Source organism: Amycolatopsis sp. NPDC047767 (genome assembly GCF_040704195.1).
Classification (GTDB): domain Bacteria; phylum Actinomycetota; class Actinomycetes; order Mycobacteriales; family Pseudonocardiaceae; genus Amycolatopsis.
In genome coordinates, this window is sequence record NZ_JBEYSJ010000002.1 from 223580 (window position 1) to 281250 (window position 57671).

34 protein-coding genes, 1 tRNA gene and 1 pseudogene (2 of these 36 running past the window's edge) are annotated in these 57671 nt (G+C 71.0%); 19 read left to right on the forward strand and 17 right to left on the reverse strand.

Going from position 1 to position 57671, the window contains the following annotated elements; genetic code table 11:
- Positions 1-1642: the 3' portion of an ABC transporter ATP-binding protein gene (locus AB0878_RS04295; RefSeq protein WP_366576358.1), read on the forward strand. 134 nt of this gene lie to the left of the window's left edge; only the last 1642 of its 1776 coding nucleotides appear in the window; the start codon falls outside the window, past its left edge; the stop codon is at positions 1640-1642.
- A 195-nt stretch (positions 1643-1837) separates the two neighbouring features.
- Entirely contained in the window at positions 1838-2914 is a 1077-nt protein-coding gene (locus AB0878_RS04300; protein ID WP_366576360.1) for an iron-siderophore ABC transporter substrate-binding protein, read from the forward strand.
- Positions 2915-3164: 250 nt separating this feature from the next.
- On the opposite strand, the gene AB0878_RS04305 is transcribed toward AB0878_RS04300, so the two are convergent.
- Genes AB0878_RS04305 through AB0878_RS04315 form a run of 3 tightly spaced genes read right to left on the reverse strand, consistent with a single transcriptional unit; the run spans position 3165 to position 28287 of the window.
- Complete coding sequence (locus AB0878_RS04305) at positions 3165-3374, reverse strand: MbtH family protein (protein ID WP_366576362.1); 210 nt, start codon at positions 3372-3374, stop codon at positions 3165-3167.
- 14 nt (positions 3375-3388) lie between these two features.
- Positions 3389-26896, reverse strand: coding sequence for a non-ribosomal peptide synthase/polyketide synthase (locus tag AB0878_RS04310; RefSeq protein WP_366576363.1), 23508 nt, complete (start codon positions 26894-26896; stop codon positions 3389-3391).
- 50 nt (positions 26897-26946) lie between these two features.
- A complete protein-coding gene (locus AB0878_RS04315) occupies positions 26947-28287 on the reverse strand; it encodes a lysine N(6)-hydroxylase/L-ornithine N(5)-oxygenase family protein (RefSeq protein WP_366576365.1) in 1341 nt (446 codons plus the stop codon).
- 147 nt (positions 28288-28434) lie between these two features.
- On the opposite strand from AB0878_RS04315, the gene AB0878_RS04320 reads away from it, so the two are divergent.
- Positions 28435-29382, forward strand: a complete 948-nt coding sequence (locus tag AB0878_RS04320) for a methionyl-tRNA formyltransferase (RefSeq protein WP_366576367.1) — start codon at positions 28435-28437, stop codon at positions 29380-29382.
- Between the two features lie 125 nt (positions 29383-29507).
- A complete protein-coding gene (locus tag AB0878_RS04325; RefSeq protein WP_366576369.1) occupies positions 29508-29936 on the forward strand; it encodes a PPOX class F420-dependent oxidoreductase in 429 nt (142 codons plus the stop codon).
- 4 nt (positions 29937-29940) lie between these two features.
- Here the strand turns inward: AB0878_RS04325 and AB0878_RS04330 are convergent, their stop codons facing one another.
- On the reverse strand, positions 29941-31578 hold the full coding sequence (locus tag AB0878_RS04330) for an ABC-F family ATP-binding cassette domain-containing protein (RefSeq protein ID WP_366576371.1): 1638 nt from the start codon (positions 31576-31578) through the stop codon (positions 29941-29943).
- A gap of 132 nt (positions 31579-31710) precedes the next feature.
- Here AB0878_RS04330 and AB0878_RS04335 point away from each other — a divergent pair, with 132 nt between their 5' ends.
- Together AB0878_RS04335 and AB0878_RS04340 are read left to right on the forward strand one after the other, a co-directional pair.
- On the forward strand, positions 31711-32622 hold the full coding sequence (locus AB0878_RS04335; protein ID WP_366576373.1) for a PaaX family transcriptional regulator C-terminal domain-containing protein: 912 nt from the start codon (positions 31711-31713) through the stop codon (positions 32620-32622).
- A complete protein-coding gene (locus AB0878_RS04340; RefSeq protein ID WP_366576374.1) occupies positions 32619-33389 on the forward strand; it encodes an enoyl-CoA hydratase/isomerase family protein in 771 nt (256 codons plus the stop codon). Before AB0878_RS04335 ends, AB0878_RS04340 begins: the two co-directional genes overlap by 4 nt.
- 4 nt (positions 33390-33393) lie before the next feature.
- Here the strand turns inward: AB0878_RS04340 and AB0878_RS04345 are convergent, their stop codons facing one another.
- Complete coding sequence (locus AB0878_RS04345) at positions 33394-34203, reverse strand: CU044_5270 family protein (protein WP_366576376.1); 810 nt, start codon at positions 34201-34203, stop codon at positions 33394-33396.
- Between the two features lie 23 nt (positions 34204-34226).
- Between AB0878_RS04345 and mobF the strand changes: the two genes are divergently transcribed.
- On the forward strand, positions 34227-35228 hold the full coding sequence (gene mobF / locus AB0878_RS04350; protein WP_366576377.1) for a MobF family relaxase: 1002 nt from the start codon (positions 34227-34229) through the stop codon (positions 35226-35228).
- A 38-nt stretch (positions 35229-35266) separates the two neighbouring features.
- Positions 35267-35398, forward strand: a complete 132-nt coding sequence (locus AB0878_RS04355; RefSeq protein WP_366576379.1) for a hypothetical protein — start codon at positions 35267-35269, stop codon at positions 35396-35398.
- A 59-nt stretch (positions 35399-35457) separates the two neighbouring features.
- On the opposite strand, the gene AB0878_RS04360 is transcribed toward AB0878_RS04355, so the two are convergent.
- The gene (locus AB0878_RS04360) at positions 35458-35682 is read right to left on the reverse strand and encodes a hypothetical protein (RefSeq protein WP_366576381.1); all 225 of its coding nucleotides are present in this window, start codon (positions 35680-35682) and stop codon (positions 35458-35460) included.
- A 458-nt stretch (positions 35683-36140) separates the two neighbouring features.
- Between AB0878_RS04360 and AB0878_RS04365 the strand changes: the two genes are divergently transcribed.
- On the forward strand, positions 36141-36347 hold the full coding sequence (locus AB0878_RS04365; RefSeq protein WP_366576383.1) for a hypothetical protein: 207 nt from the start codon (positions 36141-36143) through the stop codon (positions 36345-36347).
- Between the two features lie 41 nt (positions 36348-36388).
- Here AB0878_RS04365 and AB0878_RS04370 read toward each other — a convergent pair whose 3' ends face one another.
- Positions 36389-37762 carry an MFS transporter gene (locus AB0878_RS04370; protein WP_366576988.1) on the reverse strand — a complete coding sequence of 458 codons (1374 nt, stop codon included), beginning with the start codon at positions 37760-37762 and terminating at the stop codon, positions 36389-36391.
- 367 nt (positions 37763-38129) lie between these two features.
- Here AB0878_RS04370 and AB0878_RS04375 point away from each other — a divergent pair, with 367 nt between their 5' ends.
- The gene (locus tag AB0878_RS04375; protein ID WP_366576385.1) at positions 38130-38294 is read left to right on the forward strand and encodes a hypothetical protein; all 165 of its coding nucleotides are present in this window, start codon (positions 38130-38132) and stop codon (positions 38292-38294) included.
- A 292-nt stretch (positions 38295-38586) separates the two neighbouring features.
- Here the strand turns inward: AB0878_RS04375 and AB0878_RS04380 are convergent, their stop codons facing one another.
- From AB0878_RS04380 to AB0878_RS04390, 3 genes and pseudogenes are all read right to left on the reverse strand, one after another.
- On the reverse strand, positions 38587-39108 hold the full coding sequence (locus AB0878_RS04380; RefSeq protein WP_366576387.1) for a hypothetical protein: 522 nt from the start codon (positions 39106-39108) through the stop codon (positions 38587-38589).
- Positions 39109-39131: 23 nt separating this feature from the next.
- Positions 39132-39784, reverse strand: a pseudogene (locus AB0878_RS04385) (IS5 family transposase); the annotation flags it as partial.
- A 201-nt stretch (positions 39785-39985) separates the two neighbouring features.
- Positions 39986-42598, reverse strand: a complete 2613-nt coding sequence (locus AB0878_RS04390) for a glycosyl hydrolase family 18 protein (protein WP_366576389.1) — start codon at positions 42596-42598, stop codon at positions 39986-39988.
- Between the two features lie 293 nt (positions 42599-42891).
- Between AB0878_RS04390 and AB0878_RS04395 the strand changes: the two genes are divergently transcribed.
- Both AB0878_RS04395 and AB0878_RS04400 read left to right on the forward strand, forming a co-directional pair.
- Positions 42892-44019 carry an IS701 family transposase gene (locus AB0878_RS04395; protein ID WP_366576990.1) on the forward strand — a complete coding sequence of 376 codons (1128 nt, stop codon included), beginning with the start codon at positions 42892-42894 and terminating at the stop codon, positions 44017-44019.
- 235 nt (positions 44020-44254) lie between these two features.
- A complete protein-coding gene (locus tag AB0878_RS04400) occupies positions 44255-45313 on the forward strand; it encodes an IS630 family transposase (RefSeq protein ID WP_366576391.1) in 1059 nt (352 codons plus the stop codon).
- A 748-nt stretch (positions 45314-46061) separates the two neighbouring features.
- Here the strand turns inward: AB0878_RS04400 and AB0878_RS04405 are convergent.
- Positions 46062-47003 (reverse strand): SDR family NAD(P)-dependent oxidoreductase, encoded by a 942-nt coding sequence (locus AB0878_RS04405; protein WP_366576393.1) that lies wholly within the window; start codon positions 47001-47003, stop codon positions 46062-46064.
- Between the two features lie 63 nt (positions 47004-47066).
- Between AB0878_RS04405 and AB0878_RS04410 the strand changes: the two genes are divergently transcribed.
- A complete protein-coding gene (locus AB0878_RS04410) occupies positions 47067-47615 on the forward strand; it encodes a TetR/AcrR family transcriptional regulator (protein WP_366576395.1) in 549 nt (182 codons plus the stop codon).
- Between the two features lie 731 nt (positions 47616-48346).
- On the opposite strand, the gene AB0878_RS04415 is transcribed toward AB0878_RS04410, so the two are convergent.
- Positions 48347-48420 (reverse strand) — tRNA-Pro (locus AB0878_RS04415).
- A gap of 321 nt (positions 48421-48741) precedes the next feature.
- Between AB0878_RS04415 and AB0878_RS04420 the strand changes: the two genes are divergently transcribed.
- Genes AB0878_RS04420 through AB0878_RS04430 form a run of 3 tightly spaced genes read left to right on the forward strand, consistent with a single transcriptional unit; the run spans position 48742 to position 50711 of the window.
- Positions 48742-49041: a hypothetical protein gene (locus AB0878_RS04420; RefSeq protein ID WP_366576396.1), complete on the forward strand. Its 300-nt coding sequence runs from the start codon at positions 48742-48744 to the stop codon at positions 49039-49041.
- A 57-nt stretch (positions 49042-49098) separates the two neighbouring features.
- A complete protein-coding gene (locus tag AB0878_RS04425) occupies positions 49099-49662 on the forward strand; it encodes a hypothetical protein (RefSeq protein ID WP_366576398.1) in 564 nt (187 codons plus the stop codon).
- A 59-nt stretch (positions 49663-49721) separates the two neighbouring features.
- Positions 49722-50711, forward strand: coding sequence for an adenosine deaminase (locus tag AB0878_RS04430; RefSeq protein ID WP_366576400.1), 990 nt, complete (start codon positions 49722-49724; stop codon positions 50709-50711).
- 165 nt (positions 50712-50876) lie between these two features.
- Here the strand turns inward: AB0878_RS04430 and AB0878_RS04435 are convergent, their stop codons facing one another.
- Positions 50877-51242, reverse strand: coding sequence for a hypothetical protein (locus AB0878_RS04435; protein ID WP_366576402.1), 366 nt, complete (start codon positions 51240-51242; stop codon positions 50877-50879).
- 221 nt (positions 51243-51463) lie between these two features.
- Positions 51464-52375 (reverse strand): alpha/beta hydrolase, encoded by a 912-nt coding sequence (locus AB0878_RS04440; protein WP_366576404.1) that lies wholly within the window; start codon positions 52373-52375, stop codon positions 51464-51466.
- 151 nt (positions 52376-52526) lie between these two features.
- Between AB0878_RS04440 and AB0878_RS04445 the strand changes: the two genes are divergently transcribed.
- Positions 52527-53387 carry a helix-turn-helix domain-containing protein gene (locus AB0878_RS04445; protein WP_366576406.1) on the forward strand — a complete coding sequence of 287 codons (861 nt, stop codon included), beginning with the start codon at positions 52527-52529 and terminating at the stop codon, positions 53385-53387.
- Positions 53384-53767: a DUF2255 family protein gene (locus AB0878_RS04450; protein WP_366576408.1), complete on the forward strand. Its 384-nt coding sequence runs from the start codon at positions 53384-53386 to the stop codon at positions 53765-53767. Before AB0878_RS04445 ends, AB0878_RS04450 begins: the two co-directional genes overlap by 4 nt.
- Here the strand turns inward: AB0878_RS04450 and AB0878_RS04455 are convergent.
- The 3 genes from AB0878_RS04455 to AB0878_RS04465 all read right to left on the reverse strand — a co-directional run bounded on the left by AB0878_RS04455 (position 53757) and on the right by AB0878_RS04465 (position 57527).
- Positions 53757-55454 carry an AMP-binding protein gene (locus tag AB0878_RS04455; protein WP_366576410.1) on the reverse strand — a complete coding sequence of 566 codons (1698 nt, stop codon included), beginning with the start codon at positions 55452-55454 and terminating at the stop codon, positions 53757-53759. The two genes, AB0878_RS04450 and AB0878_RS04455, sit on opposite strands and share 11 nt — an antisense overlap.
- A gap of 738 nt (positions 55455-56192) precedes the next feature.
- Positions 56193-56942 carry a flavin reductase family protein gene (locus AB0878_RS04460; protein WP_366576412.1) on the reverse strand — a complete coding sequence of 250 codons (750 nt, stop codon included), beginning with the start codon at positions 56940-56942 and terminating at the stop codon, positions 56193-56195.
- A 54-nt stretch (positions 56943-56996) separates the two neighbouring features.
- Entirely contained in the window at positions 56997-57527 is a 531-nt protein-coding gene (locus AB0878_RS04465) for a PadR family transcriptional regulator (protein WP_366576414.1), read from the reverse strand.
- 80 nt (positions 57528-57607) lie between these two features.
- Between AB0878_RS04465 and AB0878_RS04470 the strand changes: the two genes are divergently transcribed.
- Positions 57608-57671, forward strand: partial view of an AMP-binding protein gene (locus tag AB0878_RS04470; protein ID WP_366576416.1) — the 5' end (the start) only. 1490 nt of this gene lie beyond the right edge of the window; the window shows 64 of its 1554 coding nt (coding positions 1-64); its start codon is at positions 57608-57610; the stop codon falls past the right edge of the window.

Here is a 57671-nt window from a genome sequence, read left to right on the forward strand (position 1 = left end):
GCTCACCGCGCCGCTGCTGGGCCGCGTCGTCGACATCGTCGCGCAGCACCGCCCGGCCACGGACCTCGTGACGCCGGTCGTGGAGCTCGTCCTCGTGGCGGTGGCCTCGGCGATCGCCACGGCCATCGGGACCTCGATGCTCGCCCGCCTCGGCGAGACGATGCTGGCGGATCTGCGGGAACGGTTCGTGGACCGCGCGCTGGGGCTGCCGCTGGAACAGGTGGAGAAGGCCGGTTCCGGCGACCTCACCACCCGGGTGACCAACGACGTGTCGGTCGTCGCGGAGGCCGTGCGCGAGGCCTTGCCGGAGCTGGGCCGGTCGGTGCTCACGATCGTGCTGACGCTCGTGGCCATGGCCGTGCTCGACTGGCGGTTCCTCCTCGCGGCCCTGCTCGCCGTGCCGATCCAGCTCCACACCGTGCGCTGGTACGTCCGGCAGGCGAAGCCGCTGTACGCGGCGCAACGGGCCGCGGTCGGCGCACAGCAACAGCAGCTGCTCGACGCGATCGGCGGCGCCAAGACCGTGCGCGCGTTCCGGCTGGCCGACGAGCACGTGGAGCGCGTGCGGCAACGTTCGGACGGCGCGGTTGAGCTGGCGTTGCGCGGAATCCGCCTGGTGACCCGGTTCTTCGGCAGGCTGAACCTCGCGGAGTTCGTCGGGCTCTCGGCCGTGCTCGCGGCCGGGTACCTGCTCGTGGGCGCGAACCTCGCGACGGTCGGCGTCGCCACCGCGGCGGCGCTGTACTTCCACAGCCTGTTCGGCCCGATCAACACCGCACTCGCGCTCGTCGACGACGCCCAGGCGGCCACGGCCGGCCTCGCGCGGCTGATCGGCGTGGCCGACCTGCCCGCGTCGGTCGAGCCGCGGCAGCCCGCGCGGCCGGTCGACTCGTCGGTGAAGGTCGGCGCGCTCCGGCACTCCTATGTGGACGGTCACCCGGTGCTGCGCGAGGTGGACCTCGACCTGGCGCCCGGTGAACGCGTCGCGCTGGTCGGCGCGAGCGGCGCGGGCAAGACGACGCTGGCGAAACTCATCGCCGGGATCCACCAGCCGGGCTCGGGTTCGGTGTCGCTCGGCGGCGTGCCGCTCACCGAGCTCGGCCCGGCCCAGACGCGGCGGACCGTGGCGCTGATCAGCCAGGAGGTGCACGTCTTCAGCGGCACGCTGGCCGACGACCTGCGGCTGGCGCGGCCCGAAGCGTCCGAAGAGGACCTGCGTGCGGCGCTCGCGACGGTCGGCGCGCTGGAGTGGGCCGAGGCGCTGCCCGACGGTCTGGACACGGTCGTCGGTGACGGCGGGCACCAGCTCACCGTCACGCAGGCGCAGCAGCTCGCGCTCGTGCGGCTCGTGCTGGCCGATCCGCCGGTGGCGATCCTCGACGAGGCCACGGCCGAAGCGGGCAGCGCGGGCGCGAAAACGCTGGAAGCAGCCGCCGCGGCGGCGCTGCAGGGACGGACCGGGCTCGTGGTCGCCCACCGGCTCACGCAGGCGGCGGCGTCGGACCGGATCGTGGTGCTCGACGCGGGCACGGTCGTCGAGACGGGCACGCACGACGAGCTGGTCGCCGCGGGCGGCCGGTACGCGACGCTGTGGGCCGCGTGGTCGGGGACGCGCCGGGTGCGCGACTCCGTAACGGAGTGAGGCTCGCCGCAGTGGACGGTGGTTGCATCAGCCAGGCGGTCTGACTTAGGTTAGGCAACCCTGATTACTAGTCCGACCAAAAGCAGGCCGCACCCCAAGCAGCACGCAACCGTTGCTACGAAGCCATTCGGCCGTGACGGTGGTCGGATTGGTACTGATCGACACCGTATCGAGAGCGACCGCAAAGGACCGACGATGGCCCGCTTCTCCCTCCTGTCCGCCGCGCGCGGGCGCGCCCGGACCGCCGGCGCGCTCGCCGCGGCGCTCGTGCTCGCCGGCACGCTCACGGCGTGCGGCTCCGACACCCCCGCCGCGCCGGGCTCGACCGGCGCGTCCGGCGCCACGGACCCCGGCGCGTTCCCGGTCACCATCGAGCACAAGTACGGCTCCACGACGATCGAGAAGGCGCCTCAGCGTGTCGTCACCGTCGGCCTGACCGAGCAGGACTCGCTGCTCGCGCTCGGCGTCGTGCCCGTCGGCACCACCGACTGGCTCGGCAACTTCCCCGGCGCCATCGCGCCGTGGGCCAAGGCGAAGCTCGGTAACGCTCCCCTGCCGACCGTGCTCAAGGACGCCGACGGGCCGCAGTTCGAGAAGATCGCCGCGCTGAAGCCGGACCTCATCATCGGCCTGTACTCCGCGCTCACGCAGGAGCAGTACACCACCCTGTCGAAGATCGCGCCGACGATCGCGCAGCCCAAGCAGTACAACGACTACGGCATCCCGTGGCAGGAGACGACCAAGACGGTCGGCAAGGCCGTGGGCAAGGCCAAGGAAGCCGACGCGCTCGTGACCGGCGTCGAGGACCAGTTCGCCAAGGCCCGCGCCGCGCACCCTGAGTTCGCCGGCAAGAGCGCGCTGATGGCCACCCAGTACGACGGCTACTTCGTCTACGGCAGCGAGGACCCGCGCTCGCGCATCCTCACGTCGCTGGGCTTCAAGCTGCCCCCGAACCTCGACCAGCTCATCGGCGACAAGTTCGGCGCGAACATCAGCGCGGAACGCACCGACCTGCTCAACGTCGACGCCCTGGTCTGGATCGTCGACACCATCCCGGGCGGCCAGGCGACGCTGGCGAAGGACAAACTGTACTCGGGATTGAACGTCGCGAAGCAGAAGCGCGAGGTCTTCATCGAGGACCCCAGCACCGACGGCAGCGCCACGTCGTTCGTCAGCGTGCTCAGCCTGCCCTACACGCTCGAGCGGATCGTCCCCCAGCTCACCGCCGCCGTCGACGGCAACCCGGCCACGGACGTGAAGCCCGCGGCCTGATCCCCCACGCACGCACAACGCCCAGCCGGGAGACGTCCTCCGGCCGGGCGTTGTCGTGTGGTGCAAGGGAATCCGGCGCCGCGGCAAGCACGGCACCTCGCAGCCCAACCTCCGCGCCGCGCTGAGAAGGCTCCCGTCGGTGGCGCGAAGTCCCGGCCACCCCGGCGCCTGGCCGAGCGGCCGCCGCCGACCTGAAACGCCGAACCGCCCGGCCGGAACGTCTCCGACCGGGCGGTTTCGCGTTGCCGCGTCAGGATTCCATGGCCTCGATGAGGGACTTCGGGCGCAGGTCGGTCCAATTCTGTTCGACGTAGTCGAGGCACGGCCGGCGGGCGTCGGGGCCGAAGGCGGTGGTCCAGCCGGCCGGGACGGCGACGAACTGGGGCCACAGGCTGTGCTGGCCCTCGTCGTTGACGAGCACGAGGTAGATGCCGTCGGGGTTCTCGAAGGGGTTGGTCATGGTGTTTTCCTTTCTCACTGAGAGTCGTCGGAGGCGTGGCGCACCAGGGCGCCCAGCGCGCGGAACCACGTTTCGGCCAGGTCGCGCACCCGCGCTTCGGGTGCGAGGGCCGCGGGCCACGACCAGTAGGCCGCCAGTGCGGCGCCGTCGGGCCGGTCTTCGGCGAGGGCGTTGACGGTCAGCGCGTGGGAGACGCGCTTGCCCGGGTCGGCGCCGAGGTCGGCGGCGTCGCCCTCGGGGGCGTACTCCCAGTCGCCCTCGCCGGCGTGGCCGAAGCGGCCCATGTAGTTGAACTCGATCTCCGGCGCGGGCAGCGCCGCGAGCTCGGGCCCGGTCACGGGGTTCAGGTGCCGCAGCAGCCCGAAGCCCATGCCCGCGAGGGGTGCGGCGTCCAGTTCGGCCCGCACGCGCTCCAGTGCGGTGCGCGCCGCCGGGCCGCCCGCCAGCGCGTCGGCGAGGTCGAGCTCTCCCAGGTCGAGGCGGACGGGCACGACGCTGGTGAACCAGCCGACCGTGCGCGACAAGTCGCCACCGCCGGCGAGCTCGTCCTCGCGGCCGTGGCCCTCGAGGTCGACGAGCGTCGCCGTGCCCTCGCCCGCGCCGTGGCGGCGGCGCCAGTCGGCCACCGCGAGGGCGAGGCCGGTGAGCAGCACGTCGTTCACGGTCGCCCGCAAAGCCGCCGGCACGCGGCCCAGCAGTGGGCCCGTCACCGCCGCTGGCAAGGTCAGCGACAGTGCCGCCAGTCCGGACTCGACGTCCAGTTCCGGATCCCGCGAACGCAGCAGCGGCAACGGATCGCCACCCGCGAGCACCGACCGCCACCGGTCCAGCTCCGCCGCGCGAGCCGGCTCCACCGCGCGCGCCGCGAGCGCCTCCGACCACCGCCGGAACGACACGTCCACCGGCGGCAGCTCCGGCTTCCGCCCGGCGGCCACGGCCTCCCACGCCGCCGCGAAGTCGGGCAGCAGGACCCGCCACGACACCCCGTCGATCACGAGGTGGTGCACCAGCACCAGCAGGCGGCCCCGCTCCGGACCCGCGTCGAACCAGGTCGCCCGCAGCATCGCGCCGGCGTCCGGGTCGAGCCGCGCTCGCGTGGCCAGGGCTTCCGCCGCGATCACGCGTTCCAGCTGCGCGCCCGCGAGCCCGCGAACGTCCACTCGCGACACCCAGCCCCGCACGTCCACCTGCTCGGGCACCCGCAGCGCCCACCGCGCGGGCTGCCGGTCCAGCCGCGCCCGCAACATCGGGTGCCGGTCGGCCACCGCGTGCAGCACGGCCGTGAGGCTCTCGCTCGTCACCTCCGCCGGCGTGATCAGCAACGCCGCCTGGTGGTACCCGGCGATCGGTCCGCCCAGCTCCCGCATCGCGTGCATGATCGGGGTCAGCCCGACGGTGCCGGTGCCGTCGTCGGACACGGACTTCGCCACGCCGGCTTCGGTGGCCACCGTCGCGAGCCCCGCGACCGTCCGGTGCCGGAAGATGTCGCGCGGCGAGATCCGCAGCCCACCGGCGCGGACGCGGGCCACCAGCTGCATCGCCACGATGCTGCCGCCGCCCAGCGCGAAGAAGTCGTCGTCGACGCCGAGGCCCGGCACGCCGAGCACCTCGCCGACCAGCGCGCACAGCTCGCGCTCCCGGTCGGTCGACGGCGCGCGGCCGCCGGCCTGGGCCGAGAAGTCCGGCGCGGGCAGGGCCGCGCGGTCGAGCTTCCCGTTGGCCAGCACCGGAAGCCGCTCCAGCACCACGAACGCCGCCGGGACCAGGTGCTCCGGCAGCGCCGACACCGCGTACTCGCGCAGCGCGGCCGCGTCCACCGGCGCGGCCGGCACCACGTACGCCACCAGCTGCTTCACCCGCGCCTCGCGCACCACGACCACCGATTGCGCCACGGCCGGGTGCCGGTCGAGCGCCGCCTCGATCTCCGCGGGCTCCACGCGGAAGCCGCGGATCTTCACCTGGTCGTCGGCTCGGCCGCCGAAGTCGAGCCGGCCGTCGGGCGTCCAGCGCGCGAGGTCGCCCGTGCGGTACATGCGCGTGCCCGGTTCGCCATACGGGTCGGCCACGAACCGCTCCGCCGTGAGCGCCGACCGGCCGAGATACCCGCGTGCCAGGCCGCCGCCGGCGAGGTACAGCTCCCCGGTCACCCCCGGCGGCACGGGCCGCAGCGAACCATCGAGCACATACGCGCGGGTGTTGGCCACCGGCCGGCCCACGAGCGGCCGTTCGCTGTCGGCGATCCGCGCGACGAGCGCGTCCACTGTGGACTCCGTCGGCCCGTAGAGGTTGACCGCCTCGGTCCCGTCCAGCTCGGCCAGCCGCCGCCAGAGCGCGTCCGGCACCGCCTCGCCGCCGACGCCGACCAGGGCCAGCGGACACCGGTCGCCCTCGACGAGCCCGGCGTCGGCCAGCTGCGTGAACAGCGACGGCGTGACCTCGATGAAGTCGAGTCCTTCGCGCCGGATCAGCTCGGCGAGTTGTTCCGGGTCGCGGCGCACCTCGTCGGGCACGACGTGCACGGCGTGGCCGTCGAGCAGCCACAGCTGCGGCTGCCACGACGCGTCGAACGAGAACGACCACGCGTGCCCCACCCGCAGGTGCTCGCGCCCGGTGCGCGCCACGGCCGGCCGGTGCAGCATCGCCCGGTGGCTGTGGAACAGGTTCACCAGCCCCGCGTGCGGCACCACGACACCCTTCGGCGTGCCGGTCGAGCCGGATGTGTAGATCACGTACGCCGGGTTCTCGGGCCGCAGCGGACGCAGCCGGTCGGCATCCGTCAAGTCCTCTTCGGACACCTCTGTCGCCAGAAGATCCGGCAGCAGCACAGTGTTGCCGAACTCGGGCAGGACCCCGCGGACGTCAGCGACGGTGACCAGCAGCCCGGGCCGGGCGTCGGCCAGCATCGCGGCGAGCCGTTCGGCCGGGTAGTCCGGGTCGAGCGGCAGGTAGCCCGCGCCGGCCTTGTGCACGGCGAGGATCGCCGGCAGCACGTCGGCCGACCTGGGCAACGCCAGCGCCACCAGCGTCTCCGGCCCGGCGCCGCGTTCGACCAGAGCCCGAGCGAGCCGGTTGGCGTGCGCGTTCAGCTCCGCATACGTCCACGTCGCCCCGCCGACGACCGCGACGGCATCGGGCGAGCGCCGCACCTGGGCCTCGAACAGCCCCGCCACGGTCGACGGCTCCACGGCGAGCGCGGTGGCGTTCCAGTCACGCAGGATCCGCCGCGACAGCTCGGCCGGCAGGACGTCGACCGTCCCGGCCGGACGGTCCACTGCGGACACCATCTCGCCCAGCAGCAGCTCCATGCCGGCGAGCAGGCGCTCGGCGTCCTCGTCGGTGAACAGGTCCGTGCGGTACTCGGCGGTGAGCCGGAGCCGTTCGGCCGGTTCGACCGCCCACGTCAGCGGGTAGTGCGTGGAGTCGCGGTGGTCCACGATCGTCGCCCGCAGCCCGTCGTCCGGGTCGTCCTCGGCACCGGGATAGCTCTCGAACACCACGAGCGTGTCGAACAGCTCGCCCAGCCCGGCCTCGCGCTGGATGTCGGCCAGGCCGACGTGCTGGTGCGGCAGGAGCGCGGACTGCTCCTCCTGCACACGCTCCAGCAGCGCCGACAGCGGCTCGGCCGGATCGTGGCGCACGCGTACCGGCACGGTGTTGATGAACAGCCCGAGCATCCGCTCCACGCCCGGCAGCTCCGGCGGCCGGCCCGCGACCGTGGCGCCGAACACCACGTCGGTGCGCCCGGTCAGCGACGCGAGCAGCAGGCCCCACGCCGTCTGGACCAGCGTGTTCACCGTGAGCCCGCGCTCGCGTGCCAGCTCCGTCAGCTCGGCGGTCGCTTCGCGGGGCAATTCAAGCGTCCGCTGCTTCGGCAACGCGGGGGCCCGATCCGGGTCCGCGGGCGCGAGCCGGGTCGGCTCGGCCAGCCCGGCGAGCGCGTCGCGCCACGCCGCCCGGGCCGTGGCCTCGTCCTGGTCCCGCAGCCAGCCCAGGTAACCGCGGTACGGCAACGCGGGCGGCAGCGCGCGTCCGGCGTAGAGCGCGGACAGCTCGGCCAGCAGCTGCGGGACCGACCAGCCGTCGAGCAGCAGGTGCTGGTGCGACACCACCAGCCGGTGGTGGCCGTCGGCGAAGCGCACGAGCAGGAACCGCAGCAGCGGCCCGGCGGTGACGTCGAACCGGCGGCGCTCGTGTGCGAGCTGCGCCTCCAGCGCGTCGTCCGAGACCTCCCGCCACTCGGGCTCGGCCGAGCGCGCGACGAGCGCGACCGGCCGCCCGGAGGCGAGGTACCGGTAGCTCGTGCGGAGGTTCGGGTGCCGCTCCAGCAGATCGCGCACCGCCTGCCGCAACCGGGACGCTTCGAGCGGGCCGGCGAGGTCGAACCCGAACTGCACCGTGTAGACGTCCGGGCCCTCGGTGTCGGCCGTGGCCAGGAACAGCAATCCCGACTGCAACGGAGTGAGCGGCCAGACCTCTGCCGCGTCGGCTGCGGTCGCCTGCAACTCGGCGCGTTCCGCGTCGGTGAGGTCGAGCAGCGACCGGCCGTCGTCCGACGACGGCGTGGCCGGCACCTCCCCCGCGACCTCGGCCAGCCCGGCCACCGTGCGATGGCGGAACACGTCCCGCGCGCCGAGCAGCAGACCGGCGGTCCGCGCGCGGGCCACGAGCTGCATCGCGACGATGCTGTCGCCGCCGAGGCGGAAGAAGTCGTCGCGCACGCCGACGCGCGGCAGCCCGAGCACGCCGGCCACCAGCTCCGCGAGCACTTCCTCGCGGGCCGTGGCCGGAGCGTCGTCGCCGGTCTCGAACTCGGGCGCCGGCAGTGCCCGGCGGTCCAGCTTGCCGCTGGGGGTGAGCGGCAGCTCGGCCAGCGGCACGACGGCGGCCGGGACCATGTGCTCGGGCAGCGTCTTCCCGACGTGGTCGAGGAGATCGTCCGTGGCCCCGCTCGCGACGACGTAGGCGACGAGCTGCCGTCCTTCGTGGACGATCACGCGCGCCTGCGCGACGGCCGGGTGCGTGGCCAGCGCGGCCTCGATCTCGCCGAGCTCAACGCGGAAGCCGCGGATCTTCACCTGGTCGTCGGCGCGGCCGAGGAACTCGAGCTCCCCGTCCGCCGTCCAGCGCGCGAGGTCGCCGGTCCGGTACATCCGCTCGCCGGGCGCGCCGAACGGGTTCGCGACGAACCGTTCGGCCGTCAGGCCCGGGCGCGCGTGGTAACCGCGCGCCAGCTGCACTCCGGACAGGTACAACTCCGCCGCCACACCCGGTGGCACCGGCCCCAGGTGGGCGTCGAGGACGTGGGTTCGGGTGTTCCATACCGGACGTCCGATCGGGACGCGGCCCGAGGGCGCCAGCCGCGCGGGTGCCGCGGTGACGTCGACCGACGCCTCGGTGGGCCCGTAGAGGTTGTGCAGCTCGGCGTCGAGGTCGAACCTCGCGACGAGGTCGGCGGGCAGGGCCTCACCGCTGCACAGCACGCGCCGCAGGCTCAGGCACGCGCGGGCACCCGGCTCGCCGAGGAACACCTCCAGCATCGACGGGACGAAGTGGACAGTCGTCACGCCTTCCCGCCGGATCAGGCCCGCGAGGTAGGCGGGATCCTTGTGCCCTTCCGGCTTCGCCACCACCAGCGTCGCGCCAGCCAGGAGCGGCCAGAAGAACTCCCACACCGACACATCGAAACTCGACGGCGTCTTCTGCAACACCCGATCATCCGCCGACAAACCGTACTCGTCCTGCATCCACAGCAACCGGTTCACAATCCCTCGATGCGGAACCACCACACCCTTCGGCCGCCCCGTCGAACCCGACGTATAAATCACATACGCCGGCGCGTCAGGGGCAACCCTCAACCCCAGGTTCGTGCTGTCGTAGCCCGACGCATCGACCGGGCCGTCCAGGACCACAGCTGGAGCCGCGTCGGCAAGCATGAAATCGCGCCGCTCCGCCGGGTAGTCCGGGTCCAACGGCAGGTAGGCCGCGCCAGCCTTGTGGATCGCGTAGAGGGAGACCACCAGCTCCAGCGACCGCGGCAACGACACCGCGACCACGGACTCCGGCCCGGCACCATGCTCGCGCAGCCACCGCGCCAGCTGATTGGCTCGCGCGTTCAGCTCCGCGTACGTCAGCGAGGCGTCTTCGAACACCAAGGCCGGGGCATCCGGCGTCCGGGTGACCTGCTCCTCGAACAGCTCCGGCAGTGTCGCCCCGGCCACGTCGTGATCCGTGGCGTTCCACCTCTTCTGCAGCGCCGATTCCGCGTCCGACAGCACGTCGAGCGACCCGACCGGCACCGACGGATCGGCGGCCACCTGCTCCAGCACCCGCACCAGCCGGGTCGCGAACGACTCCGCGGTCGCGCCGTCGAACAGGTCCGCGCTGTATTCGATCGCGCCGGCGATCGCACCGCCCGGCTGCTCCAGGAACCCGAACTCCAGGTCGAACTTCGCGACGTCCTGCGCCACGTCCTCGCGCACGACCTCCAGACCCGGCAACTGCGGCGTGTCCGCGCCCTCCGGCAGGTACACGACCATGGTCTGGAACAGCGGGTGCCGCGCCAGCGAACGCTCCGGTTCCGCCAGCTCGACCACCCGGTCGAACGGCAAGTCCTGGTGGGAGAACGCGGCCAGATCGGTCGCCCGGACCCGGCGCAGCAACTCGCCGAACGCGGGATCGCCGGCGAGGTCCGTGCGCAGGACCAGCGAGTTCACGAAGAACCCGACCAGGTCCGTGAGCCGCTCGTCCGTGCGGCCGGACACCGGCGCGCCCAGCGGGATGTCGGTGCCGGCGCCCAGGCGGTGCAGCAGTGTGGCGACGGCGGCCTGGCCGAGCATGAACATGCTGGTGTCGTGCTCGATCGCCACCGCGCGCAGCCGTGCCGTGAGCCCGGCCGGCACCTCGAACGTCACCGTGGCGCCGCGGTGGCTCGACTCCGCCGGCCGCGGCCGGTCGGCGGGCAGGTCCAGCTCGTCCGGCAACCCGGCGAGCACCTCGCTCCAGAACGACGTCTGGCTCTCCTGCTCGCCGTCGAGCATGGCCTGGTGCCACAACGCATAGTCCGCGTACTGCACCGGCAACGGTGTCCACTCGGGAGCGACGCCGTCGAGCCGGGCGCGATAGGCCGTCGCGAGGTCGGCGAACAGCGGCCCTTCGGACCACTCGTCGGTGACCACGTGGTGCAGCAGCACCAGCAGCACGTGCTCGTCCTCGGCCACGGCGAACACCCGCACGCGCACCGGCGGGGCCTCGTCGAGCCGGAACGGAATGTCCACTTCGGACCGGATCCGCGCGGCCACGTCGGTCACGCGCTCGACCGCGAAGTCGAGTGGCACGGCGCCGAGAGGCACAGCTGCGAGGATCCGCTGCGCCGGGACTCCGTCGTGCTCCTCGAAGACCGTGCGCAGCACTTCATGGCGGGTGACGACGTCGGCGAACGCCGCCCGCAGCGCGTCGAGGTCCAGCGCGCCCCGCAGCCGCCACGCGTGCGGCACGGAGTACGTCGACGTCGGGCCGTCCAGGCGGTAGAGGAACCAGAGCCGTTGCTGCGCCGCCGAAAGCGGCAGCACCTCCGGCCGGGTCGCCGCCACCAGTTCGGGCCGGTCCCCGGTCGGCGCGGTCAGCCGCTCGGCCAGCGACGCCACCGTCGGTGCCTCGAAGACGTCCCGCACGCTGATCTCGGCGCCCGCCGCGCGGATCCGCGACACCAGCCGCATGACCAGCAGCGAATGGCCGCCGAGGGCGAAGAAGTCGTCGTCGATCGACGGTGCCGGCACGGCGAGCACCGCCGCGAAGAGGTCCCGCAGCTCGCGTTCCCGGTCGGTCCGCGGCTCGCGACCGCCGGCCGTCGTGAACTCCGGATCCGGCAGGGCGGCGCGGTCCAGCTTGCCGTTGGGGGTCACAGGGAACTCGCCGAGCGGCACGACCACCGCCGGGACCAGGTGTTCCGGCAGGGTCTTCGCCAGCTCCGCCCGCACGTCACCCGGCGTACCGGTGAGGTAGGCGACGAGCCGCTCGTCCCGGGCCACCACCACGGCGCCGGTGACGCCGTCGAACGCGGTGAGAGCCGCCTCGATCTCGCCCAGCTCGACGCGGAAGCCGCGGACCTTCACCTGGTGGTCGACGCGGCCGAGGAACTCGAGCACCCCGCCTTCGGTCCACCGTGCGAGATCGCCCGTGCGGTACATGCGCTCCCCCGGCGCGCCGAACGGGCTCGCCACGAACCGTTCCGCCGTCAGCCCCGGCCGCACGAGGTACCCCCGCGCGAGCTGCACGCCGGACAGGTACAGCTCACCCGGCACGCCCGGAGGCACCGGCCGCAGCCGGGCGTCGAGCACGTGGGTGCCGGTGTTCCAGATCGGGCGGCCCAGCGGGACACCCGGGCCGTCGAACGGGCCGGTCGCCGGGAACGCCGTCACGTCGACCGATGCTTCCGTCGGCCCGTACAGGTTGTGCAGCTCGGCCGGGAGCAGCTCGGCGAACCGCGTCGCGACGTCGGACGGCAACGCCTCACCGCTGCACAACACCCGCCGCAGCCCGGTGCACCCCGCGGCTTCCTCCAGGAACAGCCGCAGCATCGACGGGACGAAGTGGACAGTCGTCACGCCTTCCCGCCGGATCAGGCCCGCGAGGTAGGCGGGATCCTTGTGCCCTTCCGGTTTGGCCACCACCAGCGTCGCGCCAGCCAGGAGCGGCCAGAAGAACTCCCACACCGACACATCGAAACTCGACGGCGTCTTCTGCAACACCCGATCATCCGCCGACAAACCGTACTCGTCCTGCATCCACAGCAACCGGTTCACAATCCCTCGATGCGGAACCACCACACCCTTCGGCCGCCCCGTCGAACCCGACGTATAAATCACATACGCCGGCGCGTCAGGGGCAACCCTCAACCCCAGGTTCGTGCTGCCGTAGCCCGACGCATCGACCGGGCCGTCCAGCACCACAGCTGGAGCCGCATCGGCAAGCATGAAATCGCGCCGCTCCGCCGGATAGTCCGGGTCCAACGGCAGATACGCCGCACCCGCCTTATGAATCGCGTACAACGCCACCACCAGCTCCAGCGACCGCCGCAACGACACCGCCACCACCGTTTCGGGTCCGGCGCCCTGCTCGCGCAGCCACCGTGCCAGCTGATTGGCTCGCGCGTTCAGCTCCACATAGGACAGAGCCGCGCCCTCGAACACCACGGCCGGCGCTTCCGGCGTCCGCGCCACCTGAGCCTCGAACAACTCGGGCAGCGTCACCGCCGGCACGTCGTGGGCGGTCGCGTTCCAGGACTCCAGGCGCGCCAGCTCCCCGTCGGCCACCACGTCGAGCGCCGCCACCGCGACCGAAGGCTCTGCCGTGGCCTGCGCCAGCAACGAGCCCAGCCGGGCGAGCAGCCGCCACGCCGACTCCGCCGTCCAGCGGTCCGCCGCGTATTCGAGCATGAGGGTGAGCGGCCCTGCGCCGGCCTCGTCGACGAGGGTGAAGTGCAGGTCGAACTTGGCCGTCGCGTGCCCGGGTTCGAGCCACGTGGTGGGCAGCCCGAGCACGTCGGGGTCACCGCCGGGCCGGTAGTGGTAGCCGACCATGACCTGGAACAGCGGGTTCCGGCCGGGCACGCGCGGCGGGTTCAGCGTCTCCACCACGCGTTCGAAGGGCACGTCCTGGTGCGAGAACGCGACCAGGTCCGCGGCCTTCACCCGGTCCAGCAGCTCACGGAACGTGGGCTCGCCGCTGAGGTCCGTGCGCAGCACCAGCGTGTTGACGAAGAACCCGACCAGGTCGTCGACGGCCGCGTCGGTGCGGCCGGCGATGGGCGCGCCGAGCGGCACGTCGTCGCCCGCGCCGACCCGGTGCAGCAGCGCGGCGACGGCCGACTGCAGCACCATGAACAAGCTCGCCCCGGCGTCCGCCGACAACGAGCGCACGGTTTCGGCGAGCGCACCGTCGAGCGGCAGCCGGACCTTCCCGCCGCGGCCGCTCGGCTGCGCGGGACGCGGCCGATCCGCCGGCAACGGGATCTCGTCGGGCAGCCCGCGCAGCACGCCGGTCCAGTACTCCAGCTGTTCGGGCTCCGCGTCGGCGAGGAAGTCCCGCTGCCACAAGGCGAAGTCCGCGTACTGCACGGGCAGCGGAGTCCACTCGGGAGCGTCGCCCCACCGCCGGGCCTCGTACGCGGTGCCCAGGTCGGTGAGGAACGGCCGGTCGGACCATTCGTCCGTCGCGCCGTGGTGCAGGAGCATGGCCACGACGTGGTCGTCGCCGCCGAGTCGCAGCACGTCCACCCGCACCGGCAGCTCGCGCGCCAGGTCGAAGCGCCGCTCCGCCAGCTCCGCGACGCGCGCGTCCACCTCGGCCTCGGTGCACGCCAGCACCGAAAACGGGATCTCCGGCGAGTCCAGAACGGATTGGTACGGCTCACCCTCGTGCTCGGCCAGCACCGTGCGCAGCACCTCGTGCCGGGCCAGCACGTCCCCGAGCGCCAGCCGCAGCGCCTCGACCTCCAGCGGCCCGCGCAGCCGCACGAACAGCGGGTACGTGTACGCCGCCGCCGTGGTGTCCATGCGGTCGAGCACCCACATCCGCTGCTGCGCGAACGACAACGGGATCCGCTCCGGCCGCTCGCGCGCGACGACGGCCGGCCTCGCCGGCGCACCCGTGCCCGCCCGGGCGGCCAGCTCCGCGGCGGTCGGCGCCTCGAACAGGTCCTTGATCGCCAGCTCGGCGCCGAGCTCGGTCCGCGCGCGGCTGATCAGGCGCGTGGCCAGCAGCGAATGCCCGCCGAGGTCGAAGAACGAGTCCTCCACACCCACGCGCTCGAGGCCGAGGACCTCGGCGAAGAGCTCGCAGAGCACCTCTTCGTCGCGCGAGGCCGCCGGCCGGCTCTCGGCCAGCGACACGGCGGGTTCGGCGTCGGGCAGGGCGCGGACGTTGAGCTTGCCGTTGTCGGTCAGCGGCAGGCTGCCGAGTGTCACGAACGCGGCCGGCACCATGTAGTCGGGCAGCTGCCGCTTCAGCTCGTCGCGCAGCACCTGCACCAGCTCGGCGCTGCCGCGCGCGGCGGTCGGGCTGTTCGCGAACCGCGTGAGGTTCGTGCCGGTCGCCGCGGGCACGTAGAGGCCCGAGACCGGCGCTTCCGCCCGGACGAACACGGCGTCGAACACCCCGTCGACGCCGGTCGACCACGTCGTGTGCACGGCGTAGCCCAGACGCTCGCCGAGGCGGTGCACGGCTTCGGGTTCGACGCCGTCGCCGGTGCCGTGGAAGCGATCGAGCACGTCGAGCAGCGGCGCGCCCGCGTCGAGCGCCCGCATGGCGGCGAACTCCGCGGCGAGCCGCGCGTCCGGAATCCGGCTGACGCGCAGCTCGTCACCGGTCAGCCGGCCCTTCAGCTGGGCGAGCGAGCCGACCTCGTCCCACAGCACGCGCGGGGCCTGCGCCACCGGCACCTCACCGGTGGCGTCCTTGGTCAGCACCACGTCGTAGCGATACCGGCTCAGCTCGTTGTGCAGCTCGGCCCGCTTCACGCGGATCCGCGCGCCGACGCCGGGCAGCGTGTGCGCGAGTGCCGTGAAGTAGTCCGGGTCGAGCAGCAGCTCCTTCTCCAGTGCGGCACCGCGTTCGATCGCGCGGCGCAACTGGGCGACGTCGGACGTCGCGTCGGCGCGCGTGAGCTGGATGGCGGTGTGGAACGACCGCGCCAGGCGCAGGTTCCGCACGTCGCCGACGAACAGCGAACCGCCGGGCGCGAGCAGGTCCAGCGCCGTGCTCAGCACCTGGGTGAGGTAGTCGACGCTCGGGAAGTACTGGATCACGGAGTTGATCACGACGGTGTCGAAGTGCCCGCGCGGCAGGCCACCGAACTCGTGCGCCGGCTGCGCCCGCAGCGTCACCTTCGCGGCCAGCTCCGGGTCTGCTTCCAGCTCGCGGGTGAGCTTCCCGATCACCGGCGCGGCGAGGTCGGTGCCCCAGTACTCCTCCGCGTGCGGCGCCAGCTGCCCCATCAGCAGCCCGGTGCCGACGCCGATCTCCAGGATCCGCCGCGGCGCCAGCTCCCCGATGCGCGCCACGGTCGCCGCGCGCCACTCCTGCATGTGCGCCAACGGGATCGGCGTGCCGTCGTAGCTGGAGTCCCAGCCGGCGAAGTCCTCGGTGACCAGCGCGGTCGGGATCTCGGTGTACTCGTCGGAGTAGATCTGCTGCCACTCGCCGACCTGGTCGGCTTCGGCGGCGTCGCGCTCGTCGCCGCTCAGCTCGGCCGGCACGACGTAGCCGACGAGCCGCTGCAGCCCCGGCGCCGACGGGTCCGGCCGCGCGATCACGGCCGCCTGCGCGACCTGCGGGTGCCGGGCCAGCGCCGTCTCGATCTCGCCCAGCTCCACGCGGTAGCCGCGGATTTTCACCTGGTCGTCGGTGCGGCCGAAGAAGTCGAGGTTCCCGGCGGGCCGGCGGCGCACGAGGTCACCCGTGCGGTACATGCGCGCGCCGGGCTCGCCGAAGGGATCCGCGACGAACCGCTCCGCCGTGAGCCCGGGCCGCCCGAGGTACCCCCGGGCCAGGCCGGTGCCCGCGATGTAGAGCTCGCCGGGCACGCCGTCGGGCACCGGCCGCAGCCAGTTGTCCACGAGGTACGCGCGGGTGTTCCAGATGGGCTTGCCGACGGTCGGGGTGGCGCTGTCGGTCGTGCCGCCGCCGAGGGTGTTGATCGTGTACTCGGTGGGGCCGTAGAGGTTGTAGCCGTAGACGCCTTCGGTGTCGCGCAGGCGGTTCCAGACCGATTCGGACACCGCTTCGCCGCCGAGCAGCACCAGCGCCGGTCGGTGGCTCGCCGCGTCGTCGCCGTCGAGCAGGCCTTCCTCGATGAGCAGGTGCGCGTAGGTCGGCGTCACGTTCACCACGTCGACGCGGTGGCGGTCGCAGTACGCCACGAGCGCGCGGGCGTCGCGGCGCAGCTCCTCGTCGCACACGTGCACCTCGTGGCCCTCCACGAGCCACAGCAGCTCTTCCCACGACATGTCGAACGCGAACGACACGGTGTGCGCGATCCGCAGGCGCCGCCCACCCGCCGACGCGATGGCCGGCCCGAAGATCGCCTCCTGGTGGTTGAGCTGCATGTTCGTCAGGCCGCGGTACGGCGTGACCACGCCCTTCGGCTTCCCCGTGGAACCGGAGGTGTAGATGACGTACGCGGGGTGTTCCATCCGGTCGGCCCGGTCGCGACCGAACAACGGGCGCTCGGCATCCACGAGGTCACCGCCGGACAACGCGGCGAGTTCGGCTTTCGTTTCGGTGCTGTCGAGCAGCACCCGCGGCAGGTCCTGCGGCAGATCCTGCGCGACGGCCGTGGTCGTGACCAGGCACAGCGGACCGGCGTCGTCGAGCATCAGCGCGAGGCGGTCGGCCGGGTAGTCGAGTTCGAGCGGCAGGTACGCGGCTCCGGTGCGCAGCACCGCGAACAGCGCCACGACCATGTCGATCGAGCGCGGCAGCCCGAGCGCGATCACGCGTTCCGGCTCGGCGCCGCGCGAAAGCAGCAGCCGCGCCATCCGGTTCACGGCTTCGTCCAGCTCCACGTAGGTCAGCGTCTGCTCGCCGAACACGAGCGCGGTCGCGTCGGGCGTGCGGGTGGCCTGGGCGGCGAGCAGGTCGGCGATGGTGTCCCCCACCACTGGGTGCTCGGTGGCCGACCAGATCTCCGCCAGCTCCCCACGCCGGTCGGCCGAAACCGTCTCCAGCGCGCCGACAGGTGCGGTCAGGTCGCCGACGATCTGCTCGACGAGCCCGGTGAACCGGCTCAGCAGCACTTCGGCCTCGTCGGCCGCGATCACGTCGTCGCGGTAGGACAGCGTCACGCGCATCGACTGCCCGGGCGTGATCACGAGCGTCAACGGGTAGTGCGTGGCGTCGACGTTCACGAGGCTCGTGATGCCGTGCCGGTGCCGCAGGCCGGCGTAGCGTTCGTCGCCGTCGGCACCGCGGAGCACGAACAGCGTGTCGAACAGCACGCGGTGCCCGGCCTCGCGCTGCACCACGCCGAGGCTCATGAACTCGTACGGCGTGAGGTCCATCCGCTCGGCCTGGATGCGGCGCAGCAGGTCGAGCACCGGCTCGTCCGGCACGAGCCGCACCCGCGTGGGCACGGTGTTGAGGAACAGGCCGATCGTGGTCTCGATGTCCGCCACGGCGGCGGGGCGCCCGGCGACGGCGGCGCCGAACACCACGTCCTGGCGGCCGACCATCGTGGACAGCACGAGCGCCCACGCGGCGTTGAGCACCGAGTTCACGGTGAGCCCGTGGCGGCGGGCCTCGGCACGCAGCCGATCGGTCAGCTCGGGCGTCAGGTGCGCGTCGAGATTGACCGGGGTGACGGGCTCGAGGCCCTGGGTGCCGGGACCGATCAGCGTCGGCTCGCTCAGCCCGGTCAACGCCGACCGCCACGCCGCCGCGGCCTCCTCGACGTCCTGGCGCGACAACCACTCCAGGTAGTCCACATAGGACCCACCGGCCGGGGGCTCGCCGCCCTCGTAGTGCGCGAAGAGCTGCTCGATGAACAACCACGCGGACCAGCCGTCCCACAGCAGCAGGTGCCGGTTGAGCACCACGCGGTCGCGTTCGGCGCCAAGGCGCACGAGCGTGATCCGGAACAGCGGCGGGTGGCCGAGGTCGAACCGGGTCGTCCGGTCGCGCTCTATCAGCTCGGCCAGCCGCCGCTCACGGTCCGCTTCGGACAGGTCGCGCAGGTCCACTTCGGTCACCGGGGGCGCGAAGCCGGCCGTGACGAACTGCACCGGCCCGCGCAGTCCTTCGCTGGTGAAGCCTGCACGCAGGCTGGGTGTGCGATCCGTCAGCGCGGCGCACGCGGCGCGCAGGCGGCCGGCGTCGAGGTGCCGGTCGAGGTCGATGGCCTCCTGGATCGTGTAGATGTCGATGCGCGACTGGTCGTAGCTGGAGTGGAAGAACAGGCCTTCCTGCAGCGGCGAGAGCGGCCAGATGTCCGACAGTGGCAGCGGGCTCAGCCGTTCGACGTGTTCGATCTCCTCTTGCGCCAGGTCGATCAGCGTGAGGTCGGACGTGGTCAGCCCGGCCGCGGCCACATCCGTCGCGGCGAGGTCGGCCAGTGCGGCGACCACGCCGTCGACGAAGTCCGGCGTGGCACCGGCGAAGGTGAGCGCGAGGACCGGTCCGTCCGGCGTGTCCTCGCAGACCGCACCGATGCGCAACGAGTGCGCCCCGGCGGGCGCGCCCGGGCCGGCCGCGAAGTCCCAGTCCTGCGTGCCCGACGGCACGCGGCCCGCGTACCGCAGCAGCACGTCGGCGCGGGCGAGCTGGGCGAACAAGGGTGCGGCCTGCGGGTTGAGGTACCGCAGCAGGCCGTAGCCGAGCGCGTCCGGAGCCGCGCGGACGAGGTCCTTGACCTGTTTGAGGTCCGTCGCGGTCAGCCGCACCGGAGCCGCGGTGTGCAGCGCGCCCACCGCGGCGGGTGTCCCTTCAGGACGGTCGAGCACGTCGACGATCAGCTCGCCGCCGGCTTGCGCGAGGGCGGTGAGCAGGACGTCGGTCACGTCGCCGCGCACCGACGCGGGCAGCTGCTCGACGAGGGCCCGGCTCTGGCCCGGCGGGAACCGCACGGTGCGTTCAGTCTGCGTCCCGGACCCGGGGACCGTCGCGGCGCCCGGCGCGAGCGTCGCGGCCCAGTACTCCAGGTCCGCCAGCAGCTCCGGTGCCTGCGCCCGCTCGGTGACGGCGCGGGCGTGGGTGCGCAGCGAGGTTTCCACCGCGGCGAACACTGGGGGGTGCCCGGCCTGGACCGCCGTCCAGGCCGTGGCGAGGTCGGCGGCGATCGTGGGCCACGACGGGGCGTCGACCAGCAGCGGGTGGGCCGTGAGCAGCAACTGGTCGCCGGACCGCACCGCCCGCAGCAGGATCCCGGCGTCAGCATCGAACTCGGTGGTGCCGTTATCGGCGGTGACATTCTCGGCAGTGGTGTTCTCGGCGAGCAGCACGTCGGCGGCGTCGACCGCGCCGGCCGGGCGCGTCTCGAGCGACCACAGCACGGACGCAACGCGGTTGCGCTTGAGCCGCAGCCCGTCGTGGTGGTCGAGCACCGCCTGCAGCGCGGCCGCGAGACTCTCGGTGTCCGCGTCGGCGGGCAGGCGCAGCCGGATCGACTCGGTGCCGCTGTCGCCGAGTTCGCGCAGGCGGTGCACCTCGGGCAGCAGCGGCACGTCGCCGACCCCGTCCGGATCGGGCACCGGCCCCTGCGTCACGGGCGCGCCGCCGAGGGCCGCCAGCGCGGCGGGCGTGCGGTGGGTGAACACGTCCTTCGGGCTCAGGTCGAACCCGGCCCGGCGAGCGCGGCTCGACACGCTGATCGACGTGATGCTGTCGCCGCCCAGCAGGAAGAAGTCGCCGTCGGCGCCGACCTCGGCCAGCCCGAGCGCGTCGGCGAAGATCGCCGCCAGGGCCGACTCGCGGTCGTCGCCGCGCTGCCCGGTCGCCGCCGGCGAGGCCACGACCGGCGCCGGCAGGGCACGGGTGTCGAGCTTGCCGCTCGGGGTCAGCGGGAACTCGTCGAGCACCACGAGGGCGTTCGGCACCATCGTCGCGGGCAACGCCGCGGTCAGCGCGGCTCGCAGTTCGTCGGTGTCCGCGGAACCGGCTGCGTACCCGACCAGGGCACCGTCGCGCACCACGACCGCGGCCGCGCGGACGCCGGGTTGCGCCGCGAGCACGGCCTCGATCTCGCCGAGCTCGATGCGGTTGCCGCGGATCTTCACCTGCCGGTCGGTGCGGCCCAGGTACTCGAGCTCACCGTCGGCTCGGCGCTGCACCAGGTCGCCGGTGCGGTACATCCGCGCACCCGGCTCGCCGAAGGGGTCGGCCACGAACCGTTCGGCCGTAAGCGCGGGCTGCCCGTGGTAGCCCTGCGCGAGCTGCACGCCCGCGAGGTAGAGCTCGCCCGCCACGCCGTCGGGCACCGGGCGCAGGCACGTGTCCAGCACGAGCAGGCGCGTGTTCCACACCGGACGTCCGATGGGGACAGTCGCTTCCGGACCGTCGCGGAACGGGAAGTACGACACGTCCACAGCCGCCTCGGTGGGGCCGTAGAGATTGTGCAGCGGCACACCGGTCAGCCGCCGCCAGCGCGCCGCGGCCTCGCCGGGCAGCGCTTCGCCGCTGGTGAACACGCGCCGCAGCGACGCGGCCCAGCGCGGGTCGCCGGTGACCTCGTCGACGGAGAGGAACGCGGCCAGCATCGACGGCACGAAGTGCAGCGTCGTCACGCCGTGGCTGCGGATCACGTCGGCGAGGTACGCCGGGTCACGGTGGCCGTCCGGCCGCGCGAACACCACGGCCGCGCCTTCGCGCAGCGCCCAGAAGAACTCCCACACGGACACGTCGAAGCTCGACGGCGTCTTCTGCAGCACGCGGTCGTCGGCACCCAGCCGGTGCTCGTGCTGCATCCACGCGAGCCGGTTCACGATCGCGCGGTGCGAGACCACGACGCCCTTGGGCCGGCCGGTCGAACCGGACGTGTAGATCAGGTACGCGGCGTCGTCGGGGCTCGCCACCGGGCCGGGCCGGTCGGCGACGTCCGGACCGTCGACCGGCACCTGCTCCGGGCCCGCCGGCACCTGCGCGGCCGTACCCGGTTCGATGACCACCAGCGCGGCCCCGGAGGACACGAGCATGTACTCCAGCCTCTCGGCCGGGTAGTCGAGATCGAGCGGCAGATAGGCCGCGCCGGACTTCAGCACGCCCAGCAGCGCCACCATCAGCTCGGCCGAGCGTGGCACGGCCACCGCGACCACCGCCCCGGGCCGCGCGCCGCGAGCCCGCAGGCGCCGGGCCAGCACCGCCGCGCGGGCGTCCAGGTCCGCATAGGACAGCCGCTCGTCCTCGAACAGCACCGCCGGCGCGTCCGGGGTCTCGGCCACGTGCCGCTCGAACGCCGTGAGCAGTGTCTGCTCCGGCACCGAGACGGCGGTCGCGTTCAGCTCCCCCAGCCGTTCCAGCTCCGCCGCCGAAACGAGGTCCACGTGTGCCACCGGCGCGTCCGGGGCCGCGGCGAACGCTTCGAGCACTCGCACGAACCGTTCCGCGAGCTGCTCGGCCGCCCGCGCGTCGAGGCGCGCCGCGTCGAACTTCAGGCCGAACTCCAGTGTGTCGCCCGGCGTGGCGATGAGCGCGACCGGGTAGTGCACCGCGTCGACGACCTCGACGCCGGTCACGCGCACCGCGCCGGCGTCGCCGTTGTCGCGCGGGTAGTTCTCGACCACGACGAGCGTGTCGAAGAGCTCCTCCTGGCCCACGCCGGCGATCCGCTGCAGCTCGGCGAGCCCGAGGTGCTGGTGGTCCAGCAGCGCGGCCTGCTCGTCCTGCAGCCGGCGCAGGAGCCCGGCGACGGTGTCGCCCCCGGTCCAGCGGACCCGCACGGGCAAGGTGTTGATGTACAGGCCCACGGCGTCCTCGATGCCCGCGACGCCGGGGTCGCGGCCAGACACGGTGCTGCCGAAGACCAGGTCCCCACGGCCGGTCAGGCGGCCGAGCAATAGGCCCCACGCCCCGTGCAGCACGGTGCCGAGCGTCAGCCCGTGCTCGCGCGCGAACGCGCCGACGCGGGCGGTGGTCGCCGCGTCGACGGCGAAATGCACCCCCGACGGACGCCGTGGTGCCAGCCCGGCGTAGGTGGTCACGAGCCGGGTCGGTTCCTCGATGCCCGCGAGCGCCGTCCGCCACGCCTGCCGTGCCGCATCGTGGTCCCGCGCCGCCAGCCGCCGCAGGTGCGCCGTCCGCGAGGCGGGCTCGGGCCGAAGCGGTTCGGTGGCGCCGTAGCGGGCGAGGATCTCGCGCACCATCACCGCGACCGACCAGCCGTCGGCCACGATGTGGTGGAAGGTCAGGGCGAGCCGCTCGCGCCCGACGAGCGTGGCGCGCAGCAGCGGCGGCCGGTCGAGGGCGAAGCGGCGCTCGCGGTCGGCGGCCAGCGCGTCGGCGGCGGCCTCGGGCGAGACCTCCCGCCACGGCAGCTCCGCGTGCGCCGCCACGACCTGGACGACCCGGCCGTCGTCGAGCTGGCGGAAACCGGACCGCAGCGACGAAAAGCGATCGAGGAGGTTCTGCACGGCGCGGCGCAGCGTGGGCGGGTCCACCGGCCCGGCGAGGTCGAAGATCTCCTGGACGGCGTAGACGTCGTCGTCCTCGTACGCGGCGTGGAAGAAGAATCCCTGCTGCAACGGGGTCACCGGCAGCACCTCGGCGTGCGAGGCGAGCGCGGCCGAGTCCGCTTCGGACAGCTCCAGCAGCGGCTCCGCCGTGTCCTCGGCGGTGGTCACTTCGCCGGCGCACGCGGCGAGTGCCTCCGCGGTGCGGTGCTGGAACACCTGCCGGGGCGTGATGGCGAGACCGTGCTGCGCGGCGCCGAGCACGAGCCGGATCGACGAGATGCTGTCGCCGCCGAGCGCGAAGAAGTCGTCGTCGGCGCCGGCCGACGGCACGCCGAGGACGTCCGCCATCACCGTGCACAACGCGACCTCGCGCGGCGTCCGCGGCGAGCGGCCCTGCGCCAGCGCCCCGAAGTCGGGCAGGGGCAGCGCGGCGCGGTCGAGCTTGCCGTTGGTCATGATCGGCAGGCGGTCCAGCGGCACGAACGCCGAGGGCACGAGGTAGTGCGGCAACGCCTCTTCGACGCGGCCGCGCAGGTCCTTCATCAGCGACGCCGGGTCGCGGTAGACCACCGGCACGTTGGCCAGGTGCCCGTCGGTCGGGCCGGTGTACGTCGCGGCCGGCTCCTCGCGCGACAGCACGAGGTCGAACGCCGTCGCCGTCTCCCCCGACCAGGTCGCCGCCGCCTGGTAACCGGCCGCGCCGGCCAGCTCGACCAGCACGTCCGGGTCCATGGCCGCGCCGGGAGCGGGCACCGGTTCGCCGCCCAGCGCCCGCAACGCCGTGAGGTCCGGGATGAGCCGCTCGTTCGGGATTCCGGTGACGCGCAGTGCCTCGAGCCGTCGCCGGCCGAGGTGGGCCGCGAACGCGCCGGACGAGCCCAGCTCGGCCCACGGCACCGCCGGGACTTCGCGCGGGGCCGCGGCTTCCGTCCGCAGCACGACGTCGTAGCGGTAGCGGCTCAGCTCGTTCTCGTACGTCGCGCGCTTCAGCCGGATGTCGGCCTCCGTGAACGCGGCGATCCGTTCGGGCAGCGCGGCGAAGAAGCCCGGATCGAGCACCAGCTCGTCCTCGCGGGCCACGGCCGCGTCGACCGCCGCCGGTGTCGCGTCCCCTTGCGCGGCCGCGACACCCGCTCGCAGCACGCGCTGGAGGCTCAGGTTCCGCACGTCACCCACGAACACCGAGCCACCGGGGGCGAGCAGACCCGTGACCTGCCGCAATACATTGAGGAGGTACTCGGCGCCGGGGAAGTACTGCACCACGGAGTTGATCACCACGGTGTCGAAATGGCCGGCCGGCAGGTCGCCCAGCTCGTGCGCCGGCCGCGCCCGAAGGTGCACCTTGCCCGCCAGCTCCGGCCGGTCGGCGACGCGGCTTTCCAGCAACCGCACCACTTCCTCGGACAGGTCCAGCGCCCAGTACTCGACGGTGCCCGGCGCGAGCTTCGACAGCAGCAGCCCGCTGCCCACGCCGAGCTCCAGCACGCGGCGCGGCCGCAATGCCCGAATCGAGTCCACAGTGGACTCACGCCACGCACGCATGTCGCGCAACGGCAGCGGCTCGCCGTCGTAACTGGAGTTCCAGCCGGTGAAGCCCTCGTCGAACGGGTCGCGGTCGGCGACCGAGTAGAGCAGCTCGTGCACGTCCTTCCAGTGGCCGACCTGCGCGGCCTCCCGCGCCGCGTCCCGGTCGGCGCCCGGCGCCTGCTCCGGCACCACGTACGCCACCAGCCGCCGGTCACCCGGCTTCACTTCGCGCGGCACCACGGCCACCCGCGCGACGCCGTCGTGCGCCGCGATCACCGACTCGATCTCACCGGGTTCGACGCGGAAACCGCGGATCTTGACCTGGTGGTCGGCGCGGCCGAGGAAGTCGAGGTTCCCGTCGGCGCGCCAGCGCACGCGGTCGCCCGTGCGGTACATGCGTTCGCCCGGCCCGGCGAACGGGTCGGCCACGAACCGCTCCGCCGTGAGCGCGGCGCGTCCGACGTACCCGCGCGCTAGGCCGCGGCCGCCGACGTACAGCTCGCCCTCCACGCCCGGTGGCACCGGGTTGAGCGCGGTGTCCAGCACGTAGCAGCGGGTGTTCGGGTCGGGGCGTCCGATCGGGATCGGCCCGGTCCAGTCCGCTTCCGCGGGCCACAGCGTGGAGTTCACCGTCGCCTCGGTGAGCCCGTACGCGGCGACCACGCGCAGATCCTTCGCCCAGCGCGCGATCAGCTCGGGCGGCACGGTTTCGGTGCCGACGATGAGCACCGCGCCCTTCGGCAGTTCGCAGTCGAACGGCAGCGCGGCCACCAGCGAGGGCGGCAGGATCATGTGCGTCGCGGCGTGATCGGCGATGCAGCCGGTGAGCTCGACGCCCGCGACGCGGCGGTGCGCCGGCACCACGATCACGCGCCCGCCCACGCACAGCGACATCACGAGGTCCCACACCGTCACGTCGAACCCGGCCGACGCGAACTGCACGACCCGGCTCTCGGCCGTGATCCCGATGCGCTCGGTGGCGGTGACGATCAGGCTGCCGATGCCGTCGTGCGAGAGCACCACGCCCTTGGGCTTGCCGGTGGAGCCGGAGGTGTAGATCACGTAGGCGGCGCGGTCCAGCCGCAACCCGCCGAGGTCGACGGGCCCGCCGTCGAGCGCGGCGAGCTCCGCGCGCACGGCAGGGTCGTCCAGCAGCACGACCTCGTCCACGGCGGGCAGCTGGTCCGCGGATTCCGTGACCGACAGGACGGCGCACGCGCCCGAGTCCGTCAGCAGGTACCGCAGGCGGTCCTCGGGCAGGTCGAGGTCCAGCGGCAGGTACGCGGCGCCGGACTTGAGCACACCCAGCAGGCCCACGACCAGGTCGACCGAGCGCGGCAGCGCCACCGCCACCACGTCCTCGGCTCCCACCCCGCGCGCGGTGAGCAGGCGCGCCAAGCGGTTCGCGGCGGCGTCCAGCTCGGCATACGTGAGCTGCTCGCCCTCGCAGACCACGGCGACGGCGTCCGGCTGCCGTGCGACGACGCGGGCGAACGCCTCGGGCCAGGTCAGTTCCGGCGCCTCGGTGGGGGCCGTCGCGAAGTCGGTCAGCACGAGCTGCCGTTCGCGCTCGGTGAGCAGGTCGATCGCCGCGATCGGACGGTCGGTGCTCGCGGCCATGGCATCGAGGACGGCGAGGAACCGGCGTTCGTGCTCGGCGAGCGTCTCGGGTGTGCCGGCGGCGGCGAACTCGAGCCGCAGGCCGCCGCCCGCGCCGGCGTCGTGGGCGGTGACGGCGAGGTCGGTCACGGGGCCGAGCGCGACGCTGTGCACCGTGGCCGTGGCTTCGCCGAACGAGACCGAGACCTCCGGCAGGAAATTGAGGCTCAGCCCGGTGAGCTCGTGCATCCCGCCGGTCAGGTTCTGCTCGCGCGCGAGGTCCTCGCCGCGGTAGCGGCTGTGGTCGAGCACGTCCGCGACCTCACGGGTGACCGCGGCGACCAGCTCGGCCGGCGTCGTCGAGGGCCGCGCGGAAACCCGCAGCGGCAAGAGGTTGGACAGCATCCCGGGCCGGTCGCGCAGCGCGGCGTCGGGCCGCGCCGCGACGGGCAGGCCGAGCACGAGGTCCTCGGCGCCGGTCACGCGGTGCGCGTAGGCGGCGAGTGCCGCGATCGCCACGCGCGACAGGCGGGTGCCGTGGTTCCCGGCGAACTTCCGCAGCGCGTCGGCGCGGGCGGCCGGCAGCGTGACCGACCGCCGGACCACCTCTCCCTCGCCCCCGGCCAGCCGCACCGGATCGGGCCGGCCGGCGAGCTTTTCGCGCCAGTACTCGCGATCGGCTTTCCGGGCGGCCGATTCCCGGTACTCGCGGTCGGCCGTCAGCAGCGGCGCCACACTCCAGTCCACAGTAGACTTGCCGCCGTCGTAGAGTTCCGCGGCCCGCCGGGTGAGCACTGCCTGGCCGTAGGCGTCGGTCACCAGGTGGTGGAACGTCTGCGCCCACCACACGCGGTCCGGTCCCAGCACCAGCACCGCGTGCGCGGTCAACGGCCCGCGCGCGAGGTCGACCGGCTCCGCCAGCGCCGCCCGCATCCACGCGTGCGCCGCGGCCTCGGGGTCCGGCTCGCCGGACAGATCCACCACGGGCACCTCGGCCGCGCACGGCGCCGGGTCCTGCCGCGGCACGCCGGTCTCGTCGGCCTCGACTGTCACGTGCAGTCCCTCGGCTTCACCGACCGCCCGCCGCACCGCGTCCGCGAGCCGCGCCGGGTCGAGGCGGCCGCGCACGTCGGCGTACCAGCCGATGCGGTACGCCGGGTCCGCGGGAGCGAGCGACTGCGCGAAGAAGACCCCGGCCTGTGCCGCGGTCAAAGGGGAACCGGGCACGACGCCGGTCATCCGGGAACCTCCACCGTTGACTGAAGCTGGACTGACTGGGCGCAGCGCCGTCAGCGCGTGCCGCTCACCGCGTACTCGGGCAGGTGGGCCACGGCGGCCCGGCGATCCACAATGGACTGCAGGATCTCGCCGACGCGCACCGCGGTGTTGGACAGCAGCGACGACGTGATGCCGTGCGTGTGCTCGGTGCCGCCCTGCAGGTAGAGCCCGCCGCGCACGGCGGCGTCGGTGGTGATGCGGTAGTCGCGCTCAACGCGCAGCCGGCCTTCCGCGTCCCGCCGGCAGCCCGCGGCGAGCTCCCCGAGCAGCGGCGTCGGGTCCGCGGGCAGGTAGCCGGTGGCGTAGACGACGGCGTCGGCGTCGAGCACCGCGCGCTCACCGGTGGTCAGCGATTCGACGGTCGCGCGCACGTGGGTGCCGTGGTCGGTCACGTCCACGGGCCGGGAGACGTTGAACAGCCGCAGCCGCTCCACGCCGAGCACCTTCTCCTGGTAGACGCGGCGGTAGAGGTCGTCGATCAGGTCGAGGTCGACCGCGGAGTAGTTCGTGGCGCCGTGGTAGCGCATCAGCCGGTCCTTCACGGGCTCGCTGGCGCTGTAGAAGTGGTCGACCGCATCCGGGTCGAAGATGCGGTTGGCGAACGAGCTGTCGTCGGCCGGGCTGTAGCCGTAGCGCGCGAAGACCGCGCATACCTCGGCGTGCGGGAACTCGTCGTGCAGCAGTGCCGCGGCCTCGGCCGCGCTCTGGCCGGCGCCGACCACCACGAACCGCTTCGGTTCGCTGCCGCGCAACCGTTCGACGCGCGGCAGCAGCTGGCTGTTGTGCCAGATCCGCTCACTTCCGCTGACGCCTTCGGGCAGGTTGGGCCGCAGTCCCGTGCCCAGCACGAGGTTGCGGGCGCGCAGTTCCACGATCTCGTCGCCGGACTTCGCGCGGACGTCGAAGAAGACCACCTCGTCGCCGTCGCGCACCGGCTCGACCGACAGGACCTCGCTGCCGTAGGACACGACGTCGTCGACCTTGGCCGCCGCCCACTCGAAGTAGTCGTGGAACTCGATGCGCAGCGGGAAGAGGTTCTTGTGGTTGATGAAGTCGACCAGCCGGCCCTTGGCGTGCAGGTAGTTCAGGAAGCTGAACTCGCTCGTCGGGTTGCGCATGGTCGCGAGGTCCTTGAGGAACGAGACCTGCATCGTCGCGGTGTCGATCAGCATCCCGCGGTGCCAGCCGAACCGCGGCTGGCGCTCGAGGAAGTGCGCGGTGACCGTGTCACCGGACCCGGGCGCGGCGTTGTGCTCGGTCAGCGCGATCGCGAGGGCGAGGTTCGATGGTCCGAACCCCACCCCGACCACGTCGTACACCGGCACCTGGCCATCGACCACTGCTCGTGACATGAAAGTCCCCTAGCGCGGCACTGCCGCATCTCGGTTCGGCTCAGCTCCGACTCAAAAAGCTCAGGAAACCCTAACCTAACTTAGGACAGGCTCAGCTAGTACCGTGTGGGTGATGTTCGTCCCCTCGAACGCGAAAGGGATTCGCCGATGCGCGTGGCCATGTTCGGCTACCAGACCTGGGGGCACCGCACCTTGCGGGCCCTCATCGACGCCGGTCACGAGGTCGTCCTCGTGGTCACGCACCCGAAGAGCGACCACGCGTACGAGAAGATCTGGGACGATTCGGTGGCCGAGCTGGCCGAGGCCCACGGAATCCGCGCCCTGCTGCGCAACCGCCCCGACGATCCCGAGCTGCTGGCCGAGCTGAAGGCCGCGGAGCCGGAGCTGATCGTCGCGAACAACTGGCGGACCTGGCTGCCGCCGGAGATCTTCACCCTGCCGCCGCACGGCACGCTCAACGTCCACGACTCGCTGCTGCCCGCGTACGCCGGGTTCTCGCCGCTGATCTGGGCGCTGGTCAACGGCGAGCCCGAGGTCGGCGTGACCGCCCACCTGATGAACACGGAGCTCGACGCCGGCGACATCGTGGTGCAACGCGCCGTGCCGGTCGGCCCGAAGGACACGACCACGGACCTGTTCCACCGCACGGTGGATCTCATCGAGCCGATCGTCACCGAGGCACTCTCGCTCATCGGGACGGGCACCGTGGCGCCGATCGCCCAGGACCGGTCGAAGGCGAGCTTCTTCCACAAACGCGCCCCGCGCGACAGTCTCATCGACTGGACGTGGCCCGCGCCGGACATCGAACGGCTGGTGCGCGCGCAGTCCGACCCGTATCCCAACGCGTTCGCCTACCACCGCGGTCTTCCGTTGCGGATCGTGCGCGCGTCGGTGTCGGCCGGGCACTACGGCGGCACGCCGGGCCGCATCTTCATCAAGGAGGGCGACGGCGTGGTGATCGTCGCCGGTCCCGAAGCGCGCCGCGGCCACTCCCCCGGGCTGCTGGTCGAACGCGTGCGCACGGAGGACGGCGCGGACCTGGCGGCGGCCGACTACTTCACGACGATGGGCGGGTACCTCACCGATCGGCCTTGAATGTGCGGATCGGGATTTCGCCGATCGGCTGAAACTTCCGGTGAGCCGAGATTGTCGGTGCGCCGGGTTACGGTGGCCGCAACCGTGACCCGGTGTGCCGGGCCCGACCACTGGAGGAACGCACCATGGCCACCCCGATGTCCGCCGAGCGCGCTCGCGCCTTCCTCGCGGAAGGCAACCGCAGCGCCATCTTCGTCACCGTCCGTGCCGACGGCCGCCCGCACGCCGTCCCCGTCTGGTTCGCCACCGACGGCGACGACCTGCTGGTCAACATCACCCAGGACAGCGTGAAAGGCCGCGCGATCGCCGCCTCGGCCGAAGTCGCGCTCACCGTGCACGACGACGTGGCGCCCTACAGCTTCGTCTCGGTCAACGGCACGGCCGAGATCGTCACCGACCCCACCCGCGTCCGCAGCGGCTCGGAGCTCATCGCGCGCCGCTACCTGCCCGCCGAAGGCGTGGACCAGTTCGTCGGCTACGCCACCTCACCGGGCAAGGTCCTCGTCGTGGTCCACCCCACGCACACCACAGGCGTCGACGCCGTGGCTGGCTGACGCGTCAGGACTCGGTGACTTTCCCGTCCGCCACTTCGAAGCGCCGCGTGACCGAGACGGCGTCGAGCATGCGGCGGTCGTGGGTGACGAGCAGCAGTGTGCCGGGGTAGCGGTCCAAAGCGGACTCGAGCTGTTCGATCGCGGGCAGGTCGAGGTGGTTGGTGGGTTCGTCGAGTACGAGCAGGTTCACCCCGCGCGCCTGCAGCAACGCCAGCGCCGCGCGGGTGCGCTCGCCCGGGGAGAGCGTGGCTGCGGGGCGCAGCACGTGCGCGGCTTTGAGGCCGAACTTGGCGAGCAGGGTGCGGACCTCGGCGTCGGGCAGCTCCGGGACCTCGCGCGCGAACGCGTCGGCCAGCGGGACGTCGTCGAGGAACAGCCGGCGCGCCTGGTCGACCTCGCCGACGACGACGCCGGATCCGAGCGCGGCGCTGCCCTCGTCGAGCGGCAGCCGGCCGAGCAGAGCCGCCAGCAAAGTGGACTTGCCCGCGCCGTTGGCGCCCGTGATGGCGACCTTGTCCGCCCAGTCCACCTGCAGGTCGACGGGACCGAGCGTGAACGGCCCGCGGTGCACGACGGCACCGCGGAGCGTGGCGACGACCGCACCCGCGCGCGGGGCCGCCGCGATCTCCATGCGCAGCTCCCACTCCTTGCGCGGCTCGTCCACCACCTCCAGGCGCTCGATCATGCGCTCGGTCTGGCGCGCCTTCGACGCCTGCTTCTCCGTGGCCTCACTGCGGAACTTGCGGCCGACCTTGTCGTTGTCGGTCTGCTTGCGCCGCGCGTTCTTGACGCCCTTCTCCATCCACGAGCGCTGCATCTGCCCGCGCGCCTCCAGCGCCGAGCGGGTGGCGGCGTACTCCTCGTAGTCCTCGCGCGCGTGGCGGCGCGCGACGGCGCGTTCCTCCAAATAGGACTCGTAGCCGCCGCCGAACGTGTTCACCTGCTGCTGCGCGAGATCCAGCTCCACGACGCGGTCCACGGTGCGCGCGAGGAACTCGCGGTCGTGGCTCACGAGCACCGTGCCGGCGCGCAGGCCGGTGACGAACCGCTCGAGGCGGGTGAGGCCGTCGAGGTCGAGGTCGTTGGTGGGCTCGTCGAGCAGGAAGATGTCGTACCGGCTCAGCAGCAGCGACGCGAGCCCGGCCCGTGCGGCCTGCCCACCGGAGAGCGAGACCATCGGCTGGTCGAGGTCGACGGCCAGCCCCAGCTCCGCCGCCACCTCGCCGGCGCGGTCGTCGAGGTCGGCGCCGCCGAGCGCGAGCCACCGGTCGAGCGCCGTGCCGTACGTGTCGTCGGCACCCGCCACGCCCTCCGTCAACGCTTCGGTGGCGGCGTCGAGCTCACGCTGCGCTTCGGCGACCCCGGTGCGGCGGGCGAGGAACTGCCGCACCGACTCCCCCGGCCGCCGCTCGGGCTCCTGCGGGAGGTGACCGACGGTGGCCGTCGGCGGGTTCAGCCGGACCTCCCCCGACTCGGGCGGCTGCAGGCCCGCGAGGGTGCGCAGCAGCGTGGACTTGCCGGCGCCGTTGACGCCGACCAGCCCGACGACGTCGCCGGGAGCGACGACCAGGTCGAGGCCGGAGAACAGGATGCGGTCGCCGTGGCCGGAGGCCAGGCCCTTCGCGACGAGTGTTGCGCTCATTTCCCCGCTGATTCTACGGGTGGCGCTTCCGGCCGACGACGCGCTCCCAGTGTGTCGAGTGTCGTCCCCGTCACTGAACGTGGGTAGCCTGGGCGGGTTACGTACCACGGAGCAGTGAGGTCGGTGAAAGCGATGGCGGAACCCGCCACGTCGGTCACGCTCGGCCAGCGCGCGAAGCAGCGGGAACCCCGCTCGGTGGCGCCGCGGCCGACGGTCAGCAGGCGCCGCGAGGTGAGCCACGCGAGTGCCCGGTCCCTGTTGATGACCGTGCTGGGCGAGTACGTGCTGCCCCGCGACCGTCCCGTGTGGACGTCCATGCTCGTCGAAGCGCTGGGCATGCTGGACATCGAGGAGAAGTCGGCGCGCCAGGCCCTCGCGCGCTCGGCCGCCGAGGGCTGGCTGGTGTCCGAACGCGTCGGGCGGCGCGTGCGCTGGTCGCTCACGCCGCCGGGCCGCCGCCTGCTCACCGAAGGCGCGGACCGGATCTACGCGTTCGGGCGCGAGGCCGTCGCGTGGGAAGGCCGCTGGCTGATGCTGATCGTGTCGGTGCCCGAGGCCAAACGCGACCTGCGCCACCGCCTGCGCACGCGCCTGACGTGGGCCGGGTTCGGCTCGCCCGTCGCGGGCGTGTGGGTGAGCCCCGACCCGAGCCGGCAGCACGAAGCGCAGCAGATCGTGGCGGAACTGCAGCTCGACGCCCAGGCGATGTCGTTCACGGCCGCGTACGGCGAGGTCGGCGAGCAGGAGAGCATGGTCGAGCGGTCGTGGGACCTCTCGGAGCTGACCGACCGCTACGAGGACTTCATCGACCGCTTCACCGGCCTGCGCCCCGCGGGCGACCCGGCCGTGCTGCGCGCGCAGACCGAGCTGGTGCACGAATGGCGGCGCTTCCCGTTCCTCGACCCGCGGCTGCCGGCCGAGCTGCTGCCCGCCGAGTGGAGCGGCCGCAAGGCGAGCGAGCTGTTCCACCGCAAGCACGTGGAATGGCGGCCCACGGCCCAGGCGTACTGGGACAAGCTGCTGGACAACGAGGAGAACGCGTGACCCGGCTCGACCGCGAAGACGGCCTGGCGGTGCTGACGATCGACGCCCCGCCGCTCAACCTCTACACCGCTTCGCTGCAACGCGACCTGCTCGAAGCCATCACCGATCTCGAAGCCCGGCCGGCGCGGGCGTTGCTCATCCGGGCCGAGGGCCGCGTGGTCAGCGGCGGTGTGGACGTCGCGCTCTTCGACGCCCAGGGCTCGCCGGCCGAGGCGAAGGTGTTCTTCGACGAGCTGCTCAGGGTGCCCGACCGCATCGCCGCGCTGCCGTTCCCCACGGTGTTCGCCGCGCACGGCCTGTGCCTCACCTGGGCGTTCGAGGTGGCCGTGGCGTGCGACCTGCTGCTGGCCGCTTCGCGCGCGAAGTTCGGGCTCGTGGAGAAGGTGGTGGGCCTGACGCCGACGATGGGCGGCACCCAGCGCCTCGCCGCCCGCGCCGGAGTGGCGCGGGCCAAGGAGTTCGTGTTCACCGGCGACACCTACCCGGCCGAGACGCTCGAACGCTGGAACGTGGTGAACCGCGTGCTGCCCGACGAGGGCTTCTACGCCGCGGCGCGCGAGTTCACCGCCCGCCTCGCCGCCGGCCCCACGCAGGCGCACGCGGCCACCAAACGGGTGCTGGCCCACTTCGAGCACGGCGGCGTGCCCGAGGCCAACGCCCACGTCACCTCGATCGCCGCCGAGCTGTTCGACACCGAGGACCTGCGCGGCGCGGTGAAGTCGTTCCTCGCCGACGGACCCGGCAAGGCGAGCTTCACCGGCCGCTGAGCCCTCAGCGCGGCAGTTGCCCCACCCGGTCGACGATCCCGTAGCCGACGACGGCGCCCTGCGTGGTCCCGAGGTAGGTGTAGGTCGTCGCGTCGAAGACCAGGGTCACGTCGTGGCCGGGCCAGGTGATGCCGACGCCCGGGCGGCCCGCCGCGTCGCTCACGTGGTCCACGGCCTGCAGGCCCGGCACCTTCGCGGCGGCGTCGAACAGCGCGGCCTTGGTCCGCGGCGGCAGGTAGGCCTCGCCGACGAGCATCTGCACGTCCTTGCCCATGGCGTTCGCGTCGCCGCTGGTGTTCTTGTTCAGGTAGCTGAACATCGCGTCGGTGGTGGTCGGCAGGTCGGTCCGGTAGGCCGGCATCACGACACACGGCTCTTCGGTGCCGTTGGCGGCCGGATTGTTCGCGCCCTCGACGCGGTACTTGCCGTCGACGCACGCCGGCAACGGGAAGGCCTGGCCGTCCTGCTTGACGTAGCCGTCGTGCTTGCCGTCGGCGGAGATCCAGGCTTCGCGGTCGCTGTACGCGTACTGGGTCTTGACGTACACGAACTGGTCGGGCCGCGGTGGGGCGTCGGGCAGCTTGAGCGCCTCGGCCGCGGCGCCGTGCAGCACGCGCACGGGGTCGGCGGCCGCTCGCGGCGGCGTCAGCGGGCCGTCGCCGGTGGGCGCGAACGAGACGACGGCGGTGATGGCCGCGGCGAGCCCCACTGTCGCGGCGCCGGCCTGCCACAGGCGTTTCCCGGTCTTGCGGCTGCGCTCGCTCGCGACGGGAACGCCGCGAGCAGTTGCGGCTGGAGGCGAACAAAAGCGCACGCAAGAACGTCCCGTTTTTGGACGTGACGTTCAGCGTTCAGAAGTCGGTGACGGTGCTGCACGCGTCGTTCGAGGCGCAGCAGGTTCAGGCTGAACGGACGGCTGAACGTCTCACCGCTGCGCTCGAGGCGGCGGCCGGTGCGGGCAGCGCGGACCCGGGGGAGCTGGCCGAGCTGTCGCGGCGCCGGGACGACGCCAGGGTGGCGGCGGCGTCGTGGCGGGCGCACCGCGACGCGGTCGAGGACGAGATCTGGGCCGGGAACCGCGCGGCACTTGACTACCTGTCCGAGCACGCCGGCTACTCCCGGGTCGGGCACCACGGCGGCACCGCCGGTCGGTTCCTTGACGCGCATGACTGGGTGATCGCGTCGTTTTTCCAGCACGACTCGAGCAATCACGACCCGCACTTACACATCCACAACCCGATCCTCAACCGCGTGCAGGGCTCCGACGGCAAGTGGCGCACGCTGGACTCGAAGGCGATCCACAAGTTCCGGGGCGCCGCCGCGGCGGTCGGGGAGCGCACGACCGAGGAGCACCTGGCGCAGTCGCTGGGCCTGCGCGTGGCCACGCGCCCGGACGGGACGGCCCGCGAGATCGTGGGTATGGACCAGCGGGCGATGGACCTGTTCAGCTCGCGCCGGCGCGCGGTGACAAAGAAGACCGCCGCGCTAGTGGAGGCGTTCGAGATGCGGTTCCGCCGGGAGCCGAACTCGCTGGAGCTGGACCGGCTGCAGCGACAGGCCACGCTGCAGAACGACGAGCGCTACCTCGACGACGAGGAGGACGCCGCGTTCCTGGCGATCATGCACGCCAACCGCGACGACCTGGCCGCCGCCCTCACCAACCTGATCGCACGGCCGAACACCGACGGCCCGAATTGGCCGACCGTCGAAACCGACGACGTGCCGGTGTCCAAGCCGATCCCCGTGCTGACGCAGCCGGCACGGCAGGACGACTCGCGGACGCTTGAACAGGAGTTCGCCGACGCGGTCGGCGACATGTCCCCCGCGACCTGCACATAATCGCCAGCGCCGACGCCTACGGCGCCCTCAAGCACAAGGTGCTCGACCGCTGCCAGGCGACCGGCGAAACCCAGACCCGGGTGCTGGCCAGCGTCAGCTCCGACGACCGCGCCTTCGTCGGCCGCGCCGACAACCCGGCCGCGTTCCTCACCAGCCGCATCTACCTCTGATCCCCGACACGACCAGCGATCGCCGAACACGATGCCCACCGGCGACTGCCGTGAGCTGATCAGCCGGATTCAGCACATCCAAATCTGCCCTCAACGCCGGCGTCGCGATCCGCCTGGGCCAGTGGGCCGCGCTCGGTGACTGGCAGAGCCTGTCCGCCGCCGGCCGCGCCCACGCCGGTACCCGGGCCCTCGCCGAACTCGACAAGGTCATCGAGCACCTCGTGATGCTGCGCCACCGCCTCGCCCAGCAACTCGGCCCGCAGACCTGCCCGCCCGACGACCACCGCGAGAGGAGGTGCGCCCGATGAACTGCGACCCCGCCAACGGCGACGGCCACTGCTTCGTGAAATCCAACGTGGACCCGGCGGTCTGGGTCTGCTGCAAATCCGATTGCGGCGCCACCGAGCAGCGCTGACCAGGAAAGACGGTCGGGCCAGGGACTAGCTGGCCCGACCGGCCCCGACTCTACCCAGGTCGGAGGCAGGCAGGCGACCACCGCCACCACGAACACCTTCTCCATTGACGCAGAGGACACCGACACGGACCTCAACCACGAAGCCCGCGAACAGCTCCGCGACGCCGGCATCACCCCCGCCGAGTGGGCGCGGCGCAACTTCCAGACCGAGCATTGGCACGACGATGAGTGCGGCTGCACCGATGACCGCTGCATCGGCTACCACCACGACGAGGACGACGACTGCGGATGCCTGCCCGTGCTTCTAGACCAGGAAGGCGACCTCTGATGGCGGCCCGCAAGTGCCGCACGGCGTCGGCGCGCAGCCGCACCGCGACACACCGGCCGGCCACGCGGCGCCGCCGGTTCCGCCTCAACGACCTGGTCGCGGTCGACCAGGTCGACGGCTTCGGCAACACAGTCTCGCCGCCGGTCGGCACATGGGTCGGCACCCGGCTACGCGCCAGCCTGGACATCGCCGAAGCAATCGCCTAATCCGGTCGCGACGACGCAGCAACGACGGAAGGGGACTCCCACTACCGGTGGAAGTCCCCTTCTTCGGTTCGCCCTGTCCTAGGGTGGGACTTTTTCGACGCGGTCGGGGCGAGAGTCCGTGGCTTGGCTCCTAATACGACGGCGACCAGGGCCCCGGCGACCATGCAGGCGCCCACGACCCACAGTCCGGCGCGCTGGGTGCCGGTCAGATCGCGCAGCCAACCGGTGACATAGGGGGCGGCGAAGCCGCTGATGTTGCCGAGTGAGTTGATGAGCGCGATCCCGCCGGCGGCCGCGGTGCCCGAGAGGAAGTTCGACGGAAGTGTCCAGAACGTCGGCAGCGCGCAGCAGACGCCGACGGCGCAGATGGTCACCGCGACCATCGCGGCGTAGGGGTTGCCGAGGTACAACGCGATGGGAATCGCGACACCGCCGAGGATCATGGGCAGCGCCACGTGCCATTTCCGCTCGCCGGTGCGATCGCCGTGCCGCGCCCAGAACACCATGACGACGGCCGCGATCACGTACGGGATCGCGGTGACAAGGCCGGACTGAGTCACCGAGAGCTTCGTGCCGAACTGTGCGCCGAAACCCGAGACGATGGTGGGCAGGAAGAAGCCCAGCGCGAACAATCCGTAAGTGATCCCGAAGTACACGAACGCGAGCGCCAGGATCCGGGGATGGGTGAGTGCCTTCTTCAGTGGCCAGTGGTGCTCGGCTTCGGTGGCCCGGCGCTCCGCGGCGATCTCGTCGGAGAGCCACGCGCGCTCGTCCTCGGTGAGCCACTTGGCCTTCTCCGGCCGGTCGGTGAGGTAGAACCAGGTGGCGAACGCGAGCAGGATCGCAGGGATGCCCTCCACGAGGAACATGAACCGCCAGCCGGTGAGACCGAAGACACCGTCGCCGTGCGCGATGAGCAGGCTCGAGACGGTCGAGCCGATGGCCGAGGAGACGGGGATCGCCGCCATGAACAATGCGACTGCTTTCGCGCGTTGTGCTGCTGGGAACCAGTAGGTCAGGTACAGGATGATGCCCGGGAAAAAGCCCGCTTCGGCGACGCCGAGTAGGAACCGCAGGATGATTAGCGTTGTCGCGTTGGGTACGAAGGCCAGCACGGTTGCGACCACACCCCAGGTGATCATGATTCGGGCGAGCCAGCGGCGCGCGCCGAAGCGGTGCAGTGCGAGGTTGCTCGGGACTTCCAGGATCAGGTACCCCAGGAAGAAGATGCCCGATGCGAACCCGAACGCGGTGGAGGTGAGCCCAAGTTCCTTGTTCATTCCGTTCGGTCCAGCGAAACCGGTGTTCACACGGTCGAGGTAGTTGACGAAGTACAACAGAGCCAGGAACGGCATGACCCGGATGGCGACCTTTGCGAGGACGCGATTGCCGGGTGTGGACCTCTGCGTTGGCATGGACGGCATCCAAGTACACAAAACTATCGCCATCATGTGGCTTTGGTCACTCCGTTCTGCTCTTGAGGGGGAGGAGGCGATCCTGCCGGCGGTGACCGGGCGCCGCTTGTGGGTGATCACCCGGCCCGTCCGTCACGATCGAGATGCCCGTGCTGCGGCAATCACGGCCGCGGTCGGGCGCCCCGGTCACGAGCCGCTGATGTTCCGGAGTTCGCCGGTGTTGGTGAGGTCGTAGCTGCCCAGGGCGGTGATGGCGGTGCGGACGGTGGGGGCCCAACCAGGCACGACTTGTCGTAGAAAACGGCTGAATCCCATTCGGGCACCGCCGGGCTTCTACACTCGACCTCCAGGTGACGGAAGGACGGGGATGGCCGAGGTGAACGGTCGCCGAGCGACGGCGGGGCGGCTGCGCACGCGCGAGGTCGACGACGCGGTGCTGAAGGCGACCATCCGGCGACTCGTCGAAGATGGCTACCCGGGCATGTCCCTGGCGAAGGTCGCGGCGGACGCCGGGACGACCCGACCGAGATGATCGAGAAGCGCAGGCCCGTTGCGTCCGTGAGTGACCTGTCGCCACCTCGCCGACCTCCCCGAGGGCTATCACGCCGTGTCAAAGGGGCAGTTCGGCCGGCAGGCTCCAGACCGGACGGAAGTGCCCCCTCGACACGACGTGATCGGGCTACGCCAGGTCGACGAGATGGTCAAGAGGCCACCCACTTGTAGGTGGAGACCTACAAAGGGCGACTCACGCTGAGTAGTTTAGCCTGCATAGCTTCAATTACTTTTGTCCCTTTTCGGCCAGCCTCATGCGTACTGTCAGTGACCTAGGACTCGCGCGCAGCGATCTCCTCCGCGCTCACGGGGTCCCTCGGTACGCCATACGCAGCCCGGCCCTTCAGGAAATGGACGGTGTCCCGAGCGACGTCGGCCACGTGATCCGCCTCTTCCATCTCCTTCCAGAGCGCGCGAATCTCAGGCGATGCCCAGGCCACAAGCCGCGCTTCCATGTCGACGTGTTCCTCGCCGGTGATCTCAGTTTCTGCCGGCGGGTAGTCGCTCATCTCCGGCCAGAAGTTGTAGTTCTCAGGGCGGAGCCGCGCCAGCTTGAGCAGGTACTTGACCGCGTCCTCGTACACCACAAATCGCCGCTCGGAGACGATCTGTTGGCGGTGGCCAATCAGGTTCGTTTCGGACAGCCGTCGCGCTTGCCTGAACCCGGCGACCGCCACAAACGCCGTCCCCCAGACGCCGACCAGCGTTGCTGTTGCCGAGACAGCCGCGCCCTGAACCTGCGCGTTCAAAGACGCGACCCACGACACGAGGCTGGTAGTCACAGTCGAGTTCACTGCGGGAATCTTAAGAGTGTGTCTCATTTGGTGAGTTTCTTGTAGCAGGTGAGGGTGGCAGCGAGGGTGAGGAAGGCGCGGAAGTGGTTGGCGTGGCGGTCATATCGGATGGTCAGTCGGTGGTAGCCGAAGAGCCAGGCGATGGATCGTTCGATGGCCCAGCGGTGTTTGCCGAGTTTCTTGCTGGTCTCGATGCCTGTGCGGGCGATGCGCGCGGCGATGCCGCGGTCGCGGACCCGGTCCCGCGGGTCGGCCTGGTCGTAGGCCTTGTCGGCGTGCAGCTTGCCGGGTTTGCGGCGGCGGGGTCCGCGCCGGGACCTGATCGACGGGATCGCCATGACCAGAGGTGTGAGGGCGGAGGAGTCGTGGGTGTTGGCGGCGAGTACCGCGCCCGCCAGGGGCAGGCCGGCGCGGTCGGACAGAACATGGGTCTTCGATTCGGGGCTTGCCGCGGTCGACCGGGTTGGGCCGGTCATGGGTCCCCTTTTTTCGCGCGCACCGATGCTCCGTCCAGGACTGCCCGGGACCAGTCGATCTCGCCTTGACTACCCAGTTCGTCCAGGACAGCCCGGTGCAGCCGGGGCCATAGACCGGCTTTGGTCCATTCGGTGAACCGGCGATGCGCGGTCGGCACCGTGACCCCGAACGACGGTGGCAGCATTCGCCACGCGCACCCTCGTCCGGCACCAACCGCCGGGACAACGCATCGACCACGGCACACGATCATGTACCACCAGCCACAAGATCCATACGAGGCACGCTCTTGAGTGTTGTTTTATCGGCGAGTGCTACCGGGACGCCCAGCTCGTCGATCACAGCGAAATGAGAAGCCCTGTCCTGCCTCAAAAACCGGGGCAGGACAGGGCGTAATCCGTTGCTACTGCGTGATACCCACCGAAGCGTTCAGCAGGCTGCTGTTCGCGTCGTCCCCTTCCAGGGAGAACATCATCACGCCCCCGAGGTTCTGGTCGTGGACGAACTGGAGTTTGTAGGAGATCGATTGCGGAGTTTCGACGCTCCACCAGTTGGTGCCGTCGTAGGCCCAGGTGCTCTTGGAAGCCCCGTCCATCCAGTAGCCGTTGAGCTTACCGGCGTCCTTGAGCTCCTTGTAGAAGGCGACGCCCGGTTGCTGGGAGAGCGGGAAGGCCGGTGACGGGGCGGTGGCCGGTTGGTAGAGGCCGTGTTGACCGCCGTCGGGGACGCCGGACCAGCCGCGCGCGTAGAACGGGATGCCGATGGACAGTTTCGACGCCGGGAAGCCGCCGAGGGTGACGTAGCGGTACACGGTGTCGGAAACGTCCAGTCCTTGCGCGAAGGCCGGGTTGCCTTGCGCGTTGGTCAGCGGCGCGTTGAAGTTGGTCGGTCCGGTGCCTTCCCAGGCACCGTGCATGTCATACGTCATCACGTCGGCCATGTCGAGCACGCCCGAGAGCTGGGGCAGCGGCAGCTTGGCGATGTCGGTCGGCCCGGCGGGCAGGGCGGCGGTGATGCTGTAGTGCTTGCCGCCCAGGGCGTCGAGCTGCGTACGGAACTCCTGGAGCAGCGCGGCGTAGTTGGCCGTGTCCGCGTCGCTGAAGTGGTTGCCCGCGTGGCCGTCGCCGCTGGCTGGGAACTCCCAGTCGATGTCGAACCCGTCGAAGATCCCCGCGGCGGCACCTTGGCCGCCGGCCGGGCTGCCGTCGAGCACCGGCAGGTTGCCCTTGATGTAGAGGTCGATGCACGAGCTCACGAACTTCTTGCGCGAGGCGTCGGTGGCCGCCACGTCGGAGAAGTACTTCGAGTACGTCCAGCCGCCCAGCGAGAGCAGCACTTTCAGGTTCGGGTGCTTCGCCTTGAGTTGCTTGAGCTGGTTGAAGTTGCCCTTCAACGGCTGGTCCCAGGCGTCGGTGGAGCCGTCGACGCTATTGTCGGCGTTGAACCCGACCTGGTAGTCGGCCCAGGCGTCAGAGGCGCCGTCGTTGCCGGTCGTGTCGCTCTCGTCCGACGAGCCGGCCTTGTTCGCCGCGAAACACGTGAGGTTGACCGGGTCGATGTTTTCGAACGCATAGTTCAGCGTGGTCAGCTTCCCGGCGGCACCTCGCGTGTCGAGGTCTTTGAGCGGGAAGTTGTTGGCGTAGATCGACCAGCTGGTGTAGTACGCAGTGCGTGACGCCGGCTGGGGAGCGCTGTCCGCGGACGAGGGGATGGCCAGCAGCTCGTCATGATCGGGGTCGGTGGGCACGGTGGGCGGATTGTTGGGGTCCGGAACCGCGAGACCGCCCTGAGCGAACTCCCACATCGCCAGCACAGCGCCGTTGTACATGGGGCCGGAGGTGATGCTTTGGCCATTGGACCAGGCGGTGTTGCCCACGACGAACGGCGTCTGGAAGGTGTTGTCACACGTTTGCACGCAGACGAAGATCGGGCCTCCACTGTTACCCGGGCTGCCGACGCAAAACGACGAGAGCCAGGTCTCAAGGCCGTTCGTGGTGACCTTTTCCGCGCCGGGGTCGGTGCACTCCGTCAGCCCGGGCTGTCCCGCGTCCCCGCTCTGGTAGCCGAACACATCGGCGACGAACTCGTCTTCCACGTTGTTCGGGCGCATCGTGGCGAGGGCTCCGACGGCGTCCACGAGGCGCTGGCCGGCGGGATTCGGGTCGATGTTGATGAAGGCGAAGTCGCGTGAGATGTCGATGTTCTGCTGCGCGATCTCGGCGTCGTTGAGGCCCGACCACATCCCGTCACCGGCGAAGCCACCCCACGGACCTGTGGGCACGTTGTTCACCGCGTCCCAGGAAACGCCGTATTCGGGGATGAAGAAGGTGTTCTGGGACCAGCCGTGTGCGTCCTTGACGCAATGGGCGGCGGTCTGGATGAGGCCGGCGTTCTGGCCCGGGCTGATCGAGAATGCCGTGCAGATGTTTGCGTTTCCGGCGCTGTCCTCGAACAGCAGAAGACCGATCTTTGACCTCAGGCCCGCGAATAGATCGTCATCGCCTTCCTGGGCCGGGACTTGAACGGCGGCACTCTTCACTGTCGTCCCGCTCGGCACATCCGCCAGGAACTTCCTGGCCTGTGGGTTCGTGGCCTTGGCCGACAGAAGGCCCTGCACGACGTCGGGGTGGGCGGCCAACACCTTCTTCTCCCGCTGCGGCGTCCAGTATGCGGTGAGCGCGGCCGCGCGCGACGGATAGTGATCGGCGTTCGTGACGCGAGACTTCGCCGGCGCATGGGCCGGTGCCTGGCTCGGTGTCGCCGCCTGGGCGTGCGCAATGGCCGGTACGGCGGCGTCGAGGCTTAGGCAGGCGACCAGCACCACCAGCAGTTTCCGTAGGGGTCTTCTACCCCTTCTCGAAGAGCGCATGAGAGAACCTTTCGTTGTGAGCATGTGGTTGGGACCAGCGAGCGGGGTGAATAGTAGGGCCGGGTGATCGATCGTGGCCGTAACAACGATCAAGCTGTGGTCCGGTAGTCCGGCAACATTGCCCGTTGGAGCTGAGTGCTGCGTCACGCCCGTTTTGGACGACTCCGCATTTCCGAGGGCCGAGAGATACGAGCATGACCGGCGCCGGTTTCCCGCACGGTGTCCAAACCCGGCTGGCTGACTGTTAGGCCGTTGGGGGACATCGGAACGAGGCCAACGCTGAGCGGTAGAGATCGGCTGCCCGCAGTGCGGGCGAGCTGCGAGATCACGTGTAACAGACCACGCATTGGCTGGGCGATCGCAGATCCATATCACTCTGGCCAGCGGGTTCCAGGCTTATACTGCAACGGCAGTTGGTGGTGTTGTGGTAGATCATCGTGGTGGTGGTCGATGTGGCGATGGATCAGCTGGACCGGGTGCATGAGCGGGGCCGGTTCGCGCGGTCGGAGCCGCGTAATCGTGCGCGGGAGTATGTGTCCGGGCTGGTCGCGGGTTTGGAGCGGACGAACGGATGGACGCTGGCCGAGCAGGCCGGTGAGGTGTCGCCGGATGGGATGCAGCGGTTGCTGCGCTGGGCGGACTGGGACATCGACGGTGTTCGTGACGACGTTCGCGACTACGTGGTCGAGCATCTGGGTGAGCCGGGTGGGGTGCTGATCGTGGACGACACCGGGTTCCTGAAGAAAGGCACGATGTCGGCCGGGGTGCAGCGGCAGTATTCGGGCACTGCCGGGCGGATCGAGAACTGTCAGATCGGTACGTTCCTGGCCTATGCCTCCGAGCGTGGGCATGCGCTGATCGACCGCGAGCTGTATCTGCCCGAGCCCTGGATCGCCGACCCCGCCCGGTGCCGGCGGGCGGGAATCCCGGAAGGGACCGGGTTCGAGACCAAGCCGCGCCAGGCCATGGCGATGCTGGCGCGGGCGTTCGCCACAAAGGTGCCCTTCGGGTGGATCACCGCTGACGAAGCCTACGGTCAGGGCAAATACCTGCGGTTGTGGCTGGAAGCACACGACGCCGCACACGTGCTGGCCACCAAGGTCAACGACACCCTGGTCACCACCGGCGGTCGCGAAGCCCGAGCCGACCAGCTGATCGCTAGCCTGCCTGCCCGGGCGTGGCGGCGGCTGTCGGTCGGGGCCGGGGCGCACGGGCCGCGCGAGTACGACTGGGCGCGAGTGCCGATCCGGATCGGCTGGCCGCCCGGGCGCGGACACTGGCTGCTCGCCCGCCGCTCACTCTCGGATCCGTCCGAGATCGCCTACTACGTCTGCTATGGACCCCGCCGCTCGACGCTGCTGGACCTGGCCTGGATCGCCGGCACCCGCTGGCGGATCGAGGAATGCTTCCAGCAGGCCAAGAACGAAGCCGGACTCGATCACTACCAGGTCCGGTCCTGGCGGGCCTGGTATGCCCACATCACCCTGTCCATGCTCGCCCACGCCTGGCTCGCCGTCTCCCGATCCCTTGCCATAAAAGGGGAACCGGTACCACCGAGCCAGGCATGATCGGATTCACGATACCGGAAATCCGGCGCCTGCTCACCAAGCTGGTCTTGCGCGTCACCGACGCCGCCGACCACATCTGGGCATGGTCCCGCTTCCGCCGCCGACGACAACACCAAGCACGGCTCAGCCACTACAAACGACGCGGCTACCCACTCACCTAACTGCCGTTGCAGTACTAGTTCGGGGTAACTAGTGTCCTGAGTCGGTAGTTCGTGGGCAGCTGTAGGGTGTGGTGATGCCGAGCCCGAAGCTTGACCCCGTGGTGCTCTCTGATGAGGAACGGTCGGTGTTGACCGGGTGGGCGCGTCGCCGCAAGACCGCGCAGGCGCTGGCGTTGCGAGCCCGGATTGTGTTGCGCTGCGCCGAGGGCGGGTCGATCGGCGAGGTCGCCGGGGATGTGGGTGTCTCACGGAACACGGTGTCGAAATGGCGGTCGCGGTTTGCCGAAGACCGGCTGGAGGGTTTGTCGGATGAGCCTCGCCCTGGCCGGCCGCGCCTGATCACTGACGAGCGGGTGGACGTGGTGATCACCAAGACGCTGGAGGAAACGCCGGGCCAGGACACGCACTGGTCGACTCGCTCGATGGCCTCGGCCACGGGGATGTCGCAGTCAGCGATCTCGCGGATCTGGCGGGCATTCGGGCTCAAACCGCACGCGATCGAGACCTGGAAACTGTCCACAGACCCGCAATTCGTGGACAAGGTCCGCGATGTCGTCGGCCTCTACATGAGCCCACCCGAGAACGCGCTGGTCCTCGCGGTCGACGAGAAATCCCAGATGCAGGCGATCGATCGCACCGCACCGATTCTGCCGATCATGCCCACCACCCCGGCACGGATGACCCACGACTACGTCCGGCACGGCACCACCAGCCTGTTCGCCGCCTTCGACATCTCCAGCGGCTCGGTGATCGCACAGCACTACCGTCGACATCGCCATCAGGAGTTCCTGCGGTTCCTGAAGCTGATCGATGCCGCGGTCCCGAAAGACCTGAACCTGCATCTGGTGCTGGACAACTACGCCACCCACAAGACACCCAAGGTCAAGGAATGGCTGATCCGGCACCCGCGGTTCCACCTGCACTTCACACCGACCAGCAGTTCCTGGCTGAACCTGGTCGAACGATGGTTCGCCGAACTGACCAACCGCAAGCTGCGCCGCTCAGCCCATCGCAGCGTCACCGAACTCGAACGCGACGTCCGGTGCTGGATCAACGAATGGAACGCCGACCCGAAACCGTTCGCCTGGACCAAGCCAGCCGACCAGATCCTGGAAACCCTCTCCGCATACTGACAACTAATTAACGACTCACGACACTAGAGATCACATTCCGCGACCTCGGGGGGAATCGTTGGCGACGAATCGGCAGCCGACCGCCAGTCCCGGACGTCGAGTCGCGACCGTGACCAACAAGACTTGGTGTCACAACGCGCGAACAGTCGATGCGGCGGGCCCTTACGCACCGCGCAGCTGCATGCCTCGAACCGGCCTCGCGTGGAGACCAGCACGGTCGCGGCGACTCAACAAGGTGGCGCACTGCAAGACATCAGGCACAAGGTAAACGTGGGGACAACTCGGGGACAGCGAGTCGAGCGACGGCGGAAAAACAGCAGGGCGCGAGCGACAAGGGCTTCATCAAGTTTCGCCGTTTTCGCACGTCAGGGGAGTGTCTGAGTCCTGGGGGTCAAGTGACCGCGGTGTAGCGATCGAGTTCCACGATCAGGCAGGCGCACCGCTGTGTTGTGTCAGGGCAGCGTCACTTGTCGAGCTGAGGTTGTGATCGGGGAGACAGTACGGATCCGGCGGGGTCCGTGCCTCTTTCCGTCGGTCGCCGTAACGCCCGCCCTCGGTTCGGCGATCTTGAGTCCGGCCCCCAGGGGAGAATCGCGTGCGCTGGCCGGGATCGTCGCAGGCCTGCTCGTTCTGCTGACGGGCTGCTCGCACGTCATCGACGGCCGGGTGGCACCGACCGCGAGCAACGCCTCCTTCGGGCACTGCTCACCTCGTGGTGGACGATGTCGGTGCTGCGGGCTGACCGCGGTCAGCCCCGGGTCAGGTCCGCCGACACCCTCCAGAGGCGCTCCGCGGTCGCCGGGTCGAGGGCCCATTCCTTTACCCCGTGCGGGTGGTCGGCGAGTTCGGCGTCGTCCGGCACCGTGTAGGCCTCCTGCGCGTCGTCGAGGTAGTGGCCGCCGGTGTGGGCGAACTGCGGGGCGACCGCAGCGACGACGCTCGTCGCTGCTCCCTGTTCGACCGTCTTGTAAGTGAAGATGCCCGCGGCTTCGGCCGCGGCGAGGGATTCCTTCTGAGCTGGGGTGAAGTTCCGCTGCAGTCCGGTGGCGACGCCACCGGGGTTGACGGTGTTCGCGAAGATCCCGTCGGCCGTCCAGCGGCGGGTTGCTTCCACCGCAAACAGCGAGTTCGCCGTTTTCGATTGGGCGTAAGCGATCTGAGGGTCGTATGCGCGGCGTGTGAAGTGCAGGTCTGCGAAGTCGACGCCGGCGCGCATGTGCGCCGTCGAACTGACCGAGACGATCCGCGCCTCGCCGCGGTCTGCGGCGCCGCGGGCGAGTGCCGCGTGCAGGCCGGTGGCCAGGGCGAAGTGCCCGAGGTGGTTCGTTGCGAACTGCAGTTCCCAGCCCTGCGCGGTGTAGGCCGGTCCGCCGGTGACGATGCCCGCGTTGTTCACCAGGAGGTGCAACGGCCCGTCCCACTCCTGCGCGAACTGGCGGACGGACATCTGGTCGGCGAGGTCGATCCGGGCGACACGCGAACGTGGCCCCAGGACCGCCGCGGCCGCGTTCCGGACCGCCAGGGTCACCTCGGCTCCCGCCGCGGCCAGCGCGCGAGCAGTTTCCGCGCCGATGCCGGAAGACGCCCCGGTGACGATCGCGCGGACGCCGGTGAGGTCGACGCCCGCCAGCACTTCGTCCGCGGTGCTGGTGGCGGTGAACGGCGTGGTGATGAGCTTTCGCGCGGTCATGCCGCGAACTATACAGACTAAACAGAACTTGTATAGTCAGATTGGGACCCGTAGAGTTGCCGCATGGCCGTTTCCGAAGCTCACGACGCCACCGAGGCCAGTCGCCGTGACACGGTGCTCGAGTCGGCGCTGCTGACGTTCGCCCGGCACGGGTACCAGAAGACCTCCATGGAGGAAGTCGCGCGCACGGCCCGGATCTCCCGGCCGGGGCTGTACTTCCTGTTCGCGTCCAAACAGGACCTGTTCCGCGCGGCGGTCACCCGGGCGCTTCAGCGGGACCTCGCTGCGGCAGAGGAGATCCTCGCCGACGCCGGAAAGCCGTTGCGGGAGCGGCTGGTCGGCGCGTTCGACCGGTGGGCTGGCCGCTACGTCGGACCGACGAGCCGCGACGTCCCGGACGTCATCGCTCAGAACCCGGACCTGCTCGGGCCGATCACCCACACGGCCCCGAAGCGTTTCGAAGAACTCGTCGTCGCCGCGGTGGGCGGGGAGTCGGCAGCCGGCGTCGCGCAGACCTTGATCAGCGCCTCGGTCGGGTTGAAGCACCAGGTGGCGACCCGGGAGGCGTATCTCGGCCGCATGACGACCGCGATCGGCCTCCTCGTCCAATAACGGCTCGCGGGCACAGCGTCGATCAGGAACATCGACTGGCACACGGACGATAGAAGTCGACCTAGCCGGTCGACTGCGCACAGGTGTCGCCACATTGCGGAAGGCTGGGCTTTACCCCGAGACGAACAACCTGTCACGCAAAGCGCGAGGCCGATGAATCGAACGCGATCGAGGGCGTGGGTCTAGTTTCAAAGAAGCAGCCGCGATCTTGAACTCAGACGCTGAACACCTGGCTCGACCAAGCCGCGCCCGTGGTCGCGGACGCGTTCATCAGGACGTGAGTCCGGTCCTCTCCCGTGGTGCATGGAGGTTCGGCGGCGGCTGAGATCAGTCACGCACCTCGCGCGGTCAAGACCGGACAGCGGGCATACTCACGGCCTGGCACGGTCTATGCCCGGTCCACACAGCCCATAGGTCAGCTTCCGTGCAGGTCAGAGGCCATTTCCGGGCTGGATTCAAAATGGGTCGCCACTGCGCGACAAGGGGCCGGCAGCGGACCTTGCCTGTAGCGGGCCAGTCGAGTGAATGCGCGAGGCGGGCCACGGCGCGATCCGTCCAATAGCGGCGCGAAGCACGACACGAACACAGGTCGAGACAGTGTGGCCTACTTGGCTGGTCCACAACTAGTCCACGCTGACGCGCACGCGTAGATCAACGGCACAAGTCAGCGCAGTCAGCAAAAGAGCCCGTGAGCAGCGAGTTTGCTGCCCACGGGCTCTTTGAATCTCCGGTCGGGCTGACAGGATTCGAACCTGCGACCCCTTGACCCCCAGTCAAGTGCGCTACCAAACTGCGCCACAGCCCGGACCCGTGCTCCCCGGAGGTGCTCCGTGAAGCGCGATGTGAGTACTGTAGCGGGTCGCGATCGGGGGGTTGCAGGGAGGCCCACATTTATGGTCTGACCTGCGGGAACTTCGGCAACGGAGGGTGACGCCGCGAGCGGGCTCGGGCCGTGGGTGTCCAGCGTCAGCGACACGTCGGCGGGCCCCAGCACCTGCCGGACGGACAAGAAGGAAGAACTGCCGCCAGCGGACGCCTTTGGTCATGCCGCAAAGGAAAACGAAGCGACATAACGCGAAGAGACCAATACGATCAAGCGGATGCGTCCCCCAGGAAGGCAGATCGAGTGACCACTGCAAACGTCATCCGGCTTGACCAGTTGGCCGCGGCGGCCGAGAGGCTGTTCGAGCATGTGAGGGAGGTCCACGGGGACACCGTGGAGGTGGATGCCGACTACTTCTGGGCCATCCCGCCCGACGCGCTCTACGACGTCTCACGAGAGCCCCCAGGGCTCACCATCGGCCAGTTGTCGGAGTGTGAACAGCATGTTCGGCAGCTGGTGGAGGGCGAGCGGCCTCCGGTTGCCTACCACCTGGTCTGGCTCAGCGATCTGCTGCGGGCCGTCGGAAACACGGTGGTGGGGTGAGCAGGCCGGGCGGTTACTCGGAGTGGGCAGGTCAGGGCGTTGCCCTACGATCGCGGCGTGGCGAGTGGACCGGTCGAGCGCGCGAGGCTTCTGCGTGAGACGTGCGAGTTCGTGCTCGGCCGTGGGGTGGTCGATCTGTCCCTGAGTGAGCTCGCGCGGGGTATCGGGTCCAACAATCGGATGTTGCTCTACCACTTCGGGTCGCTCGACGGGTTGCTTGCGGCCGCGGTGGACGAGATTCTCGGCGGGACCGCGCTGCTCGATCGGTTCGGCGAGCTGCTCACCGGCGAGGGGACGACGGCCGAGCGGGTCGCGGCGGCGTGGCGGCACATTGCGGACCCGGCGCGGCGGCCGCATCTGCAGCTGTTCTTCGCGCGGTTCGGCATGGCGGCCGACGTGCCGGGCCGGCATCCGGAGTTTCTCGCGCAGACGCGCGAGCGGTGGGTCGAGGTCGTGGCGGGGGCGCTTCGGGGGGACGCAACCGTCGTGCGGCCTGACGACACCGCGATGGCGATCGTGGCGTTGTGGCGGGGGCTGCAGATGCTGCTCATCTGCGGGACGCCGCCGGCCGAGGTTGAGGCGGCGCATGAGCGGGCCGTCGCGGCGCTGTTGCCCGGGTAGGTAGACTCCCCACGGAAGTGAATCGATCAGTTCACTTCTACGGGACCCGGGAGGAACTCTTGACCGCGCTGCCGAAGGCCGAGCTGCACGTTCACCTCGAGGGCACGCTCGAGCCCGAGGACATGGTTCGGTTCGCCGCCCGCAACGGCGTGGAGCTGCCGTGGCGCAGCCCGGAGGAGCTGCGGGCCGCGTACGCGTTCACCGGGCTGGAGAACTTCCTGTCGGTGTACTTCCAGGGCTGCCGGGTGCTGTGCACGCGCGAGGATTTCCGCGAGCTGACGGTCGCGTATCTGCAGCGCGCCGCCGGCCAGGGCGTGCGGCGGGCGGAGATGTTGTTCGGGCCGCAGGCGTTCCTCGACCGCGGCATCCCGATCGGCGAGCAGGTCGGCGGGATCGTCGACGGCATCGACGAAGTCCGCGAAACACATGGCATCGACGGCGCGCTCCTGGTCAGCGCGCACCGCCACCGCAGTGAGGGCGACGCGCTGGAGCTGCTCGAGCTGGTCCGGCCGTGGCGGGAGCGGGTGCTCGGGATCGGCCTCGGTGGAGCCGAGCGGGGGAACCCGCCGGCGAAGTTCGCGCGTTACTTCGATGCGGCGTGTGCGGAGGGTTACCGCACCACGTGCCACGCCGGGGAGGAGGGGCCGGCCGCCTACGTCACCGAGGCGCTGGACGCGTGTCACGTCGAGCGCATCGACCACGGTTACGCGGCGGCCGAGAATCCCGACCTCGTCGCGCGGCTGGCCGACGAGCAGGTCACGCTGACGATGTGCCCGCTCTCGAACCTGCGCCTGCACGTGACGGACGACCTCAGCACGTACCCGCTGAGGCGGCTGCTGGACGCCGGCGTCCCGGTGACCGTCAACTCCGACGATCCGGCGTATTTCGGCGGCTACGTCAACGAGAATTACGAGGCCGTCACCGATGCGCTCGGCCTGACCGAAGCCGAGGTGACCACCTTGGTGCGCAACAGTTTCAGCGGCTCGTTCGCGCACGCCGAGGAGCTGCGGGATGTGTTCGAGGAGATGTCCGACGGCGAGCACCGATAAAACGGCTGGAATCACTGTGCCGCCTCTAAAGCAGCAAGTCACCCTGCTCGCCGGCTCCTGACCTCAGCCAGCCAACTGCACCTGGCCATTGCCGTGCAGTTCTCCCGTCGAGAACCGCAGTGAAGTGTGCCTCGATCTCGGCCGAGTTCGGCTGCCGTTCGACGTTCACGGGCCGACCACCCGCACCCGGCTCAGATCGGGCCAGTCGGTGGACGGCTCGCCGAAGCACACATACTCCACGTAGCTCAGCCTGCCGTCGTCGGCGAAGAGGAGGACTTGGCCCGGGGACTCGTCATCGGAGGCCAGGACTTCGAGCTCGATCGGCACAAGTCTCGAACTCAGAGAGGCCATCGGCGCGGAGTCGTCCGTCCGTAAGCTGACCGAGGGGCAACCACAGCCGCAGCACCCGTCGACGACGGCGGACGTCGACTGCTGTCGAAGTTCCGCCGCGCCGGCGAAGTCGGGCGAAAGGACGAGGGCGAGGATCGCCCGTTCCTGCACGGTGAGCGGTCTCGGCGGATCGATCTTCACCCGGTCGAGCATGCCCTACCCGGCTGGCCGTGGACAACCGAGAAACGGCTGCGGCCGATTGAGTGAAGAAGCCGCGCGGGGCAACCCTCTCCCCCTGTATCGCGTGATTGTTTCACCGCGCAGTCGATTTTACTGTCCACAGCAGAACGTTCAGGTGATGTTCTTGACTTCACGGTATTTGACCTCACGCCAACACTGATCATCCACTGTGGACGCTTCGCTCAGAGGTTCCGGCCGAAGAACCCCGCCAGCTTGTCCACCGCCGGGCCCACGTACTGCTCCTTGTCGTAGAGGTCGACGTGGCTGGCGCCTTCCACGTGGTGCAGTTCCTTGGGACCGGTGGCCTTCTGGAACGCCTCGACGCTCATCCACGCGGTGATCGCGCGCGTCCCGACGATCATCAGCAGCGGCCGCGAGCCGATCAGCGGGGCCGCGGTGAAGGCGTCGAACGTGGCGAACCTGTCGACGCTCGTCCAGTCGAAGACCTCGGCCGAGCGCGGGTGGTGCCCGCGCTCGGTGCGGTAGTACTCGAAGCCCTCCGCGCCGTGCTCCCCGCCGAGGGCACGCGCCTGTTCGACGGTCTCGGGGAACAGGGTGAGCGGCGCGGGCTTCTCACCGGCCGCCACCGCGGTGCGGGCGTGGGCGGCGGCGTCCAGCATGCCTTCGAACACGGCCGGGTCCTGCGTGCCGTCGGCGCCGAAGCGGAATTGACGGGCGATGTCGGCGCCGCTGACCGTGGCGACGGCCTTCACGCGGCGGTCGCCGCCCGTGGCCGACAGCGAGTAGCCGCCCGACGCGCAGATGCCGAGCTCGCCGATGCGGCCCGCGTCCACTTCGGAACGGGTGGTCAGGAACGACACGGCCGCCTTGAAGTCTTCCACGCGCTGGGCGGGGTCTTCGAGGCCACGCGGCTCGCCGCCGCTCTCGCCCTGGTAGGCGGCGTCGAACGCGAGCGTCACGAACCCGCGTTCGGCCAGCCGGGCCGCGTAGAGGCCGGCGGCCTGCTCCTTCACGCCGCTGCCGGGGTGGCCGACGACCACGGCCGGGCCCGGGCCGGCGGCCCCGTCCGGGACGTAGAGGTGGCCGGCGAGCCGGACGCCGGCGCTGTCGAAGGTGACGTCGATCTTCGGCACGGGATACTCTCCTCGATGATCTTGCACCCGGCGGGATACCGGGCCCTGACTCCACGATCCGGCCGCAGCCGCGACACCACCAGAGCCGGGTTTCGGGGTGGTCAGGATCCTGGCCCTCTTGCGCGCGCCCGGCCGGGCGCAGAATGAACCCATGACCACTCCGTCCGGCTCCGCGCGGCTCGGCGACTTCCTCAAGGCGCGCCGCGCCCAGCTGACCCCCCGCGACGTCGGCCTGCCCGAGACCGGCACCCGCCGCAAGGTCGCGGGACTGCGCCGCACCGAGGTCGCCCAGCTGGCGGCCATCAGCGTCGAGTACTACACGCGGCTCGAACAGGGCCGCGTGCAGGCGTCGGCGACGGTCCTGGCCACGCTCGCGCGCGCCCTGCGGCTGGACGACGACCAGCAGACCTACCTCTACGACCTCGCCGGCAAGGCCGACGCGCGCCCGCGCCGCCGTCGCGCCGTGCAGCGCGTGCGGCCCGCCATCCGCCGGCTGCTCGACCAGCTCACCGAGACCCCGGCGATCGTGCTGGGCAAACGCCTCGACATCCTCGGCTGGAACACCGCTGCGACCGCGCTGTACGTCGACTTCGCGCAGGTCACGCCCGCGCGGCGCAACTACGTGCACCTCATGTTCACCGAGCCGGCGTTCCGCGCCCTGCACCCGCGCTGGCAGCAGGACGCGCGCGTGGCCGTGTCCGCGCTGCGCATGGAGGCGGCCGGCGATCCCGAGGACCCGGACCTGGCGCGCCTCGTCGGCGAGCTTTCCGTGCAGGACGGGGACTTCCGCACGTGGTGGGCCGAACACCGGGTCACCAGCGCGGGGTTCGGCACCAAGAACTACCGGCACCCGCTCGTCGGCGACCTCACGCTGGACTGCGACACGTGGCTGAGCCCCGACGACTCCGGCCAGCGCCTGATGGTCCTCACCGCCGAGCCCGGCACGCCTTCGCGCGAAGCACTGGACATCCTGTTGTCCTGGCACACCGAGCACTCGGCGGCCAAGCGATGACGTGGACCGCTCCGGAACTGGCGGCACTTTCGGCTTCGGCGTCGCTGGAGCTCAGCGCCGGACCCGGCGACGCCTCGGTGGAAGTCGGTTTCGTCCTCGTCGACGGGACGCTGTTCGTGCGTGCGTTCCGGGGTCCGGGGTCGCGGTGGTTCCAGTCCGCCGCGAACCACCGCCGGGGCCGCGTCCGGGTCGGCTCGCTGAGCCGCGCCGTCGCGTTCGCCGCCGACGGCGAACGCTCGGCCGAGATCGACGAGGCGTACCGGGCCAAGTACGGAGCCGCTTCGCTCGTCACCAACGCCGAGGCACGAGCCGCGACGCTCCGGATCAGCCCGGCGGATCACTCCACTGTGGACGGACGGGGCCCGCGCGTCAGCACGTGAGGCCGCGGGCGAGGACGTCCTTGCGCACCTTGCCCATCGCGTTGCGCGGCAGCTCCGGTACCAGCTCCAAACGGGTGGGCCAGTACCACTCGGTCATGCCGAGCGCGGCGAGGTGCTCACGCAGGCCGGCGAGCGTCGGCGGCTCGGCGGCGGGCACGACGACGGCCGCGGGCAGCTCGCCGTCCGCGGCGTCGGGGTAGCCGACGAGCGCGACGTCGCGGACGGCCGGGTGGTCGAGCAACGCGGACTCCACGTCGGCGGCCGGGATCATCAGGACGCCGCCGATGCGGTCGGCGTCGCGGCCCAGGAGGCGGATGCCGCCGCGGCCGTCGGGGATCGCGAGGTCACCGGTGTCGTACCAGCCGTCGTCGTGGTCGGCCGCCACGGTGAGCTCACCGGTGTCGCGGTCGACGGTGGCCAGGCAGACGGTGGCGCCCCGGATGTAGAGCCGGCCGGGCCGTTCGGCGGTGATTTCGCCCAGGTCGGACCGCAGATCGAGGTCACTGCCGCGGGAGATCCGGCCGACGCTGTGCAGCGCCCAGTCCGGCGGGTCGTCGGCGCGCATGAGGGTGCCGCCGCACTCGGTCATGCCCCAGCACGTGCGCAGCGGCACACCCAGGACGCGGGCGACGTCGGCGACGAGCGCGGCGGGAGTCGCGGTGCCGAGCGTGGTGACGGTCCGCAGCCGGCCGGGCCGCGCGTACGGCAGCAGCCCGGCCAGGAACGCAGGCGCGATCAGCAGCTGTGTCACGGCCGTCTCTTCGAGGTACGCGCCGACGACCTCGGGTTCCCAGCGGTCCGCGACGACCGCGCAGCCGCCCGTGAGCAACGGGCGCATGAGGCAGTGGAAGATGCCGCCGGTGTGCGTGAGGGAGTGCGGGGTGAAGAACCGCTCGGCCGGCCCCTGGTCGTCGGCCGTGATGTGCGCGGCGGCGGTGGCGTACTCGGTGTTCAGTGTGTGCAGCGCGCCTTTCGGCCGGCCGGTCGTGCCGGAGGTGAACAGCACCAGGCTGACCTGGTCGGGGTCCGGTCGGGCGTCGTCGAGGGCGACGGCGTGCCGCGTTTCCCACGGTTGCTCGAAGTGCCGCGTGAAATCGACCTCGTCCGCCGACACCCGCGAGCCCAGCACGACCCGGTGCCGCAGCTTCGGCAGCCTCGGGGCCATCTCGGCCAGAGCCGCCGCGTGGTCGTGGCCGTCCCAGACGTCGGCCGTCACGCACACCGACGCCCCCACCCGGGCGAGCACGCGCTCCAGCTCGCGTGACCGGATCGTCGGCATCACGGGCGCCACCAGCGCGCCGACCCGGAAACAGGCCAGCAGCAGCGGATCGACCTGCCACACGTTCGGCAGCTGCACGGCCACGACCTGCCCCGGCCCCACGCCCAGCTCGGTCAGCGCCCCGGCGTAGCGCTCGACGCAACGCGCGTACTCGCGATAGGTCAGCCGGGTCGTCTCGCCGGTCGCCGTCCGAAGCGCGATGAGCGCGGTCGCGTCCGGTGTCTCGTCACGCCACCGCGCGAGATCCCGCAGCGGATTTCCGTCCCGCCAGAAGCCTTCCGCGCGAAACCGGTCCACAACGGACGGTGGCGGCCGGAGGCTGAACACCGTCCGTCCCGGTCCTGGCGTGAACACGTCGGTGATGGCCGGCCCCCTTCGGCTCTGGCGGGCGGTGAACGGCACGACCACGCTACGACTGCACTCCCGCCCGGCCGAGGCTCCGCCGGGCAGAATTCCCCGGCCGACCGGGCAACTCAAATCGCCCTTCGCACGTATACCTCTCGAACCGAGGGGGAACCGATGACCGACCCGACCGAAGCCGAGTTCAAGGCGGCCGGCCGATGGCTGGAAAAACACGACGTCCCGGCGAGCCGGCTCACGCCGCTGCTCGTCCGGCGGCTCGGCGTGCGCGCGGGCGCGCGACCCGGGCCGACGTGGACCGGGATGCTCGCCGGTCTGCTGCTGATCGCGTTCGGCTCGTTCGCGGTGCAGTTCCTGTCGCTGCTGCCCGGAGTGGACCACGACGACCTGCCCGAGGGCCGCTCCTTCTTCTGCCTCTTCGCCGGGCTGCAGCTCGTCCTCTGGTTGCCCGTGCGGTGGGCCGACCGGCGCACCGCGGCCTGGCTCGGCGCGACGGCACCCGCGCAGCGACCTCCGTGGCGAGGGGTGCTGAACGGGTGGTCCGTCGCGGCCCTCGTGGTCACCTTCGGCGGTGGCGCGGCCTTGGCCGTGACGATGGTCGTGTCGTCGGGCAGCGTGTGGGCGCTGCTGTGGCTCGGGCTGCTGGCGCCGGGCGCGGTCGTGGTGGCGGCGGTGCTGCTCGGCGTGCTGACCCGCCCGGTGCTCGCCGACGACGAGCTCTCCCGTTCCGTCGACGGGATCCTGCGCCGCACCGAGCCCGTCTTGGCGCTGCCGGCGTTCTACACGCTACCGGTACTCGCCGACCTCGCCACGACCAACCGTCAGCCGCCCGGCTTCGCGCCGTGGCTGATCGCGTACGTCGTCCTCGCCGTCGGCGCGCAGGCGGCCGGGCTGGTCCGGCACCGGCGCCGGGCGCTGCCCGCGGCTGCCTGAGGCGACGGCGGGCGTCTCGGACCGGAAGCTGTGCCCGAGCTGCTCGCCGAGGCCGAAGTAGTGGCGGAAGTTGTAGATCAGCGGGCTCCACTTCGCGGGATCCACGTGCTGCGTGCCGGGCACGACCAGCTCCGGCGCGCAGTGCACCCGCAGCACGTCGGCCTCGATGACGAGGAACCCGGCGCGCTCGCGGACGGCCGCCGCGCGCGCTTCCAGCTGCAGCGGGCATTCGGCGATGCGCGGCGGCCGGACCAGCTCGGCGGGGCGCGGCCGTAGCCCGGCCGCGGCGAACTTGTCCGGCTCGTACCGGAAGCGGTCCCGTTTGTGCTCGGGCACCGGGTCCGCTCCCGTCAGCGGGGCGAGCCGCTCCACCGCCGCCCACTGGCCGGGGCCGGGCAGGTTGACCACGAGGTCGGGACGCGAGGTGAGGTTGCGCGCGCCGTGGCCGCTGCGGGCCAGGCCGAGCACCACGACCTCACCGAGCGCCCAGGCCGAGGACATCGGCGTGATGTTCGGGGAGCCGTCGGCGTTTTCCGTCGTCAGCAAGGCGACCGGCGTGCCGAAGTAGAGGATGCTGGGGGTTATCGCGACATGATCGTTCACGAGCGCCCACGCTAGGGTCGCCGCGCTTCGGTCCCGGCCGAACCGACGGGCGGCTCAGAACTCCTCGGCGATCGACGACCAGAACCGCAGCGCCGCCCGTTCCATCTCCAGCCCGAGCCGCAGCGGGATCATGCGGCGCGCGTACTTCGGCTCGGCACCGAAGCGGCGCTGCATGTCCTCGTACACCGAGATGCGTTCCTCGTGCTGCTTGATCTGCTCGCGCGCCAGGTTCACGATGTTGCCGGTGTCGCCCAGCTCGTTGAAAAACAGCTTCATCTCGGCGATGTCGCGCATCTCGAAGTGCTCGTGCGTGGGCGCGGCCAGCCAGGCGCGCACGGCATCGCGGCCTTCGTCGGTGATGCTGTAGACCTTGCGGCGCCGCCCGGTCTGCTCGGTCTCGACCTCCAGCAGCCCCATGCGCTCCAACCGCTCCGGCTCGGAGTACAGCTGCGCGTGGGGGAAGGACCAGAAGTACCCCACCGAGTGCCCGACGGCGCGCTTGAGGTCGTACGGCGTGGACGGGCCACGCAGCCCGATCGTCCCCAGCACGACGTACGAAGTCGTGCTCAACCGTCCGCTTGACATGCCCTCGACCCTACCGTAATTTCGCCCATGGTCCGAAACAGATCATTCGAATCGGACCATCGATCTCCGGGAGTGCGACGATGGACTTGGTGAGATCGTTCCGCTGGACGGCGGAGCGCTATCCGCATCGCCGGGCCGTGGGCG

Bases quoted from the DNA above. Each gene is read 5' to 3' on its own strand.
- AB0878_RS04365 (WP_366576383.1), top strand. From the start codon at position 36,141: ATGGCGGCCCGCAAGTGCCGCACGGCGTCGGCGCGCAGCCGCACCGCG.
- AB0878_RS04370 (WP_366576988.1), bottom strand. From the start codon at position 37,762: ATGCCAACGCAGAGGTCCACACCCGGCAATCGCGTCCTCGCAAAGGTC.
- AB0878_RS04465 (WP_366576414.1), bottom strand. From the start codon at position 57,527: ATGTCAAGCGGACGGTTGAGCACGACTTCGTACGTCGTGCTGGGGACG.
- AB0878_RS04375 (WP_366576385.1), top strand. From the start codon at position 38,130: ATGGCCGAGGTGAACGGTCGCCGAGCGACGGCGGGGCGGCTGCGCACG.
- AB0878_RS04400 (WP_366576391.1), top strand. From the start codon at position 44,255: ATGCCGAGCCCGAAGCTTGACCCCGTGGTGCTCTCTGATGAGGAACGG.
- AB0878_RS04325 (WP_366576369.1), top strand. From the start codon at position 29,508: ATGGCCACCCCGATGTCCGCCGAGCGCGCTCGCGCCTTCCTCGCGGAA.
- AB0878_RS04450 (WP_366576408.1), top strand. From the start codon at position 53,384: ATGACGTGGACCGCTCCGGAACTGGCGGCACTTTCGGCTTCGGCGTCG.
- AB0878_RS04330 (WP_366576371.1), bottom strand. From the start codon at position 31,578: ATGAGCGCAACACTCGTCGCGAAGGGCCTGGCCTCCGGCCACGGCGAC.
- AB0878_RS04320 (WP_366576367.1), top strand. From the start codon at position 28,435: ATGCGCGTGGCCATGTTCGGCTACCAGACCTGGGGGCACCGCACCTTG.
- AB0878_RS04300 (WP_366576360.1), top strand. From the start codon at position 1,838: ATGGCCCGCTTCTCCCTCCTGTCCGCCGCGCGCGGGCGCGCCCGGACC.
- AB0878_RS04315 (WP_366576365.1), bottom strand. From the start codon at position 28,287: ATGTCACGAGCAGTGGTCGATGGCCAGGTGCCGGTGTACGACGTGGTC.
- AB0878_RS04445 (WP_366576406.1), top strand. From the start codon at position 52,527: ATGACCACTCCGTCCGGCTCCGCGCGGCTCGGCGACTTCCTCAAGGCG.
- AB0878_RS04335 (WP_366576373.1), top strand. From the start codon at position 31,711: ATGGCGGAACCCGCCACGTCGGTCACGCTCGGCCAGCGCGCGAAGCAG.
- AB0878_RS04305 (WP_366576362.1), bottom strand. From the start codon at position 3,374: ATGACCAACCCCTTCGAGAACCCCGACGGCATCTACCTCGTGCTCGTC.
- AB0878_RS04405 (WP_366576393.1), bottom strand. From the start codon at position 47,003: ATGACCGCGCGAAAGCTCATCACCACGCCGTTCACCGCCACCAGCACC.
- AB0878_RS04310 (WP_366576363.1), bottom strand. From the start codon at position 26,896: ATGACCGGCGTCGTGCCCGGTTCCCCTTTGACCGCGGCACAGGCCGGG.
- AB0878_RS04410 (WP_366576395.1), top strand. From the start codon at position 47,067: ATGGCCGTTTCCGAAGCTCACGACGCCACCGAGGCCAGTCGCCGTGAC.